The 40,829-nt window shown below is 68.1% G+C and carries 38 protein-coding genes, 1 tRNA gene, 2 pseudogenes and 1 riboswitch; of the genes and pseudogenes, 35 read left to right on the forward strand and 6 right to left on the reverse strand.

Annotation, left to right across the window (positions count from 1 at the left end; translation table 11 throughout):
* Window positions 1–100: 100 nt before the first annotated feature.
* The 18 genes from QM693_RS35265 to QM693_RS35350 all read left to right on the forward strand — a co-directional run bounded on the left by QM693_RS35265 (window position 101) and on the right by QM693_RS35350 (window position 17,664).
* Entirely contained in the window at window positions 101–1,057 is a 957-nt protein-coding gene (locus QM693_RS35265; protein WP_280784911.1) for a tetratricopeptide repeat protein, read from the forward strand.
* A complete protein-coding gene (locus QM693_RS35270) occupies window positions 1,054–2,049 on the forward strand; it encodes an HAD-IIA family hydrolase (protein ID WP_283335183.1) in 996 nt (331 codons plus the stop codon). The genes QM693_RS35265 and QM693_RS35270 overlap by 4 nt, the downstream gene beginning before the upstream one ends.
* 77 nt (window positions 2,050–2,126) lie before the next feature.
* The gene (locus tag QM693_RS35275; RefSeq protein WP_280784909.1) at window positions 2,127–2,354 is read left to right on the forward strand and encodes a hypothetical protein; all 228 of its coding nucleotides are present in this window, start codon (window positions 2,127–2,129) and stop codon (window positions 2,352–2,354) included.
* A 1-nt stretch (window position 2,355) separates the two neighbouring features.
* Window positions 2,356–3,186, forward strand: a complete 831-nt coding sequence (locus QM693_RS35280; protein ID WP_283354624.1) for a TlyA family RNA methyltransferase — start codon at window positions 2,356–2,358, stop codon at window positions 3,184–3,186.
* Entirely contained in the window at window positions 3,183–4,145 is a 963-nt protein-coding gene (locus tag QM693_RS35285; RefSeq protein ID WP_009473603.1) for an NAD kinase, read from the forward strand. Before QM693_RS35280 ends, QM693_RS35285 begins: the two co-directional genes overlap by 4 nt.
* Window positions 4,146–4,147: 2 nt before the next feature.
* Complete coding sequence (gene recN / locus QM693_RS35290) at window positions 4,148–5,920, forward strand: DNA repair protein RecN (RefSeq protein ID WP_283335180.1); 1,773 nt, start codon at window positions 4,148–4,150, stop codon at window positions 5,918–5,920.
* Between the two features lie 106 nt (window positions 5,921–6,026).
* Window positions 6,027–7,211, forward strand: a complete 1,185-nt coding sequence (gene steA, locus QM693_RS35295; RefSeq protein WP_283335179.1) for a putative cytokinetic ring protein SteA — start codon at window positions 6,027–6,029, stop codon at window positions 7,209–7,211.
* Window positions 7,208–8,158, forward strand: a complete 951-nt coding sequence (locus QM693_RS35300; RefSeq protein ID WP_280784906.1) for a copper transporter — start codon at window positions 7,208–7,210, stop codon at window positions 8,156–8,158. The genes steA and QM693_RS35300 overlap by 4 nt, the downstream gene beginning before the upstream one ends.
* Before the next feature lie 141 nt (window positions 8,159–8,299).
* Window positions 8,300–10,075, forward strand: coding sequence for a CTP synthase (gene pyrG / locus QM693_RS35305; RefSeq protein ID WP_283335178.1), 1,776 nt, complete (start codon window positions 8,300–8,302; stop codon window positions 10,073–10,075).
* 13 nt (window positions 10,076–10,088) lie between these two features.
* Window positions 10,089–10,757, forward strand: a complete 669-nt coding sequence (locus QM693_RS35310) for an NUDIX domain-containing protein (RefSeq protein ID WP_283354625.1) — start codon at window positions 10,089–10,091, stop codon at window positions 10,755–10,757.
* Between the two features lies 1 nt (window position 10,758).
* Window positions 10,759–11,685, forward strand: coding sequence for a site-specific tyrosine recombinase XerD (gene xerD, locus QM693_RS35315; protein WP_283354626.1), 927 nt, complete (start codon window positions 10,759–10,761; stop codon window positions 11,683–11,685).
* Between the two features lie 58 nt (window positions 11,686–11,743).
* The gene (locus QM693_RS35320; RefSeq protein WP_016880789.1) at window positions 11,744–12,748 is read left to right on the forward strand and encodes a ParA family protein; all 1,005 of its coding nucleotides are present in this window, start codon (window positions 11,744–11,746) and stop codon (window positions 12,746–12,748) included.
* Window positions 12,749–13,624 (forward strand): segregation and condensation protein A, encoded by an 876-nt coding sequence (locus tag QM693_RS35325; protein WP_280784903.1) that lies wholly within the window; start codon window positions 12,749–12,751, stop codon window positions 13,622–13,624.
* Window positions 13,621–14,313 (forward strand): SMC-Scp complex subunit ScpB, encoded by a 693-nt coding sequence (gene scpB, locus QM693_RS35330; RefSeq protein WP_283354627.1) that lies wholly within the window; start codon window positions 13,621–13,623, stop codon window positions 14,311–14,313. The genes QM693_RS35325 and scpB overlap by 4 nt, the downstream gene beginning before the upstream one ends.
* A 16-nt stretch (window positions 14,314–14,329) precedes the next feature.
* On the forward strand, window positions 14,330–15,391 hold the full coding sequence (locus QM693_RS35335) for a pseudouridine synthase (protein WP_280784901.1): 1,062 nt from the start codon (window positions 14,330–14,332) through the stop codon (window positions 15,389–15,391).
* Window positions 15,388–16,077, forward strand: coding sequence for a (d)CMP kinase (gene cmk / locus QM693_RS35340; RefSeq protein WP_009473592.1), 690 nt, complete (start codon window positions 15,388–15,390; stop codon window positions 16,075–16,077). The genes QM693_RS35335 and cmk overlap by 4 nt, the downstream gene beginning before the upstream one ends.
* Entirely contained in the window at window positions 16,074–17,501 is a 1,428-nt protein-coding gene (gene der, locus QM693_RS35345) for a ribosome biogenesis GTPase Der (protein ID WP_011594125.1), read from the forward strand. Before cmk ends, der begins: the two co-directional genes overlap by 4 nt.
* Window positions 17,502–17,587: 86 nt before the next feature.
* Window positions 17,588–17,664 (forward strand) — tRNA-Pro (locus QM693_RS35350).
* A gap of 65 nt (window positions 17,665–17,729) precedes the next feature.
* Here the strand turns inward: QM693_RS35350 and QM693_RS35355 are convergent.
* Window positions 17,730–18,491: a L,D-transpeptidase gene (locus QM693_RS35355; protein WP_317570609.1), complete on the reverse strand. Its 762-nt coding sequence runs from the start codon at window positions 18,489–18,491 to the stop codon at window positions 17,730–17,732.
* A 183-nt stretch (window positions 18,492–18,674) separates the two neighbouring features.
* On the opposite strand from QM693_RS35355, the gene QM693_RS35360 reads away from it, so the two are divergent.
* A complete protein-coding gene (locus tag QM693_RS35360) occupies window positions 18,675–19,553 on the forward strand; it encodes a sigma-70 family RNA polymerase sigma factor (protein ID WP_280784898.1) in 879 nt (292 codons plus the stop codon).
* A gap of 266 nt (window positions 19,554–19,819) precedes the next feature.
* On the opposite strand, the pseudogene QM693_RS35365 reads toward QM693_RS35360, so the two are convergent.
* A pseudogene (locus QM693_RS35365) lies at window positions 19,820–21,238 on the reverse strand (MFS transporter); the annotation flags it as partial.
* On the opposite strand from QM693_RS35365, the gene QM693_RS35370 reads away from it, so the two are divergent.
* The gene (locus tag QM693_RS35370; protein ID WP_283335172.1) at window positions 21,195–21,635 is read left to right on the forward strand and encodes an SRPBCC family protein; all 441 of its coding nucleotides are present in this window, start codon (window positions 21,195–21,197) and stop codon (window positions 21,633–21,635) included. The pseudogene QM693_RS35365 and the gene QM693_RS35370 overlap by 44 nt on opposite strands.
* A 6-nt stretch (window positions 21,636–21,641) precedes the next feature.
* Here QM693_RS35370 and QM693_RS35375 read toward each other — a convergent pair whose 3' ends face one another.
* On the reverse strand, window positions 21,642–22,277 hold the full coding sequence (locus QM693_RS35375) for a TetR/AcrR family transcriptional regulator (protein WP_280784895.1): 636 nt from the start codon (window positions 22,275–22,277) through the stop codon (window positions 21,642–21,644).
* Between the two features lie 209 nt (window positions 22,278–22,486).
* On the opposite strand from QM693_RS35375, the gene QM693_RS35380 reads away from it, so the two are divergent.
* The 15 genes from QM693_RS35380 (at window position 22,487) to gcvP (ending at window position 37,294) form a co-directional block, all read left to right on the forward strand.
* Window positions 22,487–23,290, forward strand: a complete 804-nt coding sequence (locus tag QM693_RS35380; RefSeq protein ID WP_105422626.1) for an SDR family NAD(P)-dependent oxidoreductase — start codon at window positions 22,487–22,489, stop codon at window positions 23,288–23,290.
* Window positions 23,291–23,330: 40 nt separating this feature from the next.
* Entirely contained in the window at window positions 23,331–24,452 is a 1,122-nt protein-coding gene (locus tag QM693_RS35385; protein ID WP_280784894.1) for a DUF5938 domain-containing protein, read from the forward strand.
* Window positions 24,453–24,486: 34 nt separating this feature from the next.
* Window positions 24,487–26,007, forward strand: a complete 1,521-nt coding sequence (locus tag QM693_RS35390) for an AMP-binding protein (RefSeq protein ID WP_283335171.1) — start codon at window positions 24,487–24,489, stop codon at window positions 26,005–26,007.
* A gap of 72 nt (window positions 26,008–26,079) precedes the next feature.
* Complete coding sequence (locus QM693_RS35395) at window positions 26,080–26,697, forward strand: NUDIX hydrolase (RefSeq protein ID WP_025432828.1); 618 nt, start codon at window positions 26,080–26,082, stop codon at window positions 26,695–26,697.
* A gap of 42 nt (window positions 26,698–26,739) precedes the next feature.
* Window positions 26,740–27,798, forward strand: a complete 1,059-nt coding sequence (locus QM693_RS35400) for an SMP-30/gluconolactonase/LRE family protein (RefSeq protein ID WP_283354629.1) — start codon at window positions 26,740–26,742, stop codon at window positions 27,796–27,798.
* Window positions 27,799–27,913: 115 nt separating this feature from the next.
* Window positions 27,914–28,537: a CDP-alcohol phosphatidyltransferase family protein gene (locus tag QM693_RS35405; protein ID WP_280784892.1), complete on the forward strand. Its 624-nt coding sequence runs from the start codon at window positions 27,914–27,916 to the stop codon at window positions 28,535–28,537.
* Window positions 28,537–29,400, forward strand: a complete 864-nt coding sequence (locus QM693_RS35410) for a DUF881 domain-containing protein (RefSeq protein WP_283354630.1) — start codon at window positions 28,537–28,539, stop codon at window positions 29,398–29,400. Before QM693_RS35405 ends, QM693_RS35410 begins: the two co-directional genes overlap by 1 nt.
* A gap of 32 nt (window positions 29,401–29,432) precedes the next feature.
* Window positions 29,433–29,795 carry a small basic family protein gene (locus tag QM693_RS35415; RefSeq protein ID WP_005264197.1) on the forward strand — a complete coding sequence of 121 codons (363 nt, stop codon included), beginning with the start codon at window positions 29,433–29,435 and terminating at the stop codon, window positions 29,793–29,795.
* Window positions 29,796–29,802: 7 nt separating this feature from the next.
* The gene (locus QM693_RS35420; protein WP_283354631.1) at window positions 29,803–30,549 is read left to right on the forward strand and encodes a DUF881 domain-containing protein; all 747 of its coding nucleotides are present in this window, start codon (window positions 29,803–29,805) and stop codon (window positions 30,547–30,549) included.
* A 42-nt stretch (window positions 30,550–30,591) separates the two neighbouring features.
* Window positions 30,592–30,996: a glycine cleavage system protein GcvH gene (gcvH, locus tag QM693_RS35425; RefSeq protein ID WP_105422642.1), complete on the forward strand. Its 405-nt coding sequence runs from the start codon at window positions 30,592–30,594 to the stop codon at window positions 30,994–30,996.
* A 295-nt stretch (window positions 30,997–31,291) separates the two neighbouring features.
* Entirely contained in the window at window positions 31,292–31,816 is a 525-nt protein-coding gene (gene odhI / locus QM693_RS35430; protein WP_411194628.1) for an oxoglutarate dehydrogenase inhibitor Odhl, read from the forward strand.
* Window positions 31,813–32,553: a transcriptional regulator FtsR gene (gene ftsR, locus QM693_RS35435; RefSeq protein ID WP_105422644.1), complete on the forward strand. Its 741-nt coding sequence runs from the start codon at window positions 31,813–31,815 to the stop codon at window positions 32,551–32,553. The genes odhI and ftsR overlap by 4 nt, the downstream gene beginning before the upstream one ends.
* A gap of 142 nt (window positions 32,554–32,695) precedes the next feature.
* Window positions 32,696–33,169, forward strand: a complete 474-nt coding sequence (locus QM693_RS35440; RefSeq protein WP_105422646.1) for a bifunctional nuclease family protein — start codon at window positions 32,696–32,698, stop codon at window positions 33,167–33,169.
* Between the two features lie 284 nt (window positions 33,170–33,453).
* Window positions 33,454–34,074, forward strand: coding sequence for a MerR family transcriptional regulator (locus QM693_RS35445; protein ID WP_037229402.1), 621 nt, complete (start codon window positions 33,454–33,456; stop codon window positions 34,072–34,074).
* A gap of 69 nt (window positions 34,075–34,143) precedes the next feature.
* Window positions 34,144–34,267, forward strand: a riboswitch (glycine riboswitch).
* Between the two features lie 174 nt (window positions 34,268–34,441).
* Entirely contained in the window at window positions 34,442–37,294 is a 2,853-nt protein-coding gene (gene gcvP / locus QM693_RS35450; protein WP_283335167.1) for an aminomethyl-transferring glycine dehydrogenase, read from the forward strand.
* Window positions 37,295–37,339: 45 nt separating this feature from the next.
* Here the strand turns inward: gcvP and QM693_RS35455 are convergent, their stop codons facing one another.
* From QM693_RS35455 to QM693_RS35465, 3 genes and pseudogenes are all read right to left on the reverse strand, one after another.
* A complete protein-coding gene (locus tag QM693_RS35455) occupies window positions 37,340–38,494 on the reverse strand; it encodes a metallophosphoesterase (RefSeq protein ID WP_283354632.1) in 1,155 nt (384 codons plus the stop codon).
* Window positions 38,491–40,221: a substrate-binding domain-containing protein gene (locus QM693_RS35460; protein ID WP_283354633.1), complete on the reverse strand. Its 1,731-nt coding sequence runs from the start codon at window positions 40,219–40,221 to the stop codon at window positions 38,491–38,493. Before QM693_RS35460 ends, QM693_RS35455 begins: the two co-directional genes overlap by 4 nt.
* 192 nt (window positions 40,222–40,413) lie before the next feature.
* Window positions 40,414–40,829, reverse strand: a pseudogene (locus QM693_RS35465) (malate synthase G); the annotation flags it as partial.

Raw genomic sequence — 40,829 nt, forward strand, 5'->3', positions numbered from 1 at the left:
TGCACCCGACAGGGTGTGGGAGAGTAGGACACCGCCGAACATCCGTTACCGAAAGGGGACCCAATATACTGGGTCCCCTTTCGTGGTTTGTGTGAAAGGAATGACTGTGTCGGAGAGTGACGACGGACGTCGATCCTTCCGCGGAGGCGGTGCCTCCAACAGCAATCGGGGCGGTGCCTCCAACAGCAATCGGGGCGGTGCGTCCGGCGGCGCCGGCGGTTCGGGTCGGGGTGGCTCGACCGGTGGTCCCCGTCGCGATTCGCGCGACAATCGTGGCGGCGCCGGTGGCGACCGTCGCGGTGGTGGACCCCGTCGTGGCGGCGAGGGCGGCTTCGCGCCTCGCGGACGTGAAGGTGACCGTCCGCAGCGGCAGCAGGCGCGTCCGGACGAACCGGATCTGCCCGAGAACGTCGAGGCCGGCGAGCTCGATCCCGCTGTACGCCGCGACCTGCTGAGCCTGGACAAGACAAACGCGAACACGGTTGCGCGTCACCTGGTGATGGCAGGCAAGCTCGTCGACGACGATCCGCGACTTGCGCTCGCGCATGCTCGCGCCGCGCGCCAGCGTGCGGGCCGCATTGCCATCGTGCGTGAGGCCGCGGGTATCACCGCGTACCACGCCGGCGAATGGGCCGAGGCGCTGTCGGAGTTGCGCGCCGCTCGTCGCATGGCCGGCGGTCCCGGACTGCTCGCGGTCATGGCGGACTGCGAACGCGGACTGGGCCGCCCGGAGCGTGCGATCGAACTCGGTCGGAGCGAGGAAGCTGCTGCGCTGTCCGGTGACGAGGCAGCCGAGCTGCGCATGGTGGTCGCCGGGGCGCGCATGGACCTCGGTCAGTTCGACCAGGCCGTGGTCACGCTGCAGACCCCCGATCTCGACGCCTCGCGGACCGGACCCGGTGCCGCTCGCCTGTTCTACGCGTATGCGGACGCCTTGGTGGCTGCCGGCCGCATCGAGGACGGACTCAAGTGGTTCCTCAATTCCGCCGCCGCGGATCTCGAGGGTGACACCGACGCGGAGGAGCGTGTGGCCGAGCTGACCGGAGACGATCAGTGACGGCTCTGCGCGACGGCTACGACGCCCTGCTGCTCGACCTCGACGGCACCCTGTACCAGGGGTCGCAGGAAATCCCCGGCGCGCGAGAGGCTTTGGCGGCCGCGGAGCAGTCCTGCTACTACGTGACCAACAACGCCAGTCGCAGCCCGGGCGAGGTCGCGGAACACCTGACCGAACTCGGGTTCGACGCCGACGAGTCGACGGTGGTGACGAGTTCCCAGTCCGCGGCCAGGCTGCTCGCGGAGAACGTCGCCCCCGATTCGCCGGTCCTGATCGTGGGCACCGAAGCGCTCGCCGACGAAGTCCGGAACGTCGGACTGCGCCCGGTGCGGTCGTTCGAGGACGCGCCCGCGGCTGTCGTCCAAGGACATTCGCCGACGACGGACTGGGCGATACTCGCCGAGGCGACCCTCGCGATCCGGGCCGGAGCGGTCTGGGTGGCGGCGAACCTGGACTCGACCCTCCCCACCGAACGCGGACTCGTCCTCGGCAACGGATCGATGGTCGCGGCGCTACGCACGGCGACGTCCCGCGAACCTCTCGTGGCGGGTAAACCGGCCGCGCCGCTGATGGAAGACGCGATGCTCCGCAGCGGGTGCTCGCGCCCGCTCGTCGTGGGCGACAGGCTGGACACCGACATCGAAGGCGCCAACAATGTCGGTCTCGACTCGCTGCTGGTGCTCACCGGAGTGAGCACCGCGGTCGACGTGCTGCGTGCCGCCCCGGAGCAACGGCCCACCTATCTGGCGTCCGAACTGGACGCGCTCAACCGCCCCGCCGAGGAATCCCTCATCGGCGAGGACAGCCGGTGGTCCGTCGAGTTCGACGGCACCGACCTGGTGATCGAACCGACCGCCGATTCCGCCGCGCCGGTGGATTCGGCCGCTCTGCTGCGGGCCGTGGCCGTTGCTGCCTGGAAGTTCCCCGACTTCGCGCGAATCACGTCGACGACGCCCGCGGTGAGTGCGGTCGCCTCCGGCTGGGGTGCCTGAAACCCGGCAGACCCGCGTTGTCCGTCACGCGATTCGCTGTATGCGTATCGGAACGCGATGGACTAGCGTTGTGCCCGATGAGCACGCCAATACCGCGCCCGGGAGCCCATCTACCTGGGCCTCCTCAGAGTGTCGACCCCGAGACGATCCACTCGGAGGTCGATGGATTGTTGTCGCGGCTCGGAGCCGTCGAACCGGATCCTGACGACGAGCACGGCGTCGGAGTCATCCCACGCAAAGCCCATCTTCTCGAGAAGGCGCACGACGTGCTGGTGGAGGCGCTGGCCACCGTGGACAAGATCTGACGTGGCCCGTCGAGCACGGGTGGATGCCGAACTCGTTCGGCGGGGACTGGCCCGGTCCCGCGAACACGCGCAAGAACTCATCGCCTCCGGCCGAGTACTGATCTCGGGAGCGGCAGCGACCAAACCCGCCACCGCAATCGAAGCGGGAACTCCGCTGCGGGTGGTCGAGGTCGACAACGAAGTGTCCTGGGCATCGCGCGGAGCCCACAAACTCCTCGGTGCGCTCGAGGCGTTCGGCCCCCGCGGACTCGAGGTCGAGGCCAAGCGCTGCCTCGACGCAGGCGCGTCCACCGGCGGCTTCACCGACGTGCTGCTTCACCACGGCGCGCGGGAGGTCGTGGCGGTGGACGTCGGCTACGGCCAGCTGGTGTGGCGGCTGCAGTCCGACGACCGCGTCCACGTCATCGACCGGACCAACGTGCGATCCATCGACGTCGAGCAGATCGGTGGCCCGGTCGATCTGGTGGTCGCGGACCTCTCGTTCATCTCCCTGAAGCTCGTCCTCCCGGCGTTCGTCGCCTGCGTAACCGACGGCGCAGATCTGATTCCGATGGTGAAGCCGCAGTTCGAGGTCGGCAAGGACCACGTGGGCTCCGGTGGTGTGGTGCGTGACCCGGAGTTGCGCGTCGCCGCGGTACTGGATGTCGCGAAGACGGCAGCGTCGCTGGGACTGCGTACCGTCGGTGCAGTGGCCAGTCCGCTGCCGGGACCGTCGGGGAACGTCGAGTACTTCCTGTGGCTCCGCGCGGATGTCACACCCGGGGCGGATGATGTACCGGTCGAGTCGATAGAAGAGTTGATCCGCACCGCGGTGCAGGAGGGACCACAGTGAGCGGGGGAAGCAGCGGCACCCAGCAACGCGAGCGGGAAATCCTGCTCGTTGCGCACCCGGGCCGCGCCGAGATCACGGAGACCGCGCGACGCGTCGGCAAGATCTTCGAGCGGGCCGGGATCGGACTGCGCGTCCTCGTCGACGAGGTCGACAGCACCCGAATCGAACCGATGGACGGCATGGCGGCCGACGAATTCCTGGTCCCCGGGCTGGAAGTCACCATCGTCCAGGCCGGCCCCGACGCCGCCCTCGGTTGCGAGATGGTGCTCGTGCTCGGCGGAGACGGAACGTTCCTGCGGGCAGCGGAACTCGCCCAGGCCGCGTCCATTCCGGTTCTGGGCATCAACCTGGGCCGCATCGGGTTCCTCGCGGAAACGGAGGCCGAGCACCTCGACGAGGCGCTCGCCCAGGTGGTGCGTCGTGAGTACCGCATCGAACACCGCATGACGCTGGACGTGCTGGTCCGGGTGGACGACGAAATCATCGAACGCGGCTGGGCACTCAACGAGGCGAGCATCGAGAACCGGTCCCGGCTCGGTGTCCTCGAGGTGGTGCTCGAGGTGGACGGCCGCCCCGTGTCGGCCTTCGGCTGCGACGGCGTCCTCATCTCCACCCCGACCGGGTCGACGGCATACGCGTTCTCGGCAGGTGGCCCCGTGGTGTGGCCGGAGCTGGAGGCCCTGCTCGTGGTCCCGAGCAACGCGCACGCGCTGTTCGCGCGCCCACTCGTGACGAGCCCGAACTCGCTGATCGCGGTGGAGACGGTGGCCGGCAGCCACGACGGTCTGGTGTTCTGCGACGGTCGCCGGACCCTCGAGCTACCCGCGGGCGCCCGCGTCGAAGTGGTGCGTGGCAAGGAACCCGTTCGGTGGATACGACTGGATTCGGCGCCGTTCGCAGACCGGATGGTGCGAAAGTTCGAGCTGCCCGTCACCGGGTGGCGAGGAAGGAAGCCCTAAACGTGCTGGCAGAGATCAGGATCGACAACCTCGGTGTGATCTCCGAGGCGTCGGCGCAATTCCACGAAGGTTTGACGGTGCTCACCGGTGAGACCGGTGCGGGCAAGACGATGGTGGTGACGAGCCTGCACCTGCTCAGCGGTGCGCGGGCAGACGCGGGCCGGGTGCGTCTCGGCGCGCCCCGTGCCGTGGTCGAGGGCCGGTTCATGACGGACGAGGGCTCGGAGCACGTCGAACGGGCCGTGACCCGGCTCCTCGAATCGACCGGCGCCGAGCGAGACGAGGACGGCACCATCATTGCGGTGCGGACCGTCGGCAGCGACGGACGGTCCCGCGCCCACCTGGGCGGGCGCAGCGTTCCGGCGGGTGTGCTGTCCGAGTTCACCGACCCACTGCTCACCGTCCACGGGCAGAACGATCAGCTGCGGCTGCTCCGGCCCGACCAGCAGTGCGCCGCCCTGGACAGGTTCGCGGACAAGACGGTCGGCCCGCTGCTGGCGCGGTACCGCAAGCACCGCGACGAATGGGTGACCGCGCGAACCGAACTGATCGAACGCACCGGGCGCACCCGGGAACTCGCGCAGGAAGCCGACCAACTGACGTTCGCCCTCAACGAGATCGACGGCGTCGCGCCCACCCCGGGTGAGGACGAGTCGATCGTGTCGGAGGTGCGCAGGCTCAGTGAACTCGACTCGCTGCGCTCTGCGGCCGAGGAAGCGCACGCCGCGCTCGCCGGCGGCGACGACATGGACGGCGACGGCGTCGGCGCACCCGCGTTGGATCTGTTGTCCGAGGCGCGGGCCCGGATCGAATCGACCACCGACCCCGAACTGGACGGGCTCGGACCGCGCCTCGCCGACGCGATCGCGGTGATCACGGACGTCTCCGCCGACCTGACCACGTATCTCGCCGGGCTTCCCGCGGATCCGGGGGCACTGGACTCCTTGCTGTCGCGGCAGGCGGAACTGAAGAACCTCACCCGCAAGTACGCTGCCGACGTCGACGGCGTACTGGAATGGGCAGACAACGCCCGTGCGAGGCTCGAGAAGATCGACGTGTCCTCCGATGCATTGGCGGCGCTGACGAAGCAGGTCGAGGAGTCGGCGGCGTCCACCGCGGAGGCCGCGTCGAAGCTGACCGCCGCCCGCGTCAAGGCGGCGGTCAAGCTCGCCAAGGCCGTCAGTTCCGAACTCGCTGGTCTGGCGATGGGCCGGGCCGCTCTCGAGGTGTCCGTCCGGCCCCGGATCGCCGGACCTCAGGACACGGCACCGCTCACCGTCGACGGGACGGAACTGCACGCGGGTTCGTCCGGCGTCGACGAAGTGGAATTCCGGCTGTCGGCGCACAGCGGCGCACAGTCGCTGCCCATCAGCAAGAGCGCGTCCGGCGGTGAACTCTCGCGCGTGATGCTGGCACTCGAGGTGGTGCTCGCCGGTTCCGACTCGGGCGCGACGATGGTGTTCGACGAGGTCGACGCCGGCGTCGGCGGTCGGGCCGCAGTCGAGATCGGCCGGCGACTGGCCCGGCTCGCCCGGACACACCAGGTCATCGTCGTGACGCACCTGCCGCAGGTCGCGGCGTTCGCGGACACCCACCTGGTGGTCGACAAGGTCGACGACGCGGACGGCGTCGTCAGCAGTGGTGTGCACACGCTCACCGACGACGAACGGGTTGTCGAACTGGCGCGCATGCTCGCCGGACTCGACGACACCGAGACCGGTCGCGCCCACGCGGAGGAGCTCTTGGCCACCGCCAACGCCGAGCGTTCCGCCTGACCGGTCCTGCGGACCGCCCGCACCCGTGGTAATGGTGTGACTGATGTGGTAAACGGTTCGGCGCGCCTCCACAGGTCGGTCCGGCTTCCGGTCCATCATCGAACTCATGAAGATGCCGGCACTGCTGTCACGTAACACCGAAACTTTGCCTGGGGTCAGCGGCATCGCCAGGGTGGATCGCAACACGGCCAAGTTGCTGCGACGCGTCGGACCCGGTGACATCGTCGTTCTCGACGAGCTCGACCTCGATCGCGGGACCGCGGACGCCCTGGTGAAGGCCGGCGTTCTCGCAGTGATCAACGCGTCGCCCTCCATCTCGGGGCGCTATCCCAACCTCGGACCGGAGGTGATCGTCGCCAACGGGATCCTCCTGGTGGATTCGGCAGGCACCGAGATCTTCAAGAGCATCAAGGACGGCAGCAAGGTCCGGGTGAACGGGGGAGGTGTCTACTCCGGGGAACGGCGCATCGCGAAGGGCGACGAACAGACCGAGGCGGAGATCTCCGACCGGATGATCGAGGCGAAGACCGGTCTGGTCGACCACCTCGAGGCGTTCTCCGGCAACACCATCGAGTTCATCCGCACCGAAAGTCCGCTGCTGATCGACGGAGTCGGCGTCCCCGACGTCGACGTCGACATGAAGGAACGGCACGTCGTGATCGTGTCCGACGGCCCGGACCACGCGTCCGACCTGAAGAACCTCAAGCCGTTCATCAAGGAGTACTCGCCGATCCTCATCGGCGTCGGGGCAGGCGCCGACGTCCTGAAGTCGGCGGGCTATCGCCCCGACCTCATCGTCGGCGACCCCGAGGACATCACCAGCGCGACGCTCAAGTCGGGCGCCGAGGTGGTGCTCCCCGCCGACCAGGACGGTCACGCCCCCGGTCTGTCACGGATCCAGGACCTCGGCATCGGAGCGATGACGTTCCCCGCCTCCGGGTCCCCGTCCGACCTGGCGCTGCTGCTGGCCGATCATCACGGCGCGTCGCTGATCGTCACGGTCGGGAGCACCGTCTCCCTCGACGAATTCTTCGACCGCGGCCGCCGCGACAGCAACCCGTCCGCGTTCATGACCCGGCTGAAGGTCGGGCCGAAACTGGTGGACGCGAAGGCCGTGGCGACCCTGTACCGGAGCCGCGTGTCGGGCGGCGCGATCGCGCTGCTCGTACTGGCCGCACTGGTTGCGGTGATCGTGGCCCTGGTGGTGTCGAACATCGGTGGTGAGGCACTGGACTGGGCCGTCGCGACATGGAACAGCTTCGCGTTGTGGGTCCAGGGGTTCTTCAAGTGATTTCTCTGCGTCACCATGCCATTTCCATTGCGGCGATCTTCCTGGCTCTGGCAATAGGCGTGGTGATGGGTTCCGGCCTGTTGTCGAGCGGTCTCGTCTCGGGGCTGCGCGACGACAAGGCCGACCTGCAGACCGACGTGGAGAAGGCGAACGAACGCAACAACCAGCTGACCGAGCAGCTGAACTCGGCGGACGGCTTCGATTCCGCCGTGGGCGGCCGCGTGGTGGCCGACACTCTGGCGCAACGCACCGTGATGGTCGTGACGACCCCGGATGCCGACCCCGCCGACCTCGACGGGGTCAACCGCATGATCGCTCAGGCAGGTGGGTCGGTGACCGGCCGGGTGTCGTTGACCGATTCGTTCGTGGACGCGACGGGCGGTGACCGGCTCCGGACGGTCGTCAACAATGTGATCCCTGCGGGTGTCACGTTGAAGACCGGGGCCGTCGACCAGGGCAGCCTCGCAGGCGACCTGCTCGGTTCGGTCCTCATGCTGGGTAAGGAGACGGGCCAGCCGCAGAGTTCCGCACAGGAGATGGCGCTCGCTCTCGAGACCCTCCGCGGTGCGGGATTTGTCAGCTACGACGACGGTGCGGTCCAACCGGCACAGGTCGCGGTGGTGCTGACCGGCGACCGCGACGTGGAGGACGGTGTCAGCGGCAACCGCGGCGCGGTGGTGGCCCGGTTCGCGGGCGCGCTGGATTCGCGCGGTGCCGGGGCGGTTCTCGCCGGGCGTCCGGCGTCGGCGCAGGGCAACGGTGCGGTCGCCGTCGCGCGGGCCGACGCGGCCCTCTCCGCGGCGCTCACGACGATCGACAACATCGACCGGGAAGCGGGCAAGATCACCGTTCCGCTCGCGCTGCAGGAGCAACTGAACGGCGGCGCCGGCCGGTACGGCACCGGGCCCGGCACGACCGGAGTCACCGTCGGGGCCACCCCGGCGTAGCGCGCGTCACATCGGGGCGGGCAATCGCGGCGCGTTGTTTCCGGGACGTACGACAAGGTGTTACCGTGAAGTCCCGTGGGTCGGCAGGCCCCAGCATTGCTCGAACAGACCAAGCCCTGCACAGTCGTCACGGGAGCCCCTTTGCCACAGTCACGCACTCATTCGCGTACCGCTACCAAGCACATCTTCGTGAGCGGCGGCGTCGCCTCCTCACTCGGCAAGGGCCTCACAGCCTCGAGCCTCGGGCAATTGCTCACCGCGCGGGGAATGCGCGTGACCATGCAGAAACTGGATCCGTATCTCAACGTCGATCCGGGCACGATGAACCCGTTCCAGCACGGTGAGGTCTTCGTCACCGAAGACGGCGCCGAGACCGACCTCGACGTCGGCCACTACGAGCGCTTCCTCGACCGCGACCTGTCCGGTCAGGCGAATGTCACCACCGGCCAGGTGTATTCGACGGTCATCGCCAAGGAGCGGCGCGGTGAATACCTCGGCGACACCGTCCAGGTCATCCCGCACATCACGGACGAGATCAAGAGCCGGATCCTCGCCATGAGCGGACCGGACCTCCAGGGACACCAGCCCGACGTCGTCATCACCGAGATCGGTGGCACCGTCGGTGACATCGAGTCGCAGCCGTTCCTCGAGGCCGCCCGTCAGGTGCGCCACGACGTCGGTCGCGACAACGTCTTCTTCCTCCACGTCTCCCTGGTTCCGTACCTGGCGCCGTCGGGTGAGCTCAAGACGAAGCCCACCCAGCACTCGGTCGCGGCCCTGCGGAACATCGGTATCCAGCCCGACGCGCTGATCCTGCGCTGCGACCGCGAGGTACCCCCCGCGCTGAAGAACAAGATCGCGCTCATGTGCGACGTCGACGTCGACGGCTGCATCTCGACCCCCGACGCGCCCTCGATCTACGACATCCCGAAGGTGCTGCACAGCGAGGGCCTCGACGCCTACGTGGTGCGTCAGCTGGGTCTGCCGTTCCGCGACGTGGACTGGACCGTGTGGGGCAACCTGCTCGAGCGCGTCCACCAGCCGCGCGAGACCGTGCGGATCGCCCTGGTCGGAAAATACGTCGACCTGCCGGACGCCTACCTGTCCGTCACCGAGGCGCTGCGCGCCGGCGGCTTCGCGAACCGCTCGAAGGTGGAAATTTCCTGGGTGCCGTCCGACGCGTGTGAGACGGAGGCGGGCGCGCAGGCCGCCCTCGGCGACGTCGACGGCGTGCTGATTCCCGGCGGCTTCGGAATCCGCGGTATCGAGGGCAAGCTCGGCGCGATCCGGTACGCCCGTCACCGGAAGATCCCGCTGCTCGGACTGTGCCTCGGCCTGCAGTGCGTCGTGATCGAGGCTGCGCGCAGCGTGGGCCTCGACGACGCCAACTCCGCCGAGTTCGAGCCCGAGACCACGCACCCCGTGATCTCCACGATGGCCGACCAGGAAGACGTCATCGCCGGCGAGGCGGATCTCGGCGGCACGATGCGCCTCGGCGCGTACCCCGCCGTCCTCACGAAGGGGTCCGTGGTAGCCCGCGCGTACGGCAGCGAAGAGGTGTCGGAACGTCACCGTCACCGCTACGAGGTCAACAACGCGTACCGCGACCGGATCGCGAAGAGCGGACTCCGGTTCAGCGGAACCTCGCCCGACGGTCACCTCGTCGAGTTCGTCGAGTACCCGGCCGACCAGCACCCGTTCTTCGTCGCGACGCAGGCGCACCCCGAGCTGAAGAGCCGTCCGACGCGTCCGCACCCGCTGTTCGCGGCGTTCGTCGACGCGGCGCTGAGGCACAAGCTCGAAGAGCGGCTTCCCGTCGACGTGCACGGTGAGGAGCGGGCCGCCGTCGCTACCGATGACGAACTCGCCGACTCCGCCGACCGCGACGAGGTCGCGTCCGTCGACAGCGCGGGATAGGGCGAGACCGACCATGACCGACACCGGCCGGCACGAATTCGAGACCCTCGACTCGCGCGCCGTCTACAGCGGCGCGATCCTCGCCCTGCGCGTGGATCACGTCGCGATGCCGGACGGCCGGGCCGCCGAACGCGAGGTCGTCGAGCACCACGGCGCCGTCGCCGTCGTGGTGCTCGACGACGAGGACCGGGTGGTCCTGATCCACCAGTACCGGCACCCGGTGGGGCGCCGGTTGTGGGAGATCCCGGCGGGCTTGCTGGACGAGCCGGGGGAGGACCCGGTCGACGCGGCCGGGCGCGAGCTGGCGGAGGAGACCGGACTCGGGGCCCGTCGCTGGTCCGTTCTCGTGGATGTCGTTCTCTCACCCGGGTTCACGGACGAGTCGGTGCGCGTGTTCCTCGCCGAGGACCTGTACGAGGTGGACCGGCCCGACCCGGAGGACGAGGAAGCCGACCTCGAGATCGAGCGGATTCCGCTCGACGAGGTCGTGTCGATGGTGCTGAACGGGACCATCGTCAACGCCACGGCCGTGGCCGGAGTGATGGCACTCGCCGCTGCCCGGTCCCGCCCGGGCGGTGTCGGCGAACTCCGCGACGTGACCGTGCCCTGGGTCGATCGCCCCGACAGGTTCAGCGAGAGGAAACGCTCGCGCGCCGGCGGGGACGAGGCCGCGCGGGCATGACATGGTGATTGCGCGGCAGGTGGATTCGTACCTCGATCACCTGGCCGTCGAGCGCGGAGCCGCCCGCAACACCCTCGGCTCGTATCGCCGCGACCTCGAGCGGTACACGCAGTTCCTCGCCGACCGGGAGGTCACCGACATCGGCCGGATCCGCGAACAGGATGTCAGCGACTTCGTGATCGCGCTGCGCACCGGCGATCCGAATCGTGAACTGCCGCCGCTGGCCGCGAGCTCGGCGGCCCGCGCCCTGATCGCGGTGCGCGGATTCCACCGGTTCGCCGCGGCCGAGGGGATGACCGCAGTGGACGTCGCCCGGGACGTGCGGCCACCGTCGCCGGCGAAACGGCTCCCCAAATCGCTGCCGGTCAACGAGGTGCTGGCGCTGCTGGAGGCGGTCGGCGGCAGCGGACCCGCCGACGGTCCGCGGGCGGTCCGCGACCGCGCGCTCCTCGAACTGCTGTATTCGACGGGCGCCCGCATCTCCGAAGCCGTGGGCCTGGACGTCGACGACGTCGACACCGAGACCCGGTCGGTGCTGCTGCGGGGCAAGGGCGGCAAGCAGCGGGTGGTGCCGGTGGGCCGGCCCGCCGTCGAATCCCTCGACGCCTACCTGATCCGGGGCCGGCCGGCGCTGGCATCACGCGGAACACCCGCGCTGTTCCTCAATGTCCGCGGCGGACGCCTGTCCCGCCAGAGCGCATGGAAGGTGCTGCAGACCGCGGCGGACGCGGCGGGCATCTCGTCGGCGGTGTCACCGCACACGCTCCGTCACTCGTTCGCGACGCATCTGCTCGACGGCGGCGCCGACGTCCGCGTCGTCCAGGAGCTGCTGGGGCATGCCTCGGTGACGACCACCCAGATATATACGCTGGTGACAGTGGGTGCGCTGCGCGAGGTGTGGGCCGGAGCGCACCCCCGGGCGAGGTGACGGAAAGCGTGTCGAGGGGAAATTTCACGGTACGAGGCGGTAGCGTTCGTATAACGATGTGGGATCGGCAGCGATCATCGAGAGAACAGGGGATCATCGGACCGTGGTGACACCGCAGCCGCCAGCGGCGGAGTCAGAGCACTCGCAACAGGAGGGCGACATGTTCGACGTGCGGCAATCCGAACCCGCAGCCTTGTTCGAGGACGCTGCCGTGGTCGTGGAGGAGGAGCTCGGGCCCACGGGACGGCCGACACGTGCGGTGCCGGAACCCGCCCCGCTGCCCTCGCACGGCCCGGCCAAGATCATCGCGATGTGCAACCAGAAGGGTGGCGTCGGCAAGACGACGTCGACGATCAACCTGGGAGCGTCGCTCGCCGAATTCGGCCGACGTGTCCTGCTCGTCGACCTCGATCCCCAGGGGGCGCTGTCCGCGGGGCTCGGCGTCGCGCATCACGACCTCGAACTGACCGTCCACAACCTGCTCGTCGAACCCCGCGTCGCGATCGACGACGTCCTGATGCGGACACGCGTCGAGGGCCTCGACCTCCTGCCGAGCAACATCGACCTGTCGGCGGCGGAGATTCAGCTCGTCACCGAGGTCGGGCGGGAACAGACGCTCGGACGGGTGCTGCATCCGGTGCTCGACCGGTACGACTACGTCCTGATCGACTGCCAGCCGTCCCTCGGTCTGCTCACCGTCAACGCGTTGGCCTGCGCGGACTCGGTGATCATTCCGATGGAGTGCGAGTACTTCAGCCTGCGCGGCCTGGCGCTGCTCAACGACACGGTCGAGAAGGTCCACGACCGGCTCAACCCGCGGCTCGAACTCGCCGGCATCGTCGTGACGATGTTCGACTCGCGGACCCTGCACGCGCGTGAAGTGATGGCCCGTGTGGTGGAGGTGTTCGGGGACCTCGTGTACGACACCGTGATCAACCGCACCGTGCGCTTCCCCGAGACCTCGGTCGCCGGGGAACCGATCACCACCTGGGCGCCGAAATCGACCGGCGCCGAGGCGTACCGTGCTCTTGCACGCGAGGTCATTCACCGGTCCGGCCGGTAAGTGGTGAATACGCAAGACATTTCGGCTCCACCGCAGACCGAGGACCCGCAGGCCCAGGTAACGCAGGCCGAGGATCAGCAGGCGCCCGCGGTCAAGCCCGGCTTCCGGGTGACGCTGCGGAATTTCGAGGGACCGTTCGACCTGCTCCTGACCCTGATCAACCAGCGACAGCTGGATGTGACGGAGGTCGCGCTGCACCAGGTGACGGACGACTTCATCGCCTACACCCGCTCGCTGGGCACGGAGATGGGTCTCGATCAGACCACGGAATTCCTGGTGGTCGCGGCGACGCTGCTCGACCTGAAGGCGGCGCGTCTACTCCCGGCGGGCCAGGTGGAGGACGCCGAGGACCTCGCGCTCCTCGAGGCGCGCGACCTGCTGTTCGCCCGGCTGCTGCAGTACCGCGCGTACAAGCAGGTGGCGCAACTCTTCGGTGAGCTCGAGGCGGCCGCGTTGCGCCGGTACCCGCGTTCGGCGGCACTGGAGGACCAGTTCACGAAATTGCTGCCGGAAGTGTTGCTCGGGGTCGACCCGCAGCGGTTCGCGGAGATCGCCGCGACCGTGTTCACACCCCGCCCGAAGCCCACCGTGGGACTCGACCATCTGCACGACATGCACGCGGTGTCGGTGCCCGAACAGGCGGCGCGGATGCTGGAACTGCTCCGCGAACGGGGAGCCGGGGAGTGGGCGACGTTCGGCGACCTGGTCGCGGAGTGCGAGGTGACCACCCTGATCGTGGCAAGATTCCTCGCGCTGCTCGAGCTGTATCGCGAGCAGTCGGTGTTGTTCGAACAGCCCGAGCCACTCGGGGAATTGCTGGTGAGCTGGACCGGAGAAGGCGCACACGCCCCGGTGACCGAGGAGGATTACGGATGAGTTCGGCCCCGTTCGACGAGTCGGACGACTTGGGCGCCCTCGACGCAGAACTCGAGCTGTCGGACACCGAACTCGAAGCTGTTCTCGAGTCGCTGCTGCTGATCGTCGACTCTCCCGCCGGAGCCGAACAGCTCGCCTCCGCGACCGGCGCTTCTGTGAATCGCATCACGGACGTGCTGAACCGCATGTCCGCCGAGCTCACCGCCCGTGGCAGTGGGATGGACCTCCGATATGCCGGTGACGGTTGGCGTCTCTATACGCGCACCGCGTACGCGCCCTACGTGGAACGACTCCTACTCGACGGTGCGCGGTCCAAACTGACGAGGGCGGCGTTGGAAACTCTGGCCGTGGTGGCATACCGTCAACCGTTGACCCGCGCACGGATCAGTGCGGTGCGCGGCGTCAACGTGGATGGTGTGGTGCGCACACTTCTCGCTCGCGGATTGATCGCCGAAGCCGGCGTCGATCCCGATACCAACGCCACGCAGTATTCGACGACGGAGCTCTTCCTGGAACGGCTCGGCTTGGCGTCTCTCGCCGATCTTCCCGCCTTGGCTCCGCTGTTGCCGGACGTGGATCTGATAGATGACATCAGTGACAGTCTGGAATCTGATCCACGATTTGCGAGAATGAATAAAGCTACGGCTTCCACAGCAGAGTTGGACACCGGGCTGGACACCGAAGACTGACAGGGATAGTACAAAAGTGAAGAAACCCGCTCGCCGAGATGGCACACCGGATCGCAACAACAAGAAGCAGCGCCCCACCAGGTCGGAGGCCGGGGGTCGCTCGGACAGGTCGGAAGCCGGAGGGCGACCGAGCCGCTCCGAGACCGATCGGCGTCCGTCCAGGTCGGACGCCGTCAAGGGGAAGTCGGGCAGGCCCGACGCCGCGGCCGCGAAGAACAAACGCGGCAAGCCCAAGTCGGCCAAGCCGCAGCGCGCCCAGGCCCACGCGCCCAAGATCAGCAATGCCAAGCCGGCCCGGCACCAGTACGCCGACGCCGCCGATCGGCCCGCGGGCCCGCCGCAGGGCGACGGCATGCGACTGCAGAAGGTCCTCGCCCAGGCCGGCGTCGCGTCGCGCCGTGCAGCCGAGGAACTGATCTCGCAGGGTCGCGTCGAGGTCGACGGCCGCATCGTCATCGAGCAGGGCCTGCGCATCGACCCCGAGAACGCGGTGGTGCGCGTGGACGGCGTCCGGGTCGTCGTGCAGAAGGACCTTGTCCACCTCGCGCTGAACAAGCCCCGCGGCTGGCAGTCGACGATGTCGGACGACCTGGGTCGCCCGTGCGTCGGCGACATCGTCTCCGAGCGGGTCGCCGCAGGTCAGCGGTTGTTCCACGTCGGTCGCCTGGACGCGGACACCGAGGGGCTGCTGCTGCTCACCAACGACGGTGACCTGGCGCATCGGCTCATGCACCCGTCCTTCGAGGTATCGAAGACGTACCTGGCGACCGTGTCGGGTGCCCTCGAACGCGGCGTCGGAAAGAAGCTCAAGGAGGGTGTCGAGCTCGACGACGGTCCGGCGAAGGTCGACACGTTCACGCTCCTCGACATCAACGAGGGCAAGTCGCTCGTCCGCGTCACCCTGCACGAAGGCCGCAAGCACATCGTGCGGCGCCTGTTCGACGCCGTGGGACACCCCGTCATCCGGCTCGTCCGGACGGACATCGGCGCGGTCGCTCTCGGCGACCAGCGTCCCGGCACACTCCGCGTACTCGGTCGAGGCGAGGTCGGCGGTCTCTACGGGGCGGTGGGCCTGTGAGTACCTCGAAGCTGGTCGTCGCGATGGACGGCCCCTCCGGAACCGGGAAGTCGAGCGTCTCGCGGATGCTGGCGCAGCGCCTCGACGCCCGCTACCTCGACACCGGCGCCATGTACCGCATCGCGACGCTGCATGCGCTGCGCAAGGGCGTGGACCTCACCGATCCCGCCGCGATCGCCGACGCGACCGCCGGTCTGCCGTGGTCGATCGGCACCGACCCGGCGGGTGAGCAGGTCCTGCTCGACGGGGAGGACGTGGGGGAGGAGATCCGCGGCGACGCGGTGACCAAGGCCGTCTCGGCTGTCTCCGCCGTACCGGCCGTGCGTGAACTGCTCGTCGCGGCGCAGCGTCGTCTCGCGGGCGAGGCAGAACGGATCGTCGTCGAGGGCCGGGACATCGGCACCGTCGTGATCCCGGACGCCGACGTGAAGATCTACCTCACCGCCTCGGCGGAAGCCCGGGCACAGCGCAGGAATGCGCAGAATCTCGCGGAGGGGCGAGGCGACGACTACGCGGCCGTGCTGGCCGACGTGCAGCGTCGTGACCACCTCGACTCCACGCGCGCCGTGTCGCCACTGCGGCCGGCCGACGATTCCGTGCTTGTCGACACCAGCGAACTCGGAATCGACGACGTGATCGGCAGGTTGCTGCTGGTGGTAAGCGAAAGAACTGGAGCAGGGCAGTGACCGAACAATTCACCACCGAGTTCGCAGGCGACGGCACCTGGAGTGAGGAATCCGACTGGGAGGTCCTCGACCTCGAAGACGGCGGCGACGGAGAGTCCCACGTCCCGGTTCCCACCCTCGCAGTGGTCGGGCGCCCGAACGTCGGCAAGTCGACGCTCGTCAACCGGATCATCGGCCGACGCGAAGCCGTGGTCGAGGACATTCCCGGTGTCACCCGGGACCGCGTCTCCTACGAGGCGAACTGGAGTGGCCGCCGCTTCATGGTGCAGGACACCGGCGGCTGGGAACCCGACGCCAAGGGTCTGCAGCAGTCGGTGGCCCGCCAGGCGGAACTGGCGATGCAGACCGCGGACGCGATCCTCCTCGTCGTGGACGCCGTGGTCGGCGCCACCGCAACGGACGAGGCCGTGGCCAAGGTGCTGCGCCGGTCCAAGACCCCGGTTCTGCTGGTTGCCAACAAGGTGGACGACGGCCGCACCGAATCCGAGGTGGCCGCACTGTGGTCGCTCGGTCTCGGACAGCCGCACTCGGTGAGCGCGACCCACGGCCGCGGCACCGGCGATCTCCTCGACGAGGTGCTCGCCGCGCTCCCGGAGACCCCGCGTGAAGGCATCCCCGGCGGCGGGCCGCGACGCGTGGCTCTGGTCGGGAAGCCGAACGTCGGGAAGTCGAGCCTGCTGAACAAGCTGTCGGGCGACGAGCGTTCGGTGGTCCACAACGTCGCGGGCACCACCGTCGATCCGGTCGACTCGATCGTGGAGCTCGGCGGCAGGCCGTGGCGTTTCGTCGACACCGCCGGTCTGCGCAAGCGGGTCAGCCACGCCAGCGGTGCCGAGTTCTACGCGTCGCTGCGGACGAAGAGCGCCATCGAGGCCGCCGAGGTCGCGATTCTGCTGATCGACGCATCCGAGCCGATCTCGGAGCAGGACCTGCGCGTGCTGAGCATGGTGGCGGACGCCGGCCGGGCCCTCGTCATCGCGTTCAACAAGTGGGATCTCGTCGACGAGGACCGGCGCCTCCAGCTCGACCGAGAGGTCGACCGGGACCTGGTGCGGGTGCCGTGGGCGCAGCGCGTCAACATCTCGGCGCAGACGGGGCGCGCGGTGCAGAAGCTCGTCCCCGCCCTGGACACCGCACTGGAGTCCTGGGACAAGCGCATTCCCACGGGCCGGCTCAACACCTGGCTCAAGGAAGTCATTGCCGCCACTCCGCCGCCGATGCGTGGTGGCCGGCTGCCTCGCGTGATGTTCGCCACGCAGGCCGGAACACGCCCGCCGACGTTCGTGCTGTTCACGACCGGGTTCCTCGAGGCGGGCTACCGCCGGTTCCTGGAGCGGCGTCTGCGCGAGGAGTTCAATTTCGACGGCAGCCCCGTCCGCATCTCGGTGCGGGTGCGGGAAAAGCGTGAGCGGCGAAACCGCTGATCCGACAGAATGCGCTCTGACCAGGCGATTAGCGTTACGGACTGCCCCTGATGTAATCTCATCGAGCACCTGAACGAGGGTGTGGACGGGCTGTGGCGCAGCTTGGTAGCGCACTTGACTGGGGGTCAAGTGGTCGCAGGTTCAAATCCTGTCAGCCCGACCAGATGATCAGAAAAGGCGGTTTCCCGGAAACGGGAAGCCGCCTTTTCTGTGTCTCCGGCCCGCTACTCAATCGGTGACGATGACCGGGTCGCCGATCTTCGCGTTGTCGTAGAACCACCGGGCGTTCTCGGTGCTGAGATTGATGCAGCCGTGGCTGACGTTCTCGAAGCCCTGAGAGTTCACCGACCACGGTGCGGCGTGCACGAAGATCCCACCCCACGTGATGCGGGTGGCGTACTCGACGTAGAGGCGGTAGCCCTCCTCGTCATCGATCGGGACGCCGTACGTCGACGAATCCATGACCATGTCGCGGAACTGTTCGATGACGGGGAACGTCCCGAGCGGTGTCTCGTATCCGGGTTTGCCCATGGACGCCGGCATGGTCTGCACGACCTGATCGTTGATGCTGACCGTGAACTGGTGGGTCGTCGTGTTCGCGACGGCGACGAGTGCGTCACCCACCTGGAACTGCGACCTCGCGCCCGCGGCCTCGACGGTCACCCGGGTCTGGGCCGGCCAGAAGTGCGCCGGCGTCCACTGCACGGTGCGGTCGTCGATCCAGGAGAACTGCCCGGGCACCGCTGTCGACGGAGTGATCCGGACACCACGCTCGGCGAGCACGCGATCGGGCACCGGCGACGTGAACCGGACGACGACAGGATGCGCGATGCCGACGACCTGTCCGCTCGCGGGGGAGAGTGTCGGCGCGACGACCTTCCCGGTGACTGCCGGGGCGTGCGCTGACGCGGTGGCGCTCACCCCGCACACGGCCAGTGCCGCGAGTACCGAGACGAGAAACAGACGTCCGACCTGCTGCGCTTTCCACATGCCGTCCAGCCCTTCAGAGACTGTGAGCGTCATTTTAGTTAACCACGGCCCTATCGGACAGCGGAACCAGGGAAACTGGATGCATTGCGCGCATCAGAGGGACACGGACGACGCGCCGTCGTCACATCGGCCGCGTTTCGCCGGTCACACAGTTGACGGACCGAGACCGAGGGGATGTGACCGATGAACGAGAACGACGTGCTGGCGCAGCAGTTCGAGGCCCATCGCACGCGCCTGCGTGCAGTGGCCTACCGGATGCTCGGCTCGATCGGCGAAGCCGAGGACGCCGTGCAGGAATCCTGGCTGCGACTGAGCCGCACCGACGCCGACACCGTCGAGAACCTGGGCGGCTGGCTGACCACGGTGGTGGCGCGGGTGTGTCTGAACATGCTGCAGTCACGCAGGACACGGCGGGAAGATCCCCTGGACGCGGCGGTGCCCGACCCGATCGTGACCCGGGCGGACGGCGGCGACCCCGAACAGGAGGCGGTGCTGGCCGATTCGGTGGGTCTTGCACTGCTCGTCGTTCTCGGCACGCTCGCCCCCGCGGAGCGACTGGCGTTCGTGCTGCACGACATGTTCGCGGTGCCCTTCGAGGACATCGCCCCGATCGTGGAACGAACCCCCGCGGCCGCCCGGCAACTGGCCAGTCGCGCACGCCGGCGTCTGCAGGGAGCCCCGGTTCCCGACACCGATCCGGTCCGTCAGCGTGCGGTCGTCGACGCGTTCCTGGCGGCCGCGAGGAGCGGCGACTTCGACGCGCTCGTGGCGGTGCTCGACCCGGATGTCGTGCTCCGCGCCGATACCGGAGCATTGCCTGCAGGCGCCTCCACGATGGTGCGCGGCTCGGAGACCGTCGCGGGCCGGGTCCTGGGGTTCGCCCGGTTGGCTCGGTTCGCGCATCCGGCGCTCGTCAACGGTGCCGCCGGAGTGGTCGCGATCGCCGACGGGCAGCTGCTGTCGGTCATGGGCGTCACGATCCGGCGCGGGAAGATCGTCGAAATCGACATCCTCGCCGACCGTGAGCGCCTCGCCGGGCTCGTCGTCGAGAACCTCGACTGACGAGCCCGCCGGGGTCAGTTCGTGCGGTGTTCGCCGTCTCCGTGTGCGTTGCCGGTGCGCAGGCCGATCACGGCCGCGGCGACGAGGAAGATGCTGCCGGTCAGCAGTGCTCGCTGGAAGCCGAGGGTGAGTGCCTCGGGCACAGGCGAATTCGCCTCGAGCAGATGCTGGGAATGCGAGGTGGCGATCGCGGCGAAGATCGCGAGACCGAGTGCGCTGCCGACCTGCTGGGAGGCGTTCAGCAACGCTGCCGCGAGCCCTGCCTCGCCGGCAGGCACACCGGCGTTGGCCGCGGTCGTGACGCCGACGAAGACGGCGCCGAGACCGAACGACACGATCATCAGTCCGGGCAGCAGATCGCTGAGATAGGAGCCGTCGACGGGGATCCGGGACAGCAGGTACAGGCCGGCCGAGGCCACCAGCGCTCCCACGACGACGACGGGACGGGTTCCGGTCCGGGTCAGCAACTGGGAGCACACCCCGGCGGCGACCCCGACCCCCAGGCAGAGCGGGAGGTAGGCCGCACCGGTCTGGATGGGGGAGTAGCCGAGAACGTTCTGCATGTAGAGGGTGAGGAAGAAGAACATCGCGATGAGACCCGCAAAGGCGATCAGTCCTGTGACATTCGCGGCGGCAAGGCCCCTGACGCGGAAGATCGACAGCGGCAGCAGGGGGTGCGGGCTGCGCTGCTCGTTGATCACGAACGCCACGATCAGCACGAACGCACCGGCGAACCCGGCGATCGTGCGAGCGCTGCCCCATCCCTGGTCGGGTGCCTCCACCAGGGCGTAGACGAGCAACAGCATCCCGCCGGTGCCGAGCACACTGCCGGCGACGTCGAAGTTCGCGAACCGGGCGCGGCGCCGGTCGCCGGGAATGAGCGCGAAGACCGCCGGAAGCACGAGCGCGCACGCGACAGGGTTGACGAACAGCACCCATCGCCAGCCCGGTCCCTCGGTGAGCACGCCGCCGAGAAAGACACCGACGGCGGAAGCGAGACCGCCCACCCCGGCCCAGACGCCGAGTGCGGTGTGCCGTTCGGGGCCCTCCTCGAATGTCGTCGTCAGAATCGACAGCGCGGCCGGAAGCATCAGTGCCGCACCGACACCCTGCGCGAGTCGTGCGCCGATCAGGACCTCCGCGCTTCCGGCGAAACCGCCGATCAGCGATGACAGCCCGATCACGACGGTGCCGGTGACAAGAACGCGACGGCGACCGAGCAGGTCGGCCAGGCGGCCGCCGAGCAGCATGAAACCGCCATAGGTGAGGAGGTAGGCGCTCGGGACCCATTGCAGTTCCTGAACCGAGATGTCCAGGTCGCTGCGCATGTCGGGCAGGGCGATGTTGACGATGGATGCGTCGACGAAGTCGAGAAATGCCACGGCGCACAACAGCGTCAGCGTGAGTGTGCCGCGGGCGGTGGAGAGAAACGGGCGTGCCGGGGTCGATCGCCCGACCCGGGAGGTGTCGCTGACCGAGATGTCCATGTCGAAGTCTTCCTGTGCGCAGGGTCCTTGCGGGGAGACGCCGCGTTGCGCGCCGTCACTTCTATGACCGTCGGCCCGGTGGCGATGTGACCGCGCCGCGGCTACGTCGCGAGTAACGTCGGAACCCGGCAGGTCACGGAAACGGGAGGCTGGCATGGCTGGACGGTTCGAAGGCACTGTTGTGATCGATCGCCCCATCGAGGAAGTGTTCGAGTACCTCGCCGCCGGGGTCAACGACCGGGACTTCAGTCCCCGGGTGCAGGAGATCGTGAAGAAGACGGACGGTCCGCCCGGTGTCGGCACCCTCTTCGTCAGCACCGTCAAGGACGCCGGGATGACCACGAAGCGGGAGTTCGAGATCACCGAATTCGAGGCGCCACAGAAGATTCGCTGGGCGGAGCGTTCGAAGAATACCGTCACCGCGAAAGAGGGTGGTTACGACCTCGAACCCTCGGGGGCAGGCACCAAGGTGACGATCTTCAACGTGCTGGAGGGCCACGGAATCGGAAAGCTGATCGCACCTCTCGCGCTTCGGGCGGCCCGGAAGGACGCACCCGATTTCGCGCAGCGAATCAAGGCCGCAGCCGAGAAGTGACCGGCCCTACCGTGCCGGAATGACGAGCGCCAGTACCTGATCGACGTTGTCCGCGAGGCTGTCCGCCGCCGTGTCGTCCCCCGACAGATACTTCGCGAGGCTCTGCTGGAACAGTCCGTCGAAGACCGCATACATGGTGGCCGGGGCGACGGTGATCGTGCGCCCCGCCAACTCCGCGTACCGGGACACGATGCGCCAGATCATGTTTTCGAGGCTCTTGTCGATCGCGGCGACGTCTGCGCGGAACGATTCCTCGAACAGCGACTGCGAGCGGAGGTCGTACCAGAGGCGATGCATGGTGGCCTCGTCGCGGAGCGAAGCCACCAGCACCCGGCCGAATCCCGCCTTCAACTCCTCGGGAGTCTGCGCCGTGGCGACCACCCCGTCGTATCGCGTGACGCACCGGGCCTTGTAGTGCCGCACGCAGTGCGTGATCAGATCGACCTTGTCGCTGAAGTAGTAGTGCAGGACGCCGTGGGAGAACTCGGAGTTCTGGGCGATCTCCCGGAGACTGGTGCGGGCGTAGCCGAGTTCAGAGAGGGTCTGCAACGCGGCCTCGGCGAGCTGATCCCGGCGCTCGGCGAACTTGTCGACCTGGCGGCGCGAGACCCGATCGGCGTTCTTCTCGGCGACGGGTGTCACGGCATTCTTCCTGTTCGGCTCGCACGGTCCAGCACGGTGAGCATCAGTCTAGCCCGCGTTCCTTGACGACTGTGTAACAAAAACTTGACAGTCGTCAAGAGAATTCTTGACAGTCGTCCAAAGTCGAATACTCTGTGATCCACACCACATCGCGGACTCGATCTCGTGACGTGGTTTCCGCGAATCGTCCCGTACGAAGGCAGGTCGGAATGAGCGTCAGTGATCTTGCAGGACGGAAAGCGCTGGTCACCGGTGGTGCGAAGGGGTTGGGCGCCGGTATGGCTGCCGCCCTCGCCGACGCCGGTGCGGCGGTCGTGATCGGCGACGTCCTCGAGGAGGAAGGGCGCGCGACTGCCGATTCCGTCGCGAAGTCCGGCGTCGACACCGGATTCGTGAAACTCGACGTCACCGACGACGGCAACTGGGAGCGCGCCGTCGCTGCCACCGTGGAGCAACTCGGCGGACTCGACCTCCTCGTCAACAACGCGGGCATCGAGATCTCGTCACTCGTGGTCGACATCGATCCCGCCGACATCCGCCGGATGTGCGAGGTCAACATTCTCGGTGTCGCGCTCGGTCTGAAGCACGGTCTGCGCGCGATGCGCCCCGGAGGCGCAGCGGGATCGGGCGGGGCGATCGTCAACGTCTCCTCGGTCGCCGCGACCATCCCGTTCCCGGGCATCGCCGGCTACTCCGCCACCAAGTCGGCCGTCGACCGGCTGACCCGGGTCGCGGCCCAGGAGGCAGGCAAACTCGGGTACGGCGTCCGCGTGAACTGCGTGTACCCCGGGCTGGTCGCCACGGAGATGGGACTCGGGCTGGCCGCCGACATGGAGCGGCTCGGACTGTGGCCCAGCGCCGACGCCGCGGTCGCCGACGTGATCGGCCTGACGCCTCTCGGGCGTCTCGGCGAGGTCGCGGACATCGCCGACACCGTCGTCTTCCTGGCCTCCGACGCCGCTCGCTTCGTCACCGGAATCGGCCTGCCGGTCGACGGTGGCATGGGCATGTAACCGATCTCCCGAACTTTTCTCACATACCGAAAGGCATCTCATGACCGACAAGAAGCCCGTCATCGTCTACGGAGTCTCCGGATACACCGGGCGCCTCGTGTGTGAATACCTGCGCGAGTTCAACATTCCGTTCGTCGCCGCGGGCCGGGACAAGAAGCGGATCCAGGAAGTGCTCGACCGGATTCCCGGCCTGGACACCGTCGACCACGAGGTGGTCGAGGTCGAGCACACCGTCCCGGCCCTGACGGAATTGTTCAGTGGTGCAAGGGTTGTCAGCAACATGGTCGGCCCGTTCATCAAGCACGGTGCCGTCGTCGTCGAGGCGGCTCTCGCCGCGGGCTGTCACTACACCGACACGACCGGTGAGCAGGACTGGGTTCTGGACGTGCAGGCGAAGTTCGGCGACAAGTTCGCGGAGAAGGGTCTGCTGCTGTCACCCGGTGTCGCGCAGATGTACACCACCGGTGAGATCGCCGCGAACATCGCGCTGGAGACGCCGGGATTGGACACCCTCGACATCCTGGTGTTGTGGAAGGGCTTTCCCACCTATGCGTCCACGCAGACGATCTTCACGATCCTCAAAGCCGACTGGTACTACCTGGAACAGAACCGGTACGCGAAGTGGGACCCAGGTACCACGTTCGAGGTCGTGGTGCCGGGGCAGCACCAGATGGCCCTCGCGCTGCCGTGGGGCGGCACCTGCCATCCCGTGTGGTTCAAGGACGATCCACGGGTGGCGAACGTGAAGGCGGCAGGCGGCGTGTTCGACCGTTCCGTGATGGAGGGTGTCGTCGCGACGCAGAAGATGGTCGAGGAGCAGATCAAGACCCTTCCCGCGGACGAGCAGGACGCGGCGCTCGCGGAGATCGCCGGCTCCGTGCAGGCGGGAATGCCGCCGCGGGAGAACCCACGGGTCAACACGTCGCTCGACTCCGTGTACGCGTCGGGGCCGCTGGGGCGGGCGCACTGTGTCATCCACGGCAACTGCAACTACAAGCAGACGGGTCTCCTGCAGGCGTACGCCGCGTACTCCCTGTTGCAGCAGCCTCCGAAGCGGACGGGTCTCGCGTCGGCGTGCCAGGCGTTCGGGCATCGCGAACTCCTGGGAGTCCTGCGGAGCTTCGGCCTCGTGATGGAGCCGGTTCTCACCGTGCAGAGCTGATCGTCCCGGCCGCGACCTCGAGGAGAACCGCACCATGCGTTTGACCGACTACCTCGACAAGGGTGCCTCGCTCGGTCCGTCGTCGCCGTGCCTGACGATGGGTGACCGGACGCTGTCGTACGCCGATGTACAGGACCTGAGCCGGCGCGTCGCGGCCGCGCTGGCCCGGTCGGGGATCGCCGCCGGTGACAAGGTGGCCGTCCTGTCCGGCAACGATCCGACCGCGTTCTCGTGCGTCTTCGGGATCAGCCGGGCGGGGGCGGTGTGGTGCCCGATCAACCCGCGGAACGAGGCGGCGGAGAATCGGGACCTGCTCGCCCTCTTCGACTGTCGCTGCTTGATCTTCCAGAAGGCGTTCGCGCCCTTGGTCGATCGGATCCGTCGGCAGTTGCCGCTGCTGACGACGCTCGTGTGTCTCGACGGCGACGAGGAGTACGCCCACCCGTTCGACGACTGGCTGGGTACCGAACGTCTCGACGTCGAGCCGGTCGACGATCTCGCACTGATCGTCGGCACCGGCGGGACGACGGGGAGGCCGAAGGGGGTGATGCTCACCGGCCGGAACATCGAGACAATGTCTGCGCTGACCCTGATGAGCTACCCGTTCGACGGCAGACCGGTCTACCTCGCCCTCGCGCCTTTGACGCACGCGGCCGGTGTCCTGTGTTTTCCAATTCTCGCCCTCGGCGGACAGGTGGTCATCATGCCCACGCCCGACCTGGGGCAGTTCCTCGCGCACATCGACCGGGACCGCGTCACCCACACCTTCCTTCCGCCGACCCTGATCTACATGCTGCTGGACCACGCCGACCTGGAGGCGACGGACCTGAGTTCGCTGCAATGCTTCTGGTATGGCGCGGCACCGATCTCGCCGACCCGGCTCGAAGAAGCGCTGACCCGGATCGGGCCCGTGATGGCCCAGCTGTTCGGGCAGAGCGAGGCGCCGATGATGATCGCGACGATGGCGCCGAAAGACCATTTCCACGCCGACGGCTCGGTCGCGACAGCCCGGCTGAGCTCCGCAGGCAGGCCCTCCCCGCTGGTCACCGTCGCCATCATGGACGGGCAGGGGGCCCTGCTGCCTGCCGGTGAGCGAGGCGAAGTGGTCGTGCGCAGCTCGCTCGTCATGACGGGGTACTACAAGAATCTTGTTGCGACGCAGGAGGCGTCGGCGCACGGCTGGCATCACACGGGCGACATCGGGTACCTCGACGACGACAACTTTCTGTACATCGTCGACCGGTCCAAGGACATGATCATCACCGGCGGATTCAACGTCTATTCCGTCGAGGTGGAACAGGCGCTCATGGCGTACCCCGGAATCCAGGACTGCGGGGTGATCGGGCTCCCCGACGAGAAATGGGGTGAACGTGTCGTCGCCGTCGTCCAGTCCCGAGCCGGAACACCGATCGAGGCCGACGCACTCACGGCGTTCGTGAAAGCGCGCATCGGCAGCGTGAAGACCCCGAAGGAAATCCTGGTCTGGCCCGATCTGCCTCGTTCCACACTGGGGAAGGTGCTCAAGAACGAGATCCGGCAGCAATTGCTCGGCTGACGGCCGGCGCGGGGTTCGAAACGCGGGGGATCGGAGCGTGGGTTTCGCCGCGACTGGCGATACTGTCGGGTGATGGTGAATGGGCACGCACTGAGCAGGGAACGGCTCGCCGACGCGCTGGCACGGTTCGAACCACGGATCGTGGACCCGACGAATCGGCGGTCCGCGGCGGTCGTGATCGCCGTGATGAACGATGGCGCCGACGGTCAGGCCGTTCCGCTGACCATGCGCCCGAGCAAGATGCGTGCGCATCCGGGGCAGTTCGCGTTGCCCGGCGGCGGAGTGGATCCGGGGGAGACCGGCGAGGACGCCGCCCGGCGCGAGCTGCACGAGGAACTCGGCCTCGACGTGGAGCCGTCCGCGGTGCTCGGCAGGCTCGACGACTACGTCACCCGCTCCGGGTACGTCATCACCCCGTTCGTCGTGTGGTCGGACCAGCCGATCACGTCGCTCGTCCCCAACCGCGAGGAAGTGGCGGAAGTGTTCTCGGTGGGCGTTCCCGAGATCGACGCGGAGCCGCGGTTCGTCGAGATCCCCGAATCGTCGAAACCGGTGATCCAGTGGCCGTTCCGCCGTCACCTCGTGCATGCCCCCACCGGCGCGGTCGTGTACCAGTTCCGGGAGGTCGCGCTGCACGGGAGACACACGCGCATCGACGGATTCGACCAGCCGGTGTTCGCCTGGCGTTAGCGAGACCATATCGACCGGCGGACACGACTAATCTCACAGTTCGTGACCCTCTTCGAGTCTCTCGCCCGCAAGCTCGACCGCACCGGTGTCGACCCCGTCGTCTGGCACGCCCCGCCGCCGCCGACGCTCACGGGAGTGCTCGCTCCCAACAGGGTGCTCGACGACGCGCACCGCTGGACGCTCCCCGCCGGAGAAGGCCCGGAGGACGTCGCCGTCGATCACGACGGCCGGGTGGTCACCGGAGGCAACGACGGCCGGATCTGGCGGTTCGACAGCCACGGACACGCCACCGAACTCGCGAACACCCACGGGCGCCCCCTCGGGGTCGAGGTCCTCGACGACGGCAGGTTCCTGATCTGCGACGCCGAGCGCGGTGTGCTGCGGGTCGACGACAAGGGACGCGTCGACGTGCTCGCCGACGCCGCGGCCGGGCGCCCACTCGTGGCGTGCAACAACTCGGCGGTCGGCCGGGACGGCATCGTGTACTTCACCGACTCCTCGGCGCACTTCACGATCGCCGACCACCGCTACGACCTTCTCGAGCACCGCGGGACCGGCCGTCTGCTGCGTCTGGACCCGCGGACGGGGGAGACCGACCTCCTCGCCGAGGGACTGCAGTTCGCCAACGGTGTGGGACTGGCCTCGGACGAATCGTTCGTCCTCGTCGCCGAGACCGGCTCGTACCAGATCTCCCGCGTCGACCTGACCGGCCCGTCGCAGGGTGCGGCGTCGGTGTGGGCCGCGAATCTGCCCGGCATACCGGACAACATGACGTCCCAGACACGGGACGGCCTGTTCTGGGTGGCGCTCTACAGCCCGCGGATGCGCTTGCTCGACCTGCTCGCGCCCTATCCCACGCTGCGCATCGTCGCGGCGAATCTGCCGGAGGCCGTGCAGCCGAATCCGGAGCACGCCGGCTGGGTGATCGCCCTCGATCACCGCGGCGAGATCGTGCACAGCCTGCGCGGAGGCAAGAGCAGCTATTCCCCCGTCACAGGTGTGCGGGAGCACGACGGGTGGCTGTACCTGGGAAGTCTGACCGCGGACGCCGTCGCGCGCGTCCCGGCCCCACCGCGACCGGACGTTGCGCGGGGCGAGTGACACGGCCGGACGGACGGGACGATCGACTGAACACCATCCCGGTTGTGGAAGAGTGGCGAGAGCGGTGCGACGAGCGCCCGAAAACAGGTCCGCACTCGACGCTGGGGAGATTTTGGTGAATTCGGTGGACCGGGACACTGTGCGGTCGGACCGGATCGTGACCGTCCCGAACCTCCTGAGCGTGGTTCGACTCCTCGGCGTGCCGCTGTTCGTGTACCTGCTGCTCGTCACCCACTCCGACGGGTGGGCACTCGCGATCCTCATGATCAGCGGCTTCACCGACTGGCTCGACGGCAAGCTGGCGCGGATCCTCGACCAGTCGTCGAAGCTGGGTGCGCTGCTCGACCCCTTCGTCGATCGCCTCTACGTCGTCACGACGCTGGTGACGTTCGTCCTGCGCGGGTTCATCCCGTGGTGGGTCGCGGCGATCCTGATCGGCCGCGACGCCGTTCTCGCGCTGACGCTGATCATCTACCGACGGCGCGGGCTGCCACCCCCCGACGTGATGTACCTCGGCAAGGGTGCCACCTTCCTGCTGATGTTCGCGCTGCCGATGACCCTCGCGGCGCACGGTGACTGGAGCATCGCGACCGTGGCGCAGCCGCTCGGCGCGGCGCTCCTGATCTGGGGCACGGTGCTCTACGTGTGGACCGGGCTGCTCTACACCGTGAACGCGCTGACCGTCGCGCGCACCGTTCCCGTGCGAGGACCGGGCGGCGACGAACACGAGGTCCAGTGATGAAACGGACAGATTCCGGAATCCGCAGGAATCCGGTGCCGTCCCTGCTGCAGTCCCTGATGAACGATCATCTGGACCCCGGGTACGAGGGTGCGGCCGAGGATCGTGAACAGGGACATTCACGGCAGACACGGGTCGGTCAGCAGGTGTGGATCGCGATCGGCGCGCTGCTCGTCGGGCTCGTGCTGTCGGTCGCCTACCGCCAGGCCACCGAACGCATCCCCGGCACCGAGCAGGTGCGGTCCGAACTCCTGAGCAAGGTGCAGGACGCAGAGGATCGGGCGGGCGCCCTCGCCGCCACCCGGGACACGCTGTCGACACAGACCGACGACGCGCGCGCCACCGCGCTGGCCGGCGACGCCCGAGGCGCGGCACTGCTCGACGAGCTTCGCGGCCTCGAGGGGGATGCCGGAGTCGAGGCCGTGCACGGTCCCGGCCTGACCGTGACGTTGACGGACCCCGCAGCCAAGCCCAACCTCTCCGACTCGTCCCAGCGCAGTGTCGGGGGGAAGGCCGTGGTGCTCGACCGCGACCTCCAGTCGGTCGTCAATTCGCTGTGGGCGAGCGGCGCCGAGGCCATCGCGGTCGGCGACGTGCGGATCGGCCCGTCGGTGACGATCCGCCAGGCGGGTGGCGCGATGCTCGTGGACAACCAGCCGGTGTTCTCGCCGTACGTGGTCTCCGCGATCGGCCCGCAGGGACCGATTCAGACCGGATTCGTGGTGAGCGACGCCTATCTGCGGATGTCCAGCGTGGCGCAGCTGTACGGCATCGGCTTCGCGGTGGCGGAGGCCGACGATCTCCACTTGCCCGCCGCCCCGGCGCGGGAAGTGCGGGCAGCCCGGGAAGTGGGAACACGATGACAACGGCGGAGTCGAATGGAGGAGTCACACGAATGAAGGCAGCACTGAAGGGCGGATCCGCGATCTACGGGGTGCTCGCCCTGATCGTGGGCATCGTGCTGGGCGTGGTGTTCAGCCCGCAAGTGCCCGACGCCGTGCAGCCCTACCTGCCCATCGCCGTCGTCGCCGCGCTCGACGCGGTGTTCGGCGGACTGCGCGCGTACCTCGACGAGATCTTCGACTCGAAGGTGTTCGTCGTCTCGTTCGTGTTCAACGTCCTGGTGGCCGCCCTGATCGTGTGGCTCGGTGACCAACTCGGTGTCGGAACCCAGCTGTCCACCGCGATCGTCGTCGTGCTGGGCATCCGCATCTTCGGCAACGCGGCCGCGCTCCGGCGACGTCTGTTCGGGGCGTGATCGCGGCGTGAGCGGACACGAGGGCAGACACGAACTGCACGGGAACGAACCGGCGACGTCGCAGCGATCGCACGTCGTCTTCGCGCTGCTGGCCGCGATCCTGCTCGGTGGGCTGGGAATCGCGATCGTCACGCAGGTGAAGAACACCGGGTCCGGTGACACCCTCGACTCGGCGAGCCCGGCCGATCTCCTGGTCGTCCTGGACACGCTGAACCAGCGGGAGGCGGCCCTGCGGCAGGAGATCGCATCGCTGGAACAGACCTTGGCAACGTTGCAACAGAGCGGCAGTTCCGGAGCGGCGCTCGACGAGGCGCAGGCCCGGTTGACGGCGCTGTCGATCCAGGTCGGCAGCGCACCGGCCACCGGTCCCGGGGTGACGATGCGCATCACCGACCCCAACAAGGGAGTCGGCTCCGAGGTCCTGCTCGACCTCGTGCAGGAATTGCGTGCCGCCGGTGCCGAAGCCGTCCAGATCCAGGGTGCGGACGGCCCGCCCATCCGGATCGGCGTCGACTCCTGGGTGTCCGGTTCGGCCGGCGGCGTGTCGGTGGACGGCCGGAAGGTGAACGCCCCCTACGGCGTGGTCGCCATCGGTGATCCGCCGACTCTGGCGGCGGCCCTGAACATTCCCGGCGGGGTGGTCGACACGGTCGCGCGCAGCGGCGGACAGCTGACGATCGAACAATCGCAGCAGGTCACGATCGCCGCCTTGCGGGAGGCGAAACCTCGCCAATACGCTCAGCCCGGAAATTGATCTTCGCATCCGCCCGCGGATTGCCATCGAAAGGAAGCCACTGTGAGTGAGCTCGAAATCCCCGCCGATCGTCGGTACACCGCCGAACACGAGTGGGTCGAGCGGACGGGGCCCACGACGGTACGCGTCGGCATCACCGATTTCGCGCAGTCCCAGCTCGGCGACGTCGTGTTCGTCCAGCTTCCGGCGGTCGACGAGGCCGTGACGGCGGGCGAATCGTTCGGCGAGGTGGAATCCACCAAGAGCGTCTCCGACATCTTCGCCCCGCTGACGGCGAAAGTCGTTGCCGCCAATGCCGATCTGGACGGCAACCCGGAACTCGTGAACTCCGCGCCCTACGGGCAGGGGTGGCTGGTGGACCTCGGTGTCGACGACGAGGCGACCCTCGACGCGGCACTGGCCGAAATGCTGGACGCCGCCGGCTATGCAGAGATCACGGCAGGATAATTTCCCGAGAACACGCGAGGCGGTAATCGGATGGTTTCGGAAGGTGCCGACAGCCCGGAAACCGGGTTGCCGGAAAAATCCGCTGTCGGAATACCGGTTCGTAATGTGCTGGCGGCCTGTCTCACTACACGCACCGGCGTGCGCAGGGTACGGTCGATGTTGAACGCATGTGCCGTGTCGGGGCGCAGGTCCGTAGTTTGAATGTGATCGTGGGAGTTTGCACAGAAGTTAATGTGCACGGGAACCGAATTATGTAGTACCGAGTGGCATTGCGTAGTCCAGCGAATCTTGCTGGATGATCGAACTAGGAGGAGAAACGGTGAGCGAGAACGGCAACGACGCGGTCTATGGGGAGACGCCGGCGGAAACCACGTCGGTCTTCCGCGCGGACTTTCTCAATGAGCTCGACAACTCCTCGGCAACCCAGGCTCCGGAAGCTCCGGTGTCGGGTGTGGAGGGACTGCCCGCAGGCTCTGCTCTGCTCGTCGTCAAGCGTGGACCGAACGCAGGGTCGCGCTTCCTGCTCGACCAGCCGACGACGTCCGCGGGACGGCATCCCGACAGCGACATCTTCCTCGACGACGTGACCGTCAGCCGTCGTCATGCGGAGTTCCGTCAGGAGGACGACGAGTTCCAGGTGGTCGACGTCGGCAGCCTCAACGGCACCTACGTCAACCGGGAGCCGGTCGACTCGGCTGTCCTGGCGAACGGTGACGAGGTCCAGATCGGCAAGTTCCGACTGGTTTTCCTGACCGGACCCCGGACCGCTGCCGGTGGCTCGCAGATCGGTGAGACGTCAGCTGGTGCGGGTAGCCAATGACCGCGGTGCGGCAGCAGCAGGCGCAATCGGGGATGTCGATCGGCTCCGTGCTGGATCGACTCCGCCCCGATTTTCCTGATGTGACGATCTCGAAGATCCGATTCCTCGAAGCCGAGGGTCTCATCAGCCCCCAGCGCACTCCCTCGGGGTATCGGCGATTCTCGATCGCCGACTGTGAACGACTGCGCTACGTCCTCACTGCGCAGCGCGATCAGTATCTGCCGCTGAAGGTCATCAAGGAGCAGCTCGAGGCCATCGACAGAGGTGTGGCCACGGTCGGCGCAGGCGATTCTTCGCCGCGCCGGCCGCGCGCGCTCACGGTGGCCCCGGGCGAGGTGTCCCCGGAGGAGTTCCTCACCGACCGCGAGGTGCGGATCAGCCGCGACGATCTGATCGCCCGGGCAGGGATCGACGAGAAGTTCCTCGGCGAACTGACCCGCGGAGGCCTGGTCGTTCCCGGGCCGGCGGGATTCTTCGACGAGGACGCGGTGACACTGGCGCGCACCGCGAGGGCGATGTCCGAGTTCGGACTCGAGGTGCGGCACCTGAGGGCGTTCAAGCTGGCGGCCGACCGCGAGGCCGGGCTGGTCGCGCAGATCGCCGGGCCTGTCGCCAAGGGCCGCGACGCCGGCGCCCGTGATCGCGCCGAGGAGATGGTGCGCGAACTGGCCGCCTTGTCTCTGACGTTGCACACCTGCCTGGTGAAGTCGGCAGTCCGGGGTGCGCTCGATCGGTGAGGTGAACTCGCCGACCGTCCCCACTTCCCAACGACGCTGCGCTCGAACGGCTGTACGGTCGAAGAGCAGACACGAATCGAATAGAATCCTGGTACGGCATTGTGTGCCGCGGACGGACCATTGCAGGGTGGAGGCAGACGCGATGAGCGAAATGCACGTGATCGGAGTTCGTGTCGAGCAACCCCAAAGTCAACCTGTTCTGCTGTTGCGTGAAACCGACGGCGAGCGGTACCTGCCCATCTGGATCGGCCAGACCGAGGCCACCGCGATCGCACTCGAACAGCAGGGCGTCGAGCCTGCGCGTCCGCTGACCCACGATCTCATCAAGAACCTGATCGAAGCCTTCGGTCGCACCCTGAAGGAAGTTCGCATCGTGGACCTGCGCGAGGGCACGTTCTATGCCGACCTCGTGTTCGACCAGAACACCCGCGTCTCGGCCCGCCCGTCCGACTCCATCGCCATCGCGCTGCGAATCGGGGTGCCGATCTTCGCCGAGGAAGCGGTACTCACGGAGGCCGGTCTGGTTATGCCCGACGAGCGCGAGGACGAGGTCGAGAAGTTCAAGGAATTCCTCGAGTCCGTGTCGCCGGACGATTTCAAGGCAACCGACGGCTAGTTTGCGCCGTCGGAAAAGCCTCGGGCGCGGAGTAACGGTTGAGGTTCCTCCGGCGCGTTGCGTTGACCCCGTCTCTTCGGAGTCATAGCGTTCAGTGCAGTGATTTTCTGCCCTGCAGATTGTATCGGGCGTACGCTGAGTAGGTTCAGGGTACGGACTTGCTCGATGTCACTGGTGGCGCTTGCGCCGCTCGATGTGCTGTGGCTGTGCCGCGGGCACTGGCGACGCGCGTCACAGGCGCACTGATCGTCGGGTTCAGTGCAACATGCGAGAGGGAGTAGTCAGTGGGAGATCGGCCGCAGGAGAATGCGCTGAATCTTGCGCCCGGCGACAACGTTGCCGAGTCCGAATTCAGCTCCGAGGAGATCCAACCGGGCCTCTTCCCGGACGATTCCGTGCCCGACGACCTCGTCGGATACCGCGTCCCCATCGCCTGCCAGATCGCGGGAATCACCTACCGGCAGCTCGATTACTGGGCTCGCACGTCGCTCGTCGTGCCGTCCATTCGTGGCGCAGCAGGTTCGGGCAGCCAACGGCTGTACTCGTTCAAAGACATCCTCGTCCTCAAGATCGTCAAGCGTCTGCTCGACACCGGAATATCCTTGCAGAACATCCGAGTGGCCGTCGACCACCTCCGTAAGCGCGGAGTGCGGGACTTGGCCAAGATCACACTTTTCTCGGATGGGACCACGGTCTACGAGTGCACGTCCCCCGAAGAGGTCGTCGATCTGCTCCAGGGCGGGCAGGGTGTCTTCGGTATCGCGGTGAGCGGTGCGATGCGCGAACTGACCGGCACCATCGCCGATTTCCCGGCCGAGCGCGCCGATGGCGGCGAGAGCGAACAGAGCCCCGAGGACGAACTGGCGTCGCGACGCAAGAACCGCGCGAGCCGCAAGACGGGCTAGCCCGCATCCATCGGAGCGCGGCGCTGCCTGCGCCGCCATCTGCAGCCGTGACATAGACTGGCGGTGCGTCGACGCCGTGCGGGAGAGTTCCGGGCACCGCAAGCACAGAAACATCGTGTGTGCGGGAGTTCGGGCGCCGAAGGAGCAACACCTCCCCGTCAATCTCTCAGGCAGACAGGACCGTGCGGGCTCCGACGTCTCTGGAAAGCGGTGGGAGCACCCACCCGCCCACGGGGAAAGGGCCGTCTTCACACCCGAACGACGGTACCGAATCTCTCAGGCGCTCGATTCGAGCAGGCGACAGAGGGGGAGGGACGTTCCGCTACGCGGGGCGTGTCCTGATCCTCCGAACTGCTTGGGAGTTGTCGTGATCGACGCTGGAAGCCGTACATTCGCCGATCGTCATGTCGGCCCGAACGCTGCGGAACTCGCGCACATTCTCGAACTGGTCGGAGCCGATTCGCTCGACGACCTCGCGTCGAAGGCCGTCCCCGCCGTCATCCTGGACGGGGTGACGGGCGGCATCGCCGACGGCCTCGACGCGCTGCCTGCACCGGTGTCCGAGCACGAAGCGCTCGCCGAACTGTCCGCACTCGCCGCGCAGAACACCGTGGCGACGTCCATGATCGGTCTCGGCTACTACGACACCCTCACCCCGCCGGTGCTGATCCGGAACATCATCGAGAACCCGGCCTGGTACACGGCCTACACGCCGTACCAGCCCGAGATCAGCCAGGGCCGCCTCGAAGCGCTCCTCAACTTCCAGACGATGGTCGCCGACCTGACCGGCATGGAGGTCGCCAACTCGTCGATGCTCGACGAAGCCACCGCCGCCGCCGAGGCGATGACGCTGCTGCGCCGGGCGAGCAAGAGCAAGTCCCCGCGGTTCGTCGTCGACGCCGACCTGTTCCCGCAGACGCTGGCCGTCGTCGAAACCCGGGCCGAGCCGCTCGGCATCGAGATCGTGGTGGCCGACCTGTCCGCTGGCCTTCCGGACGGTGACTTCTTCGGCGTCCTCGCGCAGATGCCCGGCGGGTCCGGCCGCATCGTCGACTACACCGACGTGATCGCCGCCGCCCACGAGCGCGGCGCACTGGTCGCGGTCGGGGCGGATCTGCTGGCACTCACGCTCCTCACCCCGCCCGGCGAGATCGGGGCCGACGCCTGCTTCGGCACCACCCAGCGGTTCGGTGTCCCCATGGGCTTCGGTGGCCCGCACGCCGGTTACCTCGCCGTGCACACCAAGCATGCACGTCAGCTCCCCGGCCGTCTGGTGGGCGTCTCCGTCGACGCCGACGGTGACAAGGCGTACCGGCTGGCGCTGCAGACCCGCGAGCAGCACATTCGCCGCGAGAAGGCGACGTCGAATATCTGCACCGCTCAGGTGCTGCTGGCGATTCTGGCGGCCATGTACGCCAGCTACCACGGCGCCGAGGGCCTGAAGGCGATCGCCCTGCGCGTGGCGAACACGGCGCACTCCCTGGCCGCCGCGCTCCGCCGGACCGGGGCCGTCGTCGTACACGAGCACTTCTTCGACACGATCCTCGTTCGAGTCGCCGGCCGAGCCGCGGACGTGGTGGCGAAGGCGAAGGACGCCGGCATCAACCTGCGGTTCGTCGACGCGGATCACGTCGCCATCGCCTGTGACGAGGCCACCACCGCCGACGACGTCGCCCAGGTGCTGGCGGCGTTCGGCGGCGAAGGCGCCGTGACCGAGGAAGCGGGCACGTCCGTCCCCGACGCGCAGCTCCGCGGATCCGACTACTTGCAGCACGAGGCGTTCACCCGGTATCGCACCGAGACGGCGATGCTGCGCTACCTGCGGGCGTTGTCCGACAAGGACATCGCACTCGACCGCAGCATGATCCCCCTCGGTTCGTGCACGATGAAGCTCAATGCCACCGCCGAGATGGAAGCGATCACCTGGCCCGCGTTCGCCGGACTGCACCCGTTCGCGCCGACCGGGGACACACCGGGAATCCTCCGCATCATCAAGGACCTCGAGAACTGGCTCGTGGCCGTCACCGGCTACGACGCGGTCAGCCTGCAGCCGAATGCCGGTAGCCAGGGCGAGTACGCGGGGCTGCTCGCGATCCGTAACTACCACCTCAGCCGCGGAGACGACCACCGCGACACCTGCCTCATCCCGTCGAGCGCCCACGGCACCAACGCCGCATCCGCGGTCATGGCCGGGATGCGCGTCGAGGTCGTCGCCTGCCGCCCGAACGGTGACGTGGATCTGGACGACCTGCGGGCGAAGATCGCCGACCATGCCGAGCGCCTCGCGGCGATCATGATCACCTACCCGTCCACACACGGTGTGTACGAGCACGAGATCGCCGACATCTGCGCCGCCGTCCACGACGCCGGCGGCCAGGTGTACGTCGACGGCGCCAACCTCAACGCCCTGGTCGGCCTGGCCCGTCCCGGCCGGTTCGGCGGCGACGTGAGCCACCTCAACCTGCACAAGACGTTCTGCATCCCGCACGGTGGCGGTGGCCCCGGCGTCGGTCCGATCGGTGTGCGGTCCCACCTCACGCCGTTCCTGCCCGGACATCCGCTCGCACCGGAACTCGGCACAGCCGGACCGATCTCCGCGGCCCCCTACGGCAGTGCGTCGATCCTCCCGATCACGTGGGCGTACATCCGGATGATGGGCGCCGTCGGGCTGCGCCGCGCAAGCCTGACCGCCATCGCCTCGGCCAACTACATCGCGCGCCGCCTGGACGAGTACTTCCCCGTCCTCTACACCGGCGAGGGGGGAATGGTGGCACACGAGTGCATCCTCGACCTCCGGCCGATCACCAAGGACACCGGTGTGACCGTGGACGACGTCGCAAAGCGCCTCGCCGACTACGGTTTCCACGCACCGACGATGAGCTTCCCGGTGGCGGGCACCCTGATGGTGGAGCCCACCGAGAGCGAGAACCTCGAAGAGATCGACGCCTTCTGCGAGGCGATGATCGCGATCCGCGCCGAGATCGACCGCGTGGGCGCGGGGGAGTGGCCGGTGGACGACAACCCGCTGCGCGGTGCCCCGCACACGTCCGGTTGCCTGGTCGCGGAGTGGAACCACCCCTACACCCGTGAGACGGCGGTCTTCCCCCGAGGCAAGGCACGGCCGAAGGTGTGGCCGGCGGTGCGGCGCATCGACGGTGCACACGGCGACCGCAATCTCGTGTGCTCCTGCCCGCCGATCTCCGCATTCGAAGACGCCTGACACAGCCGATGCCCGTCCCGCTCACGCGGGGCGGGCATCGCTCGCTCAGTCCTCGCGCACCAGCTCGAGGATCGTGATCTCCGGTGGGGCGCCCACCCGCACGGGCGGACCCCACGTGCCCACACCACGGGTCGTATAGAGGACGGTGTTCCCGATGCGGTCCAATCCCGTCACCGACGGCTGCTGCAGCGGCACCAGATAACGCAGCGGCCACATCTGCCCGCCGTGCGTGTGCCCCGACAGTTGCAGGTCGACACCGAGGTCGGACGCTTCCAGTGCCTGCCGCGGTTCGTGCGCGAGCAGCACGATGAACGTCGACGGGTCGCGTCCGGCGAGCGCGGCCGGAAGATCGGGTTCGTACGGGGCCGGCGAGGAATAGTCGTGGATGCCCGCGACGTCGAGGGTGGCGCCGCCCCGGGTGATCGTCGCGCGCTCGTTGCGCAGCGTCCGGATGCCCAGCCGGTCCCACACATCCAGCCAGCGACCACCGTCGTCGGCGTAGAACTCGTGATTGCCGCTGACACCGAACACCCCGAGCGGGGCCTCGAGGTCGCCGAGCGGTTGCAGATCGGGCGACACCTTGGCGACGGTCCCGTCGACCAGATCGCCCGCGATCGCGACGAGATCCGGCTGCTGCGCGTTCACCAGGTCGACGACCCGCCGGGTGAAATCCACTCCCCGCGCCGGGCCGACGTGAAGGTCGGACACGAGCGCCACACGCACACCGTCGAACTCGGCGGGCAGACGCTTCAGCGGCACCCGAACCCGCACGATCCGCGGCCGCGCGGCCTCCGACACCCCGTAGCCGGCGGCGCCGACGGCACCCACCACCACGACGGCGGTGGCGATGCGCAGGCTTCGCCGCCGCGACAGATCGACCTGTTCGTCGTTCCCGGTGCCGCGCAGGCGGCCGAACAGCCGCGTCAGCAGCGACACCATCGCGACCAGGAGAAGCCCGAGCACCAGATAGAACATCGCGCCGAGCCACACCCAGCCCACCCATCCCGGGGGACGCGCCCATCCCGGATCGAAGGCTTCGCCGCTGCCGACGCCGATGACCGCGAGAACCCACAGGACCACGAGGGTCACGTCGACGACCACCGACCAGGGCCGGCCCAGCCCGGTGGCCCGCACGAGTCGCCGATGGAGCCACCATGTGACGAGTGCGAGGAAGACCGCGAAGACCAGGAGCCTCGTCACGACAGCAACTTGCTGATCGCGGTCGGCAGTGCCGCTCCGTCCGAGGACGCGACCTTCTCCAGCGACCCGCCGGTGCGATCGGCCAACGCCTGCAACGTGTTGAGGTCGGAGTTCTCGCCGATCGTCACCACGTCGATGCGCACCGGCTTCGACGTGCTCGAGGCCGCAGCGATGGCGGACAGCAGATCCGCGCGGGCAACGGAGTCGTCGTTGGCCCCGTCGGTGACGAGCAGCACCGAGTTGGTGCGGCCCGGCGTGTATCCGTCCACCGCGCTCTTGTAGGCCGCTTCGAGCGACGTGTACGTCGAAGACCCGGTGGCGGGTGTCGCCTTGGCGAGCCGGGCGTCGAGTGCCTGCCTGCGGGTGCCCTCCGTGAAACCGCCCGCCGGGAGGGGACCGGTCGCGACCACGGTCGTGTACGGCCGCGACCCGTCGAGCGTCGTGCTGTACTCCCACAGCCCGAGGTTCGACGAGTCCGGAGAACGGTCGACGTGGGCTGTGAGCGCTGCCGTCGTGTTCGCCAGGCGCGTCGCCGTCCCCTCGCGCTCTCCCATCGAGCTGGAAACGTCGAGCAGGACGGTGGAGGTGCGGGGGGTGATCGGATTCCGGATCACCTGCATCAGCTCGGCCGCAGCGGCCGCATCCGCGGGAACGAGGGTGGATTCGAAACCGGGAAAGGCCAGCGCGGTGTCGTCGGGCCGGGCGAGTCCCTCGACGCGGAACCCGGCGTCGGCCAGGACCTGTGCCTGTTCGGGTCGACGGACGAACTCCGCGAACTGCGCGGCGGCGCGGCTCTGTGTCTCGTCGACGGACGGGCCGGCCAGAACGGCCGCGGGGTGATCTGCCACGGGTGTCGGGCCTTTCGGCATCGATGTGGTGATGTCGGCTCCGGGTGCGTCGCGCAGGGCCTGGTAGACCTGCTGTTCGGTGGCCGCGACCGCGTGGATGCCGGAGGTGGCGGGATCGCCCTGCTCGGCCAGCGCGGTGAGCGCCTCCCGCGTCGTCGCGGGCTTCGTCCCCGACGACGCCTCGTAGCCGAGCGCCAGACCGGTGAGTGCCGACGTGACGGGAGCAGAACGAGCCTGCTCCTCCGTCACCGGACCCGTGGGGCTTCCCGCGACCGCGGCTGCAACCGCTTCGACTGCCATCTCCGTGCTCTCGGCGCCGGGGCCGACGGGGAGCGCCATCCCCAGGCTGCCCCAGCCCGGCAGGCCGAGAGTCGCGAGGGAGTCGCGGCCGGTCTGCAGCGACGGCAAGTCCTTCCAGTCGATCGCCGGCGTGCCCGGCGCGTTCGCGAACGCCGTCCGGACCGCGAGCACGACGGGGCTGGTCGCCACGGGACGCGCTTCGCCGCTGATGACGCCGGTCGCCGACACCTGCTTGACGGAATGCGAGCTCGACGGAATCCACAGAGCGGGGCGAGGCCCGAGCGCCGCTGCGTCCCACGGGCCGTCCGGCCCCGCGGACAAGGCGTCGCGCACGGTGTCGGACGCGACGGCGGTGACCGTCACCGACACGCACTGATCGCGGATCACCGGGGCAGTCTCCGTGAAATGGTCGGCGAGAGTCTGGAGCTGGGGTGCGATGTCGGGATCCGCCGCGACCGCGAGCACGGATTCGCCTTCCACGCAGGCGCCCGCGGCAGCCACGCCCTGATCGGTGATCCGGTCACGCAACTGGAACCAGCCCACGACACCTGCCGCGATCACGACGACGAGACCGAGCACGATCAAAGGCCCCCTGCTGATACCCCTGGCGCGCGATTCGCCGCGATGCTGCCCCACGTGCTTTCCAGCCCCTGTCCGACGAGTTCGACGTTGACCCTCGCAGTGTAGTGATGCGCAGGATCAACCCGACCTGACACGTGAGTGGCAAAGCGTGCGCGAGCACGCTTTGCCACTCACGTGGGGGGCGACCGGTCAGGCGTTGGCTGCTTTGTATTCGCGGCGGCGGCGGTGCAGGATCGGTTCGGTGTAGCCCGACGGCTGCTTGGTGCCGTCGAGGATCAGTTCCTTCGCGGCCTGGAAGGCGATGTTGGTGTCGAAGTCGGGGGCCAGCGGCCGGTAGGTGGGGTCGTTCTGGTTCTGCCGGTCCACGACCGGGGCCATCCGTTGCAGCGACTGCACGACCTGGTCGGCGGTGACCACTGCGTGCCGGATCCAGTTCGCCAGCAGCTGGGACGAGATGCGGAGGGTGGCGCGGTCTTCCATCAGGGCGACGTCGTGGATGTCGGGGACCTTGGAGCAGCCGACGCCGGCGTCGATCCAGCGGACCACGTAGCCGAGGATGGACTGGCAGTTGTTGTCGAGTTCTTCCTGCTTCTCGGCCTCGGACC

It is taken from the genome of Rhodococcus sp. IEGM 1305 (assembly GCF_030058635.1).
GTDB lineage: Bacteria > Actinomycetota > Actinomycetes > Mycobacteriales > Mycobacteriaceae > Rhodococcus_F > Rhodococcus_F opacus_D.

Bases quoted from the DNA above. Each gene is read 5' to 3' on its own strand.
- QM693_RS35360 (WP_280784898.1), top strand. From the start codon at position 18,675: ATGAACGAGAACGACGTGCTGGCGCAGCAGTTCGAGGCCCATCGCACG.
- QM693_RS35440 (WP_105422646.1), top strand. From the start codon at position 32,696: ATGAGCGAAATGCACGTGATCGGAGTTCGTGTCGAGCAACCCCAAAGT.
- QM693_RS35265 (WP_280784911.1), top strand. From the start codon at position 101: ATGACTGTGTCGGAGAGTGACGACGGACGTCGATCCTTCCGCGGAGGC.
- QM693_RS35390 (WP_283335171.1), top strand. From the start codon at position 24,487: ATGCGTTTGACCGACTACCTCGACAAGGGTGCCTCGCTCGGTCCGTCG.
- QM693_RS35380 (WP_105422626.1), top strand. From the start codon at position 22,487: ATGAGCGTCAGTGATCTTGCAGGACGGAAAGCGCTGGTCACCGGTGGT.
- QM693_RS35275 (WP_280784909.1), top strand. From the start codon at position 2,127: ATGAGCACGCCAATACCGCGCCCGGGAGCCCATCTACCTGGGCCTCCT.
- steA (WP_283335179.1), top strand. From the start codon at position 6,027: ATGAAGATGCCGGCACTGCTGTCACGTAACACCGAAACTTTGCCTGGG.
- ftsR (WP_105422644.1), top strand. From the start codon at position 31,813: ATGACCGCGGTGCGGCAGCAGCAGGCGCAATCGGGGATGTCGATCGGC.
- QM693_RS35355 (WP_317570609.1), bottom strand. From the start codon at position 18,491: ATGTGGAAAGCGCAGCAGGTCGGACGTCTGTTTCTCGTCTCGGTACTC.
- QM693_RS35395 (WP_025432828.1), top strand. From the start codon at position 26,080: ATGGTGAATGGGCACGCACTGAGCAGGGAACGGCTCGCCGACGCGCTG.
- scpB (WP_283354627.1), top strand. From the start codon at position 13,621: ATGAGTTCGGCCCCGTTCGACGAGTCGGACGACTTGGGCGCCCTCGAC.
- QM693_RS35385 (WP_280784894.1), top strand. From the start codon at position 23,331: ATGACCGACAAGAAGCCCGTCATCGTCTACGGAGTCTCCGGATACACC.
- QM693_RS35310 (WP_283354625.1), top strand. From the start codon at position 10,089: ATGACCGACACCGGCCGGCACGAATTCGAGACCCTCGACTCGCGCGCC.
- odhI (WP_411194628.1), top strand. From the start codon at position 31,292: ATGATCGAACTAGGAGGAGAAACGGTGAGCGAGAACGGCAACGACGCG.
- QM693_RS35410 (WP_283354630.1), top strand. From the start codon at position 28,537: ATGAAACGGACAGATTCCGGAATCCGCAGGAATCCGGTGCCGTCCCTG.
- xerD (WP_283354626.1), top strand. From the start codon at position 10,759: ATGGTGATTGCGCGGCAGGTGGATTCGTACCTCGATCACCTGGCCGTC.
- QM693_RS35370 (WP_283335172.1), top strand. From the start codon at position 21,195: ATGGCTGGACGGTTCGAAGGCACTGTTGTGATCGATCGCCCCATCGAG.
- QM693_RS35415 (WP_005264197.1), top strand. From the start codon at position 29,433: ATGAAGGCAGCACTGAAGGGCGGATCCGCGATCTACGGGGTGCTCGCC.